Here is a 57,088-nt window from a genome sequence, read left to right on the forward strand (position 1 = left end):
GTCGAGCAGTTGCCCGCCGGGCACGACGCCTTCGCCGATCACGTGGATCGGCACCTGCCGCAATCCGCACGACGGTTCGGACTACATCGTGTCGTACAACGACTGCTGCGGCAAGACCTCGTGCGGCAAGTGCTTCTGCAACCGCAACGAGCGCGAGAAGCCGCTGTACAAGCTGTCGCTGAACAACGACATCAACTGGTGCATGGCGAACGGTAATTCGAATTACCACTGTTCGGTTTCGGTTCTGCTGGGAGCGGCAAAACAATGAAAGTGAAGCAAGCAGGAAAGGGCATCGTTGCGTGCATGGCGGCCGTCGCGGCCTTCGCGTTGCCGCGTGCGGCCGGTGCGCAGCAAGCCGTGCATTACCCGGCAGGAAAAAGCCTGTTCGACGCGCAGTGCGCGGTGTGTCACCAGGCGGGCGGCAAAGGGCAGGACGGCCTGGCGCCGCCGCTGATCGAGTATCCGGGCAAGTACGCGGAGGCCGAAGCCGGGCGGGCGCAGCTGATCGCGACGCTGCTGCACGGCATGTTCGGCGAGATCGAGGTGCACGACAAGCGCTACAACTTCAAGATGCCGTCGTTCGCGAGCACGAGCGACGACGACATCGCGCAGGTGCTGAACTATGTCGTGTTCGACCTCAACGCGCAGCACGGCGATGCGAAGCCGTTCACCGCGGCCGATATCCGTGCGGCGCGCGCGAAGCAGATGGACGGCACGGCCGTGCATGCGCAGCGCGCGGTGGTGATCAAGGGGCTCGGCCGGTGAACGGCGTGCGCGCGTCCGTGCACGGCACGCGGTGCGCGACGTCGTCGCGGCTCGGCGTCATGTCGCATCGATTGTCGTGCCGGCTGCTGCTGGCGGCTGCGGCGGCCTGTGCGTTCGCCGCGCCCGCGCATGCCGACGGCGCGGCCGATGCCGCGCTCGCGCGGCAGCACTGGGTGCTCAACTGCATGGGCTGCCACACGGCGACGGGCGGCGGTATTCCCGGCAAGGTGCCGCCGCTCGCGAATTCGCTTGGCTATTTCACGCATCTGCCGGCCGGGCGCGAGTACGTGATGCGCGTGCCCGGCGCGTCGAACTCGGCGCTGTCGGATCGGGAGCTGGCCGACGTGCTGAACTGGGTGCTCACGACGATGAACCGCGATGCGTTGCCGCGCGACTTCAAGCCCTATACGGCCGCCGAAATCGCCGCGCACCGCCGTCCCGCGCTGTCCGACGTCGCGACCGAACGTGCCGGGCTCGTGCGCGCATTGCAGGCGCGCGGGATCGACGGCGTCGCGGATCGCTACTGACCGACTCACTCAACGAATCAGGAAAACATGAACATGGAGACGAACGAAACCTTTGCGCTGCTCGATGCGACGCGCGCGTTTCTCGCGAAGCCGAAGAAGATGCTGATCGGCGCCGAGTGGAGCGATGCCGCGTCGGGCCGCCAGCTCGATGTCGTGAACCCGGCCGACGGCACCGTGATCGCACGCGTGCCCGAAGCGGACGAGCGCGACGTGCAGCAGGCGGTCGCCGCCGCGCGCCGTGCATTCGATGCGGGCCCGTGGCGCAGCGCGAAGAGCACCGACCGCGAGCGCCTGATGCTCGTGCTCGCCGATCTGATCGAAGCCCACGCGCGCGAGCTTGCCGAGATCGAAGCGCTCGACAACGGCAAGCCGGTGATGGTCGCGCAGGGGCTCGACGTCGCGATGGCCGCGCACTGTTTCCGCTACATGGCCGGCTGGGCGACGAAGATCGAAGGCAGCGTGATCGATGCCGGCATGCCGTACCTGCCGGACAGCGAGATCTTCGCCTATACGCGCAAGGAGCCCGTCGGCGTGGTCGGCGCGATCATTCCGTGGAATTTCCCGCTGCTGATGGCCGCGTGGAAAATCGCGCCGGCGCTCGCGACCGGCTGCACCGTCGTGCTGAAGCCGGCCGAGGATACGCCGCTGAGCGCATTGCGGCTCGGCGAGCTGATCCAGGCAGCCGGGTTCCCGGACGGCGTCGTCAATATCGTCACCGGCTACGGTCACACGGCCGGCGCGGCGTTGTCGCGCGATCCGCGCATCGACAGGATCGCGTTCACCGGGTCGACGCAGACGGGCAAGACGATCGGCCACGCGGCGCTCGACAACATGACGCGGATGTCGCTGGAACTCGGCGGCAAGTCGCCGGTGATCGTGCTGCCCGACGTCGACCTCGACAAGGCCGCGCTGGGCGTCGCGAACGCGATCTTCTTCAACCAGGGGCAGGTGTGCACGGCCGGATCGCGCGCGTACATCCATTCGAAGGTGTTCGACGGCGTGATCGAGCGCGTCGCGAAGATCGCCGCGAGCCTGAAGATCGGCCCGGGGATGGACCCGTCGACGCAGATCGGCCCGCTCGTCTCGGCGAAGCAGCGCGAGCGCGTGTGCGGTTACATCGACTCGGGCTTCGGCGAGGGGGCGCGTGCTGCCGCGGGCGGCCGCGCGATCGACGGCCCCGGCTTCTTCGTCGAACCGACGGTGCTGGTCGATACGACGCAGGCGATGCGCGTGGTGCGCGAGGAAATTTTCGGGCCGGTGCTCGTCGCGATGCCGTTCGACGAGATCGATACGGCGGTGCAGCTCGCGAACGACACGCCGTACGGGCTCGGCGCGAGCATCTGGTCGAACGATCTTGCGGCGATCCACAAGCTGATTCCGCGTATTGCAGCGGGCACCGTGTGGGTCAACTGCCACTCGCTGCTCGACAACGCATTGCCGTTCGGCGGGATGAAGCAGTCGGGCTTCGGCCGCGAACTCGGCCGCGCGGTGATCGACCAGTACACGGAAAGCAAGTCGGTGATGATGAACTACGCGTGAGTGCGGCGGCGAGTGCGTGCGTGGGCGGCGTATCGGCGACGCACGCGCCGCCGTCACGCGCGGATCGGCACCACCCCGAGAACGAGGCACACCGCGCTGGCAATGAGGATTGCGCTCGCCGAATACTGCGCGATGCCAAGCATGCCGATCAGACGTTGTACCCCGCGTCGCGCATCAACCGGCGCGCCGCATCGCCGCGCGGCGCCTCCGCATCGAATTGCGCGCGAAGTTTCGCATCCGCACCGTGCGTCACGCCGCGGTGCATGACCGCGATGATGGCGACAAGGGCGACGACAAAGAAAGCGGCAAGAATCATATTGCTCCTGACCGGAGAAACCGGAGGCGAGCATCGCGACAGCCGACCGTGTCCGTCTCCATCCGTTTGAATGACGCGCAACATTGGGGCCCAGGGCGGCACGGCAACTGGCGGGCAGCGCGCGATCGCCCGGCGGTTTCCAGCATAGGGCCGGTCCACGGCGCCCGGCTACGTGTCGGAAATCCGTCAGCAAGACCATGGCGGAATCGAAAGATTCGCGCCGCATCCGGGCAATCCAGAAAGCCCGCAGAAAACCCCCAAACTCCCGTCCGTCAAGCCTCGCACGAAACCTAGTGGTTTCCACTCATAGTCGCAAACAGGCAAGAACAGGTCGCCGCCGGTCTTCTCGCGGCGAATATGGCTCGTTACTTTTACTCCCACGATGCAGGCCGGCGCACATTCCGCGCACCGGCTGCCGCGAGACCAACCGGGAGAAATCGAACCATGAAGTCGACGAAGATCGCCGCGCTAGCCGCGGCCGTGCTGGCGACCGGCGCGTTCACGCAAGCCGCGCTGGCCGAGACGGAGGCCGCGACCTGCCGCACCGTGCGTTTCGCGGATATCGGCTGGACCGACATCACGTCGACCACGGCGCTCGCGTCGACCGTGTTCGAGGCGCTCGGCTACAAGCCGACCACGACGATCGCGTCGGTGCCGATCTCGTTCGCCGGTCTCAAGAGCAAGCAGCTCGACGTGTCGCTCGGCTACTGGTGGCCCGTGCAGCAGAAGCAGCTGCAGCCGTTCCTCGACAGCAAGTCGATCAACGTCGTCGAGCCGCCGAACCTGTCCGGCGCGAAGGCGACGCTCGCGGTGCCGAGCTACGCATACCAGGCCGGCCTGAAGACCTTCGACGACATCGCGAAACATCGCGCGGAACTCGACGGCAAGATCTACGGGATCGAGCCGGGCAGCAGCGCGAACGCGACGATCCAGAAGATGATCGACACGAACCAGTACGGGCTCGGCGGCTTCAAGCTCGTCGAATCGAGCGAAGCCGGGATGCTGGTGACGGTCGAGCGCGCGGTCCGCGACAAGAAGTGGGTCGTGTTCCTCGGCTGGGAGCCGCATCCGATGAACATCCAGCTCAGCATGAACTACCTGTCCGGCGGCGACGCGGCGTTCGGCCCGAACTACGGCGAAGCGCGCGTGTACACGCTCACCGCACCCGACTTCATCGCGCGCTGCCCGAACGCGGGCAAGCTCGTGACGAACCTGCGCTTCTCGACGCAGCTCGAGAACCAGCTGATGCAGACGGTGATGAACAAGACCAAGCCGGCCGATGCCGCGAAGGCGTACCTGAAGAAGAACCCGCAGGTGCTCGACCCGTGGCTCGCGGGCGTCAAGACGTTCGACGGCAAGGACGGCCTGCCCGCCGTGAAGGCGTATCTCGGCCTGTGATGGCCGGCGCCCATACGCTATCAGCAATGCGACACAACCCGAATCAAGCGAGGCATCCAGCATGAATCACGAAGTCATCATCACCTGCGCGGTCACCGGCGCGGGCGATACGGTCGGCAAGCATCCGGCGATTCCGGTCACGCCGAAGGAGATCGCGGCGGCCGCGATCGAAGCCGCGAAGGCCGGCGCGACGGTCGCCCACTGCCACGTGCGCGATCCGCAGACGGGGCGCGGCAGCCGCGACCCGAACCTGTATCGCGAAGTGGTCGACCGCATCCGCTCGGCCGACGTCGACGTGATCATCAACCTGACGGCCGGCATGGGCGGCGATCTCGAGATCGGCCCGGGCGAGGACCCGATGCGTTTCGGCAAGGGCACCGATCTCGTCGGCGGCCTCACGCGCCTCGCGCACGTCGAGGAACTGTTGCCGGAGATCTGCACGCTCGACTGCGGCACGCTGAATTTCGGCGACGGCGACTACATCTACGTGTCGACGCCCGCGCAGTTGCGCGCCGGTGCGAAACGCATCCAGGAACTCGGCGTGAAGCCGGAACTGGAGATCTTCGATACGGGCCATCTGTGGTTCGCGAAGCAGTTGCTGAAGGAAGGGCTGCTCGACGATCCGCCGCTGTTCCAGCTGTGCCTCGGCATTCCGTGGGGCGCGCCGGCCGATACGGGCACGATGAAGGCGATGGTCGACAACCTGCCGCCGGGCGCGCATTGGGCCGGCTTCGGGATCGGCCGCATGCAGATGCCGATGGTCGCGCAGGCGATGCTGCTCGGCGGCCACGTGCGCGTGGGCCTCGAAGACAACATCTGGCTCGACCGCGGCGTGCATGCGACCAACGGCACGCTCGTCGAGCGCGCGAGAGAGATCGTCGAACGCCTCGGCGGCCGCGTGCTGACGCCGGCCGAAGGCCGCCGCAAGCTCGGCTTGCCGGCGCGCGGCGAACGTCTGCTCGAACGCCGCGCGCTCGCCGAATTCGCGTGAGCTGTTTCACCAACTGACTGACATGACGGGGTGGCCTGCATCCACGCGCGGCCACCCACCGATTTCCCCTGATTCGAAGGATGCGTTGACATGGCTGTGAAGACCGACATCAACACGTTTGCCGCGATCGGCACCGGCGTGATCGGCAGCGGATGGATTTCCCGCGCGCTCGCGCACGGTCTCGACGTGGTCGTGTGGGACCCGGCGCCGGGCGCGGAAGCGCGGTTGCGCGCGAACGTCGCGAACGCGTGGCCCGCGCTCGAACGCGTCGGCCTCGCGCCGGGCGCCGATCCCGCGCGGCTGCGGTTCGTGTCGACGATCGAAGAATGCGTCGCCGATGCGGATTTCATCCAGGAAAGCGCGCCCGAGCGCGAGGCGCTGAAACTCGAACTGCACGAACAGATCAGCCGCGCGGCGAAGCCCGACGCGATCATCGCGTCGTCGACGTCGGGGCTGCTGCCGACCGATTTCTACGCGCGGGCGACGCATCCGGAGCGCTGCGTGGTCGGTCACCCGTTCAATCCCGTCTACCTGCTGCCGCTCGTCGAAGTGCTCGGCGGCGCGCGCACGGCGCCGGAAGCGGTCGAAGGCGCGATGGAGGTCTATCGCAAGCTCGGCATGCGGCCGCTGCACGTGCGCAAGGAAGTGCCGGGTTTCATCGCGGATCGCCTGCTCGAAGCGTTGTGGCGCGAGGCGCTGCACCTCGTCAACGAAGGCGTCGCGACGACCGGCGAGATCGACGATGCGATCCGCTTCGGTGCGGGCATCCGCTGGTCGTTCATGGGCACGTTCCTGACCTACACGCTGGCCGGCGGCGATGCGGGCATGCGACACTTCATGCAGCAATTCGGCCCGGCGCTCGAACTGCCGTGGACGAAGCTGGTCGCGCCGACGTTGACCGACGCGCTGATCGACAGCGTCGTCGAAGGCACGACCGAACAGCAGGGCACGCGCAGCATCAAGGAGCTCGAACGCTATCGCGACGAGTGCATCACCGAGGTGCTGAAATCGATCGCCGCGGTGAAGACGCGGCACGGGATGCGATTCGAGGACTAAAGGACAGGCGATGACGGGCGATACCCCGCTGACGATTTACCGCGACGTGGTGCGGCCTGAATGGGTCGACTACAACGGCCACCTGCGCGATGCGTTCTACCTGCTGATCTTCAGCTTCGCGACCGATGCGTTGCTGGATCGCATCGGCCTCGATGACGCCGCGCGTCGCGAGCGGGGTCGCTCGGTCTACACGCTCGAAGCGCACGTGAACTACCTGCACGAGATCAAGGAGGGCACGCCGGTGCGCGTCGATGCGCGTGTGCTCGCGCACGACGCGAAGCGGCTGCACCTGTATCTCGAACTGTTCGCCGACGGGCATGACGACGCGGTATCGGCGAGCGAGCAGATGCTGCTGCACGTCGCTACGCGCGACGGCGCGAAATCGGCGCCGTTCGACGACGACGTGGCCGCGCGCGTGGCCGAACTGCATGCGTTGCAGCGCGATTGCGCGGCGCCTGCGTATGCGGGCCGCGTGATCGGGCTGCCGCCGCGCCGCTAGCGGCGCGCTTCATTTCACGATCTTTCTTCTACCTTCGATCTTCGACCGCGGAGCGCATACGATGCTCGAACCGGAAATCGCGGCGTTCGTCGCGGCCGTCGACGCGTGGTATCCGGCCGATGCGGCGGCGCGTTCGCCCGACGAGCAGCGCCGTCTCTACGACCGCTTCGCGGCCGAATGGACGCCGGCCGCGCTGCCGGCCGGCATCGTGCAGCAGGACGCCGTGTGGCACGCGCCGGACGGCCGCGCGATCGCATTGCGGCGCTATACGTCCGCGCACGGCACGCCGCGCGGCACGGTGCTGTTTTTTCATGGCGGCGGGTTCGTCGTCGGCTCGCTCGACAGTCATGCGCTGATCACCGCGCAACTGGCGGCCGATACGGGCCTCGACGTGATCGCCGTCGACTATCGGCTCGCGCCCGAGCACCGCGCGCCGGCCGCGCTTGACGATTGCGTAGCCGTTACGCGCGCCGCGCGCGATGCGCACTGGCCGTTCGGGCCGTGCGTGCATCCGTTGACGCTCGCGGGCGACAGCGCCGGCGGCATGCTCGCGGCAGCGGTGGCGACCGCGCTGCGCGATGCGGGCGAGAGCGGCGTGGACGGCATCGCGCTCGTTTATCCGATGCTCGGTTTCGAACCGCAGTCGCCCGCGCGCGAAACGGAAGCGCACGCGCCGATGCTGACGCTCGACGACGTGCATCGCTATCGCGCGCTGTACTGGGGCGGCGACTTGTCCGACGTGCTGCGGGACGGCAACCCGCTGTTGCGCGCATCGGTGCCGCTCGAAGGCGAGCGTTTCGACGGACTGCCGCCGGTTCTCGCGATCGGCGCGGAACACGATCCGCTGCGCGACGACGCGCGCGTGTACGTCGAACGGATTCGCGCGGCGGGCGGTATCGCGCACTACTGGATGGGAGAGGGGCTGGTGCACGGCTGCTGGCGCGCGCTCGGGACGAGCCCGCAGGCCGCGCGGATGCACCGGATGGTCGGCGGCTTTTTGCTCGCACCGCACGCGTAGCGGGCGTTTTCCGGGAGGCAACGATGCAGGCAGCGGCGCAACACCGTATCGAGGACTGGCGGACGTTTTCGGCCGACGCGGCGATCGCGGCGGCGACGATCGGCGATGGCGCGGTGAACGTCGAATGGAGCGACGCGCGACGATCGCCGTTCCATTTCGACTGGCTGCGCGACAACTGCGCGTGTGCCGCATGCGTGCACGCGATCACGCGAGAGCAGGTGTTCGAGATCGCCGATGCGCGCGCGGATCTGTCGGCGCTCACCGTGCATGTCGAAACCGACGGCGCGCTGCACGTGGAATGGAACGACGGGCACCGCAGCGCGTGGTCGCCGGGCTGGTTGCGTGCGCATGCATACGACGACGCATCGCGTGCCGAGCGCCTGGCCGCGCACGGGCGGCACGTATGGACCGGCGACGATGCGACGGCGATCGGCGTGTTCGCATGGCGCGACGTGATGGAGGACGACCGCGCGTTGCTCGCATGGCTCGACGCATTGCAGCGCACGGGGCTCACGCTCGTCGAGGGCGTGCCGGCCGAGCGCGGCCGTGTCGACGAGGTCGCGCGCCGCGTCGGCCTGATCCGCGAAAGCAATTTCGGCGTGCTGTTCGACGTCGAATCGAAGCCGCGCCCGGACAGCAATGCATATACGTCGCTGAATCTTCCGCCGCACACCGACCTGCCGACGCGCGAATTGCAGCCGGGCGTGCAGTTCCTGCATTGCCTCGCGAACGACGCGACGGGCGGCGACAGTATCTTCCTCGATGGCTTCGCGCTCGCGGATGCGCTGCGGCGCGAACATCCGGACGATTTCGAACAGCTCGCGTCGACGCCGTTCGAGTTCTGGAACAAGAGCGCGAACAGCGACTACCGCTGTTCGGCGCCGGTGATCGGGCGCGATGCGCGCGGCAACGTGACGGAAGTGCGCGTCGCGAACTTCCTGCGCGGGCCGCTCGATGCGCCGGCCGGCGCGGTCGCGGCCGTCTATCGCGCGTACCGGCGGTTTCTCGCGCTGGCGCGCGAGCCGCGCTTTCGCGTACAGCGCCGGCTGCGGGCGGGCGACATGTGGGCGTTCGACAACCGGCGCGTGCTGCATGCGCGCACCGAGTTCGACCCGTCGACGGGCCGCCGGCATTTGCAGGGGTGTTACGTCGATCGCGACGAGTTGCTGTCGCGGTGGCGCGTGCTGTCGCGGTCGACGCCGGCCGCAGCCGCGGCGCGCTGACCGACACCCCACCGCGCATTCACGCACACCTCTCCGGAAAAAGCACCCGGACGCGAGGCGCCCGGGCGAAGCCACCCGCTGCCGGGCGGCGGAGGTATGCGTTTCACAAAACAGACGAGCCCCGCGAAGGGGGCTCGTCAGGACTACGTGACTTCATCGCGCGATGCGCGGCGCCCGCCGGGGGCGCATCGGCTTACTGGCCGAAGAAGATCGAGTCGCGTGCGTTCGACGAAGCGGCTGCCGGTGCGCCCGAGTGGACGAGCGGAGCCGGTTGCGCGCCGTAGCCGCTGGTGTCGACGCCATGAACGCGCGCTTCGGCGCTCTGGATGTCGTTCGGGTAGTACGGGCTCGACACGCCCGGCTTGTAGCCGGCTTGTTCGAGCTGGACCAGTTCGTTGCGCACTTGAGCGCGCGTCACGGTGCTTTGAGCGAATGCGCCGAACGAAGCGGACAGGGCGGCAGCGGCAACGACTGCGGAAACGAGCGATTTCATGGTGACCTCCGGTGTTTTATTGAGTTCGCTCTCGACACCATGTCTTGAGCGATTGATCAAATCTTAGTCACCGGCGTGTTCAGGGTAAACGCTGATTTTGACGATAAATTGTTTCCTGTCCGGTAACAGTGCGGCGGCGAATCAGTCTTTCAACAGGCTTTCTTTTCGGTGGGCGTAATAAGTATGAAGAATGTTGCGACCAGCGGCCGCTCAGCGCGCTTCGGCCGCCGTATCGAGCGGCCGGCCCGGCGAGCGTCCGGCCGGCGCGCCGGCGCTGAGGAAGCGCACGCCCGTCGCGGCTTCCGAGGCTTCCCACAGCAGCGCCGCCGCCGCCACGCTGCGCGCCGCGCGCGGCACGCTCGCCGGCGCCGGCAGCCCGCGCGATTCGAACCAGCCGGACGGACCGATGTATGCGCCGCCGGCCAGATCGGGCGACGTGGCCGCATGAATCGCGGGCAGAGCGCCTTGGGCGGCGGGCTGCGCGAGATAACGGTTCGCGGCGCGCATCAGCGCGGCGCGGGTGGGCGAGCGGTCCATCGCCGGGCCCGCGAACTGCAGGTTGGTCGCCGCATAGCCGGGATGCGCGGCGACGCTGATGCCGGCGAATGCCGCGCGCTCGAAGCGGCGCTGCAATTCGATCGCGAACACGAGGTTCGCGAGCTTGCTGTCGCAATAGGCGAGATAACGGTTGTAGCGCTGTTCGGCGCGCAGGTCGTCCACGCGAATCCGGCCGCCGCGGTTGAAGCCGCTCGACATCGTGACGACGCGTGCCCGGCGCGCGGCGCGCAGCGCCGGCAGCAGATGGCCGGTCAGCGCGAAATGGCCGAGGTGGTTGGTGCCGAACTGCATCTCGAAGCCGTCGCGCGTGTGCCGCAGCGGCAGGAACATCACGCCGGCGTTGTTGCAGAGGATGTCGACGCGGCCGTGGCGTTCGCCGACGTCGGCCGCGAAGCGTGCGATCGACGCGAGATCGGCAAGGTCGAGCGGATCGACTTCGACGCGTGCATGGGGATGAAACCGGCGGATCGCGTCGGCGGCCTGCGCGCCGCGTGCGGCGTCGCGGCAGCCCATCACGACCGTCGCGCCTTTCGCGGCCAGCGTTTCCGCGAGCTGCCAGCCGAGGCCGCTGTTGGCGCCGGTCACGACCGCGACCTTGCCGCCCTGCGCCGGGACGTGGCGCGCGCTCCATGCATGCATGTCTGCCTCCATCGGCGCGGCCGGTCGGCCGCGGCACGTAATCGTTACATTGAGTGGTGTAACGATAGTGCGGGCGGACGGCGCAGACAAGCGGGGGAATTAGACCGGCGCTTCTAGGGCTGGCGTACGGCGTGGCGCCGCAAGCCCCGGCGCGGGGCCGGCGGGCGTTACCTGCTGCCGGCCAGCGCGAGCACCTCGGCGGCGGAAATCATGGCGGCGGCGTTCGCGGGGGCCGGGCGCTCGGCCGGGCGGAACACTTCGTCGCCGCGGTGGATGACCTGGCGCGACAGCGCGCAGGTGCCGGTGCGCTGCGCGAAGCGGCGGCGCCAGCGTTGCTCGCCGTAGTGACAGCGGCCGGGCTCGACCCAGCGGACGACGAGCAGCGTATCGGAACGTTCGAGGATTTCGACGTGGACGTCGGCGGGATCGAGCGCAGGCAGGGATTTGGAGGCCTTCATTTTGCCGTTTCCTAAAGCTCGTGCGGTTTCGGCCGTGGCAGTGGATGTCACTACCCGATGGCGAATCCGTAGCGGTTTCCATGAGTGGTGCGCTAAATGTAAGCGTCTGTGACCGGAAAAAACATCCTGTCCGGCTCGAATTACCTTTTGCCGATTTAGAAACAATCCACGCTTATTTTCTTGGAAAATCAAAGACAAAAAGCCCCGGACGGAAGCCCGGGGCGGAAAATCGGCCCGCGCGCCGTGTCTGCTCGCCCAGTCACGGGATACATCGCCAGGGGACGGAGGTGCCCGCAGAGATCCGGCACGGGCGGGGAGGCGATGTACCGGAAGCGCGGTCCGGCAACACCATGATGGCGTGCGCCACCCGTTGGCACCCTGACGCGAACATGACTTTTTTGTCAGTTTGGCGCGGCGGACGTGCCGAACGTCGCTGAAGAATCGGCTGGAAGGCCCGCCGGTATTGGGCTTGAGCGGATCTCGGGGCGGCACTTCAACGCCGCTCGCACGCCGAATTCTCGTGCGACAGACGGATTGACCCACCCGGGGTAAATACTGAATCCCAATTTCGTGACAAACGCGCGATCCCTTCCTATGATTGGTTGGACCTTTAGTCCTTTGTGCCAATCGGCCGACTGACGGCCGGCTTTTTCGGAGAGTGCTCATGAGATTGCAGGGCAAACGCGCGCTGGTGACGGCGGCCGGGCAGGGCATCGGCCGCGCGACCGCGCTGCGGTTCGCGAGCGAGGGCGCCGACGTGCTGGCGACCGACATCAACGAAGCCGCGCTGGTGCGGCTCGAAGCCGACGCCGAACGCGCGGGCGGCCGGCTGGTCACGCGGCGGCTCGACGTCACCGATGCGAACGACATCGCGGCGCTCGCCGCGAGCGAACGCGCGTTCGACGTGCTGTTCAACTGCGCGGGCTACGTGCATCACGGCTCGATCCTCGATTGCGACGAAGACGCGTGGGCGTTCTCGCTGAACCTGAACGTCACGTCGATGTACCGGCTGATCCGCGCGCTGCTGCCGGCGATGCTCGAAGCCGGCGGCGCGTCGATCGTCAACATGGCGTCGGCCGCGTCGAGCGTGAAGGGCGTGCCGAACCGCTTCGTGTACGGCGCCACCAAGGCGGCCGTGATCGGGCTGACCAAGTCGGTGGCCGCCGATTTCGTCGAGCGCGGCATCCGCTGCAACGCGATCTGCCCGGGCACGATCGAATCGCCGTCGCTGGAGCAGCGGATCGCGGACCAGGCGCGCACGCGCCACGTGTCCGCCGACGAGGTACGCCAGGCGTTCGTCGCGCGCCAGCCGATCGGCCGCATCGGCAGCGCGGACGAAGTGGCCGCGCTCGCGCTGTACCTCGCGTCCGACGAAGCGTCGTTCACCACCGGCACGATTCATCTGATCGACGGCGGCTGGTCAAACTGACCGTGTCGAACTGACCGTGTCGAACTGACCGTGTCGAACTGACCGTTGCGCTTTCCCTTTCCTTTTCCACTCAGACAACACCATGAAACTGCTGAGATTTGGCGACAAACACCATGAAAAGCCGGGCCTGCTGGACGCGCACGGCCAGATTCGCGACCTGTCGGGCGTGATCGACGACATCGCCGGCGACGCGCTGACCCCCGCGTCGCTCGCGCGGTTGCGCGACATTCCGCCGTCGTCGCTGCCGCTCGTCGAAGGCACGCCGCGGCTCGGCGCGTGCGTCGGCCGCGTCGGCAAGTTCATCTGCATCGGGCTCAACTATTCGGATCACGCAGCCGAATCGGGGATGGAGGTGCCGAAGGAGCCCGTCGTGTTCGGCAAGTGGACGAGCGCGATCTCCGGCCCGAACGACGACGTCGAAATCCCGCGCGGCTCGGAGAAGACCGACTGGGAAGTCGAGCTCGGCGTGGTGATCGGCCAGGGCGGCCGCTATATCGACGAAGCCGATGCGCTGTCGCACGTCGCCGGCTACTGCGTCGTGAACGACGTATCGGAGCGCGAGTATCAACTCGAACGCGGCGGTACGTGGGACAAGGGCAAGGGCAACGACACGTTCGGCCCGATCGGCCCGTGGCTCGTGACCGCCGACGAAGTGCCCGATCCGCACGCGCTGCGGCTGTGGCTCGAAGTGGACGGCCACCGCTACCAGAACGGCACGACCGCGACGATGGTGTTCCGCGTGCCGCACCTGATCAGCTACCTGAGCCGCTTCATGAGCCTGCAGCCGGGCGACGTGATCTCGACCGGCACGCCGCCGGGCGTCGGCCTCGGGCAGAAGCCGCCCGTCTACCTGCGCGCCGGACAGGTGATCACGCTCGGCATCGACGGGCTCGGCGAGCAGCGCCAGCGCACCGTGCAGGCCTGATTCCCTTCAACGGACGGTTCGTCATGCCTATCATTCGATCGATGCGCGTCCTCGACGTGCGCTTTCCGACCTCGCGCCAGCTCGACGGTTCCGACGCGATGAATCCGGACCCCGATTATTCGGCGGCCTACGTCGTGCTCGAAACCGACCGCGACGGGCTCGAAGGTCACGGGCTCACGTTCACCATCGGGCGCGGCAACGAAATCTGCTGCGCGGCGATCGACGCGATGCGCCACCTCGTCGTCGGCCTCGACCTCGACTGGATCCGCGAGGACATGGGCCGCTTCTGGCGGCACATCACGTCGGACAGCCAGTTGCGCTGGATCGGCCCGGACAAGGGCGCGATCCACCTGGCGACGGGCGCCGTCGTCAATGCGGTGTGGGATTTGTGGGCGAAGGCCGTCGGCAAGCCGCTGTGGCGGCTCGTCGCCGACATGAGCCCGGAGGAACTGGTGCGGGCGATCGACTTCCGCTACCTGACCGACTGCCTGAGCCCGGACGAAGCGCTCGACCTGCTGCGCCGGCAGGCGCCCGGCAAGGCCGCGCGGATCGCCGCGCTGGAGCGCGACGGCTACCCGTGCTACACGACGTCGGCCGGCTGGCTCGGCTACAGCGACGACAAGCTGCGCAGGCTGTGTCGCGAGGCGGTGGACGAAGGGTTCGACTACGTGAAGCTGAAAGTCGGCGCGAACCTCGAGGACGACATCCGCCGCGTGACGATCGCGCGCGAGGTGATCGGCCCCGACCGCAAGCTGATGATCGACGCGAACCAGGTGTGGGAAGTCGGCGAGGCGATCGACTGGGTGCGCGAACTCGCGTTCGCGCGGCCGTGGTTCATCGAGGAGCCGACGAGCCCCGACGATGTCGAAGGGCATCGCAAGATTCGCGAGGCGATCGCGCCGGTGCAGGTCGCGACCGGCGAGATGTGCCAGAACCGCGTGCTGTTCAAGCAGTTCATCGCGCGCGGCGCGATCGACGTCGTGCAGATCGACGCGTGCCGGCTCGGCGGCGTGAACGAGATTCTCGCGGTGATGCTGATGGCCGCGAAATACGGGCTGCCGGTGTGCCCGCATGCGGGCGGCGTCGGGCTGTGCGAATACGTGCAGCACCTGTCGATGATCGACTACGTGTGCATTTCCGGCACGAAGGAAGGGCGCGTGACCGAGTACGTCGATCACCTGCACGAGCATTTCGTCGAGCCGTGCGTGGTGCGCGGCGCGGCGTACATGCCGCCGACCGCGCCCGGTTTCTCGATCGAGATGAAGCCCGAATCGCTGGAGCAGTACCGGTTCCGCGGCTGACGCAGGGCCACGCGCGACGGCGCGCGATGCACGTCGTGTGCATCGTGCGCGGCGACAACATGAACGACGGAGACGCGAAGTGGATTTGAATCTGCAAGACAAGGTCGTGATCGTGACCGGCGGCGCGTCGGGCATCGGCGCCGCGATCTCGATGCGGCTGGCCGGCGAAGGCGCGGTTCCCGTGGTGTTCGCGCGCCACGCGCCCGACGATGCGTTCTGGCAAGAACTCGCGCAGAAACAGCCGCGCGCCGCGTGCGTGAGCGTCGAACTGCAGGACGACGCGCAATGCCGCGATGCGGTCGCGCAAACCCTCGCACGCTTCGGCCGCCTCGACGGCCTCGTCAACAACGCGGGCATCAACGACAGCATTGGGCTCGACGCCGGGCGCGACGCGTTCGTCGCGTCGCTCGAACGCAACCTGATCCACTACTACGTGATGGCGCACTACTGCGTGCCGCACCTGAAGGCGACGCGCGGCGCGATCGTCAACGTCTCGTCGAAGACGGCCGTGACCGGGCAGGGCAACACGAGCGGTTATTGCGCGTCGAAGGGCGCGCAACTCGCGCTGACGCGCGAATGGGCCGTCGCATTGCGCAACGACGGCGTGCGCGTGAACGCGGTGATTCCGGCCGAGGTGATGACGCCGCTCTATCAGAACTGGATCGCCGGCTTCGACGATCCGCACGCGAAGGTCGCGGAAATCGCCGGCAAGGTGCCGCTCGGCCAGCGCTTCACGACGGCCGACGAGATCGCCGACACGGCCGTGTTCCTGCTGTCGGATCGCGCATCGCACACGACGGGCCAGTGGCTGTTCGTCGACGGCGGCTATACGCATCTCGATCGTGCGATCAGCTGAGGGCCGCGTGCCATGCAACCCGACCTGAACCCGAACACCCACACCGCGCCGCCGTTGATCGCGCTGACCGGCATCGGCAAGCGCTTTCCGGGCGTGCAGGCGCTCGACGATTGCCGTTTCGACCTGTGCGCGGGCGAAGTGCATGCGCTGATGGGCGAGAACGGCGCCGGCAAGTCGACGCTGATGAAGATTCTCGCGGGCGTCTACCAGCGCGACGCGGGCGAGATCCGGATGGACGGCCGCCCGGTGGAGATCGCCGACCCGCGTGCCGCGCAGGCGCTCGGCATCGGCATCATCCATCAGGAACTGAACCTGATGAACCACCTGAGCGTCGCGCAGAACATCTTCATCGGCCGCGAGCCGCGCGGCCGCTTCGGCGTGTTCGTCGACGAAGAGAAACTCAACCGCGACGCGGCCGCGATCTTCCAGCGGATGCGGCTCGATCTCGATCCGCGCACGCCGGTCGGCCGGCTGACGGTCGCGAAGCAGCAGATGGTCGAGATCGCGAAGGCGCTGTCGTTCGACTCGCGCGCGCTGATCATGGACGAGCCGACCGCCGCGCTGAACAACGCGGAGATCGCCGAGCTGTTTCGCATCATCCGTGACCTGCGCGCGCACGGGGTCGGCATCGTCTACATCTCGCACAAGATGGACGAGCTGCGCCAGATCGCCGATCGCGTGACCGTGATGCGCGACGGCAAGTACGTCGCGACCGTGCCGATGGCCGGCACGTCGATGGAATCGATCATCTCGATGATGGTCGGCCGCCAGCTCGATGCGGACACCCGCACGCCGCCCGATACGTCCGCGAACGAGATTGCGCTCGAAGTGCGCGGGCTGTCGCGCGGCCGCGCGATCCGCGACGTCGGCTTCACGCTGCGGCGCGGCGAGATCCTCGGTTTCGCCGGGCTGATGGGCGCGGGCCGCACCGAGGTCGCGCGCGCGGTGTTCGGCGCGGACCCGGTCGATGCGGGCGAGATCCGCGTGAACGGCAGGGTCGTGACGATCCGCACGCCGGCCGATGCGGTGAAGTACGGCATCGGCTACCTGTCCGAGGATCGCAAGCATTTCGGGCTCGCGGTCGGGATGGACGTGCAGAACAACATCGCGCTGTCGAGCATGCGCCGCTTCGTGCGCCGCGGCCTGTTCCTCGATGCGCGCGCGATGCGCGACGCCGCGCAGTCGTACGTGCGGCAGCTCGCGATCCGCACGCCGTCGGTCGCGCAGCCCGCGCGGCTCCTGTCGGGCGGCAACCAGCAGAAGATCGTGATCGCGAAATGGCTGCTGCGCGACTGCGACATCCTGTTCTTCGACGAGCCGACGCGCGGCATCGACGTCGGCGCGAAAAGCGAGATCTACAAGCTGCTCGATGCGCTCGCCGCGGACGGCAAGGCGATCGTGATGATCTCGTCGGAATTGCCCGAGGTGCTGCGCATGAGCCACCGGATTCTCGTGATGTGCGAAGGCCGCGTGACCGGCGAATTGCGCGCGGCCGACGCCACGCAGGAAAAGATCATGCAGCTCGCGACGCAGCGCGAGTCGACCGTGTTGTCCTGATTGTCCCGATTCAGACGCCTAACGATCATGTCCAACGATACGCATTCCGTTCCGCCCCTGGCCACCGGCGACACGCCGGCCGCCGCATCGAGCCTGAAATCGCGCTTCTTCAACCCGGCCGCGCGGCAGAAGCTGCTCGCGTTCGCGAGCCTCGTGCTGCTGATCGCGTTCTTCAGCTTCGCGTCGTCGAATTTCCTCGAGGTCGACAACCTCGTGTCGATCCTGCAGGCCACCGCCGTGAACGGCGTGCTGGCCGTCGCGTGTACGTACGTAATCATCACGTCCGGCATCGACCTGTCGGTCGGCACGCTGATGACGTTCTGCGCGGTGATGGCCGGCGTCGTGCTGACGAAGTGGGGGATGCCGCTGCCGCTCGGGATCCTGGCCGCGTTGTGCTTCGGCGCGCTGTCGGGCTGCGTGTCGGGCTTCGTGATCGCGAAGATGAAGGTGCCGCCGTTCATCGCGACGCTCGGCATGATGATGCTGCTCAAGGGGCTGTCGCTCGTGATCTCGGGCACGCGGCCGATCTACTTCAACGACACGCCGGGCTTCACGTCGATCGCGCAGGATTCGCTGATCGGCAACCTGATCCCCGCGCTGCCGATCCCGAACGCGGTGCTGATTTTGTTCCTCGTCGCGATCGGTGCGTCGATCGTGCTGAATCGCACGATCTTCGGCCGCTACACGTTCGCGCTCGGCAGCAACGAGGAGGCGCTGCGGTTGTCCGGCGTGAACGTCGACGCGTGGAAGATCGCGGTCTACACGTTCAGCGGCGCGGTGTGCGGAATCGCGGGGCTGCTGATCGCGTCGCGGTTGAACTCGGCGCAACCGGCGCTCGGGCAGGGCTACGAGCTCGATGCGATCGCGGCCGTCGTGATCGGCGGCACGTCGCTGTCGGGCGGCGCGGGCAGCATCGTCGGCACCATCATCGGCGCGTTCATCATGAGCGTGCTGACCAACGGCCTGCGGATCATGTCGGTCGCGCAGGAATGGCAGACGGTCGTGACGGGCGTGATCATCATCCTCGCCGTCTACGTGGACATCCTGCGCCGGCGTCGCCGCTGACGTTGACGCGTGGACGTGCAGGCATGCGCTTCACCGCCGGTTTCGGCCGGCATTTCATTCGATACGAAAAAAGGAGACGCGAAGTGATCAGGAGCAAGGTGTTGAACGCGATCGTCGGGCTGACGTTCGCCGTCGGCGTCACGGCCGGCGCGCACGCGCAGGAAGCCTACATCCCGCTGATCTCGAAGGGCTTCCAGCATCAGTTCTGGCAGGCCGTGAAATCGGGCGCGACGCAGGCCGCGAAGGACTACAAGGTGAAGGTGACGTTCGAAGGACCGGAAACGGAGGCGATGGTCGACAAGCAGATCGACATGCTGTCCGCCGCGATCGCGAAGAAGCCGGCCGCGCTCGGCTTCGCGGCGCTCGACAGCAAGGCCGCGCTGCCGCTGCTGAAGAAGGCGCAGGCCGAGAAGATCCCGGTGATCGCGTTCGACTCGGGCGTGGACAGCGACATTCCGGTGACGACCGCCGCGACCAACAACAAGGCGGCCGCCGCGCTCGCCGCCGACAAGCTCGCCGCGCTGATCGGCGACGAAGGGCAGGTGGCGGTGGTCGCGCACGACCAGACGAGCCGCACCGGCATCGACCGACGCGACGGCTTCCTCGACCGGATGAAGTCGGCGCACCCGAAGGTGCAGGTCGTGACCGTGCAGTACGGCGAAGGCGATCAGCTGAAATCGACCGAAGTGACGAAGTCGATCCTGCAGGCGTATCCGAAGCTCAAGGGGCTGTTCGGCACCAACGAAGGCTCGGCGATCGGCGTGGTCAACGGCGTGCGCGAGATGAAGCGCAAGGTCGTGATCGTCGGCTACGACTCGGGCAAGCAGCAGAAGGACGCGATCCGCAGCGGCTTGATGGCCGGCGCGATCACGCAGAACCCGATCGGCATCGGCTACAAGACGGTCGAGGCGGCCGTGAAGGCGATCAAGGGCGAGAAGCTGCCGAAGGTCATCGATACCGGTTTCTACTGGTACGACAAGACCAATATCGACGATCCGAAGATCGCGGCGGTGTTGTACGACTGAACGTCGCGGATGGGCGGCGGCGAGGCGGGCCGTCGCCGCCGCGGTGATCGAACACGAGGGCATCATGGGCGCAGTGCGTATCGATTCGCATCAGCACTTCTGGCGTTATCGCGCGGCCGACTATCCATGGATCGGCCCGGGCATGGGCGTGCTCGCGCGCGACTACCTGCCCGACGCGCTGTGGCCGCAGATGCATGCGCAGGCGCTCGGCGCGTCGATCGCGGTGCAGGCGCGCGCCGGGCGCGACGAGACGGCGTTCCTGCTCGATCTCGCGCGCGACGACGCACGCATCGCGGCGGTGGTCGGCTGGGAGGATCTCGGTGCGCCGGCGCTGGCCGACCGCGTCGCCGAGTGGCGCAGCCCGAAGCTGCGCGGTTTTCGTCATCAGGTGCAGGACGAAGCCGACGTCGGCGCGTTCGTCGCGGATCCCGCTTTCAATCGCGGCGTCGCGTGGCTGCAGGCGAACGGCTATGTGTACGACGTGCTCGTGTTCGAGCGCCAGTTGCCGGACGTGCAAGCGTTCTGCGCGCGGCACGATGCGCACTGGCTCGTGCTCGACCATGTCGGCAAGCCGGCGCTCGCCGAGTTCGAGCGCGACGACACGGCGTTCGTGCGCTGGCGCGCATCGCTGCGCGAGCTGGGCGCGCTGCCGCACGTCGCGTGCAAGCTGTCGGGGCTCGTGACCGAGGCCGACTGGCGGCGCGGCCTGCGCGCGCAGGACATCCGGCATATCGAGCAGTGCCTCGATGCGGCGCTCGACGCGTTCGGCCCGCAGCGGCTGATGTTCGGCTCGGACTGGCCCGTGTGCCTGCTCGCGGCGTCGTATGACGAGGTCGCGTCGCTGGTCGAACGCTGGGCCGAAGCGCGACTGTCGGCGGCCGAGCGCGGCGCGTTGTGGGGCGGCACGGCCGCGCGTTGCTACGCGGTGCCGCGCGATGTGAAGCGCGGCATATAGAATAGGCGCGAACGGTCCGTGCGATTCCTGGACCGTCCGCAACGAAACCGATTACCAGCGTCAACGTATGTCCATCCAGCCGATTCAGAACCGCCGCCTCTACCAGCAGATCGCCGACAAGCTCAGTGCGATGATCGAGTCCGGCGATTTCCCGCCGGGCAGCTATCTGCCGCCCGAGCGCGAACTCGCCGAGCGGTTCGGCGTGTCGCGCACGTCGGTGCGCGAGGCGCTGATCGCGCTCGAAGTGAACGGGCTCGTCAGCGTGCGCGTCGGCGACGGCGTGAAGGTGCGCCATCCCGAAACGGCCGCTGTGCCCGAACCTGCGCCGGCACCCGACGCGACGGTCGCGCCGTTCTCGATCGTCGAGATCGATCCGGAACTCGGCATCGCGCTCGACCTCGACACCGAAATCCCGCCGTTCGCGCTGCTGCAGGCGCGCCGGCTGATCGAGCCGGAAGCCGCGGCGCTCGCCGCGAAGCACGGCTCGGACGCGCAGATCGAAGGCATCCACGAAGCGTTCCTGCGCAACCAGGACGACAACCGCAGCGGCTCGCTCACGCATCCGGGCGACCGGCTGTTCCATATCCGCATCGCGGAAGCGAGCGACAACGCCGCGTATGCGCTGATGATCAAGCAGTTGCTCGCGCACAAGTACGACCTGATGTTCCAGCGGCTGCAGTCGCTGTACATGCCGAACGACATGCCGCATCGGTCGGAGCTCGAGCATCGCGCGATCCTCGATGCGATCCGCGCGCGCGACCCGGACGCCGCGCGCCGTGCGATGGCCGAGCATCTCGACGAAGTGATCCGCATTTTCGGCCGCGCGCTCGACTGAGCGTGCGAATCGATTTCCTGCACGTTCGGCCGGGGTCGACGCGACGCGCACCCGCCCCGGTGCCGGCGCGGCCTCCGTACCGGGTGACGACCCCGACCGTCGCAACAGAACGAACGCCGCGATGCGAGCGACGCGTGCCGGCCCACCGGCATGCCGCTCGCGCGCCGAATGGAGTGTGACGAATGCGCGTGAACGATTGCCACAATTTCCACGACTTCCGTGAGCTGGCCAGGCGGCGGTTGCCCGGGCCGATCTTCAATTACATCGACGGTGCGGCCGACGATGAAGTCACGTATCGACGCAACACGAGCGCGTTCGAAAGCTGCGATCTGGTGCCGAACGTGTTGCGCGGCGTGCGCGATGTCGACCTGTCGGTGACGGTCATGGGGCAAAAGCTCGGCATGCCGGTCTATTGTTCGCCGACCGCGCTGCAACGCCTGTTTCATCACGACGGCGAGCGGGCCGTCGCCGCCGCGGCCGCGAAATTCGACACGATGTTCGGCGTGTCGTCGCTCGGCACCGTGAGCCTGGAAGAAGCCCGTGCGATCAGCCGGGGCCCGCAGGTATACCAGTTCTATTTCCACAAGGATCGCGGCCTCAACCGCGAGATGATGAACCGTTCGAGGGAGGCCGGCGTGAACGTGATGATGCTGACGGTGGACAGCATCACCGGCGGCAATCGCGAGCGCGACAAGCGAACCGGCTTCTCGATTCCGTTCCGGCTGACGCTCGCGGGGATGACCGAGTTCGCGTTGAAGCCGGCCTGGGCGATCAACTACCTGACTCACGAGCGGTTCCGTTTGCCGCAACTCGACCGGCATGTCGACATGGGCGGCAGCGCGATATCGATCAGCCGCTACTTCACGGACATGCTCGACCCGTCGATGTCATGGGACGACGTCGCCGCGATGGTGCGCGAGTGGAACGGGCAGTTTTGCCTGAAAGGCGTGATGTCGGTCGACGACGCACGCAGGGCGGCGGACATCGGCTGTACCGGCATCGTGTTGTCGAACCACGGCGGACGGCAACTGGACGGTTCGCGCGCCGCGTTCGACCAGCTTGCGGAGGTGGTCGATGCGGTGGGCGACCGGATCGACGTGATGATGGATGGCGGCGTACAGCGCGGTTCGCACGTGCTGAAAGCGCTGGCGCTGGGGGCGAAGGCCGTCGGGCTGGGGCGTTATTACCTGTTCCCGCTCGCCGCGGCCGGACAGCCCGGCGTCGAGCGCGCGCTGCAACTGATGCGCACGGAAATCGAACGCGACATGCGGCTGATGGGCTGCGCGTCCGTTGCGCAGCTCGGGCGGAATCAGCTGCGCTTTCGCTGACGGCGGGTTCGACGCCGGTCTTGCCTTCGGGGCCGCCGGCGTCGCGCGTTCAGAAGCGATCCGCGCGATACGGCGCCGGATCGGTGAACGGCGTTTCGCCGGTCATCATCTCGGCCAGCAGGCGGCCGGTGACGGGGCCGAGCGTCAGCCCGTGGTGGTTGTGCCCGAATGCGAACCACAGCCCGCGATGCGCGGGCGCGGGGCCGATCACCGGGCGCATGTCGGGCGTGCACGGCCGGAAGCCGAGCCACGGATGCGGGTCGAGCCGCTCGCCGAAACCGAACACCGGCCGCGCGACGCGTTCCGCGCGTTCGAGCTGCACACCCGTGGGCGGAAGCCCGCGCCGCGCGATCTCGACGCCGGTGGTCAGCCGCAGCCCGCGCCGCATCGGCGCGATCACGTAGCCGTATTCGCGATCGACGATCGGCGCCGACGGCACGCCGCGCGCGGAGGGCGCGTAGTGCATGTGATAGCCGCGCTTCTCGCGCAGCGGGATCTTGTAGCCGAACTTGCCGAACACCGTGTCGGACCACGGGCCGAGCGCGACGACGACGGCCGGCGCGGCGGCCGGGCCGTCGTCGGTCCTCACCTGCCAGCCGGGCGACAGCGCATCGAGGCTCGCGGCGTCGCCGGTCAGCAGCGTGCCGCCGCCCTGCACGAACAGGTGCGCATACGCTTTGACGAGCGCGGCCGGATCGACGACGCTTTTCGGGTCGAGCCAGTGCAGCGCGCCGCAGAAGCCCGGTGCGAGGCTTGGTTCGTGCGCGCGCAGCGCGGCCGCGTCGAGCGGCGTGATGCCGAGCCCGTGGCGGCGCGCGGTGAGGCCGGCCTCGGCCACGCCGCGTTCGAAGGCGGCCGGCGTGCGGAACGCTTCGAGCCAGCCGCTCGCGCGGATCAGTTCGCCGGCGCCGGCGCGTGCGATCAGCGCATCGTGTTCGACGATGCAGCGCTCGATCAGCGGCAGCATGTCGCGCGACGCCGCCGCGTGACGCAGCGGCGCCGATTCCCACCAGAACCGCGCGAGCCACGGCGCGAACGCGGGCAGCGACGCGCTGTGCCAGTAGAGATCGGTCGAGCGGTTCAGCGCATAGCGCATCAGCGTGAACGGGCTGCGCGGGAACGGATACGGTTCGACCGACGAGCGCTCGATCAGCCCGGCATTGCCGAAGCTCGTGCCTTCGCCGGGCGCGCCGCGATCGACGAGGGCGACCTTGCGGCCGCGATCCTGCAGGTGCAGCGCGGCGGAGACGCCGACGATGCCGGCGCCGAGAACGATGACGTCGAAATCCATCGATGGTGAGTGACGGTTGGCGGGGCGCTTGTCCGTGGGACGGTCCGCGCGCCCGGTTGGAGAGTGTTCGAGCTGCAAGCATACTCGCCGCGGCGCGCCGCACCAAGAGGGCGCACGCAGCCGCTGGCCCGTGCGCGACGATTGCCGCGGGCCCTGACGCTGCGGGCAGCGGAATGCGCAGGTACCGGCATTGCGGCATTACGGGAATAGGTGATGACCGAATTGTCCGCATCCGCGACGTAGCTGAAGCGATGTCGGGCGACCTGCGGCGTCTGGTTAGCGGCGGGCGATGGGCCGGCCGGCATGCTCACGCATGAACGCATGTTCGGGATGCGGTTTGTCAGGCGAGGCTGCCGTGCGTTCAGGTCCGCGCGTATCGCGATCGCGCCGCACGCGAGTACATATGAAGTTTGCCGCGCACGGACGGTCAATCCGCCGATCAATTCACCGACGTCGAGATCGAATCGACGTTGGCCCACGCGCCCGTCCGCCTCATCGTGCAGCCACGCCGAATCCGCCTATTTTCCGACGTTTTCGCGGGTGATTCCCACTGCTTGGTGAACCGAATTTTTACCTAAGATGGAAGGAATCGTGCGCGTGATACGGTGCCTGCACGCGCATGGCAGGCAGGAGGCAGGGCCGGGAACGACTGCAGCAGATGTTTCCATCATGGATGCAAGTGTGTGCGCGGCGGCTGCGAGTCTTGCGGTCGCATCGACGCCAGCGTGTGCGGCGGCATTCGCCGCGCGAAAGGCGTCCGGCCAGTGGGGCCGAGTCGCCACGTTCCGCCATGCGTTTGCCGCAATCGTTTGCGTTCTGAGCGCCGTACCGGTCGTCGCCGGCGCGCCTGCCGTCATGGACGAGCATCCGGTGGAGGCGGTGCAGGTTGCCGCCACCACCACGCCAACCAGCCCAACGGGTCCCGCCTTTTCGTCACACGACTCCGCCGTGCGTCAGGTGGTACTCGGCATCGTCAGCTTCACGCGCTGGCCGACGACGCCCGTCCGCCTGCATCTGTGCGTGACCGGCAGGCCCGACTACGCGGGCGGCCTCACCGACACGCTGCAGGCCGGCTCGACCGTGCTCGACGTGCAGCGCATCCGCTTCGACGACCCCGCGCTCGGCATGGCGTGCGACGTCGTGTATCTCGGCACCCTCGGCAGCGACGAGCGAGCGCGGGTGAGGGCCGTGTTGTCCGGCCGCCCGGTGCTGACCATTGCCGAGCACGATATGTCCTGCACCGCCGGCGCGATGTTCTGCGTCACGGTCGAGGGTGAACGCGTCACCTTCGACATCAATCTCGATGCGGTCGCGCGCAGCGGCGTGCGCGTGCATCCGAACGTGCTCAATCTTGCACGACGGCCGGTGGCGCCATGACACGCTCCGCGCCCCCCGTTCCCGCTTCGCGCTTGCCGCGCCCGACGCTGCAAAGCGTGTTGCGTCGCGCGCATCTGCGCCTCGCGTTCGTCGCCGTGACGATGGCCGCCGTGTCGTTGATCGTCGTCGCCGTGATCGCGTTGCGCGCGTATGCGGGCAACAACCTGAACCTGCTGGCGCGCTCGCTCGGTTATACGGTCGAGGCGGCGCTCGTGTTCGGCGACCGCGTCGCGGCGAACGAGGCGATCGGGATGATCGCCGGCGACGAGGACGTCGCGCAGGTGGTCGTCACCGACAGCAAGGGACAATTGTTCGCCACGTGGCAGTTGCCGGCCGGAAACGGGGTCGCGCGGCTCGAGCGCGCCGTCGCCGATGTGGCGCTGCCCGGGCCGGTCACGGCCCCGGTGATGCATGACGGCATCATCGTCGGCCACGTCGTCGTGCGCGGGCGCGGGCACCAGTTCTTCGGCTTCCTGCTCGGCGGCGTCGGCGGCATTCTCGGCTGTCTCGCCGTCAGCGTGTTCGGGGCGTATGTCAGCTCGAAACGTTTGCTGCGCAGCATCGTTTCGCCGCTGCGCGCGCTGGCGGGCGTCGCGCATGCGGTGCGGCGCGAGCGTGCGTTCGCGCGGCGCGTCGAGCCGGCGGCGATCGCCGAACTGAACCAGCTCGGCGACGACTTCAACGCGCTGCTCGACGAATTCGAAGAGTGGCAGAACACGCTGCGCGACGAGAACGCGTCGCTCGAGCACAAGGCGACGCACGATGCGCTCACGGGGTTGCCCAATCGCATGCAGTTCGAATCGCGCCTCGCGCTTGCGCTGTGCGATGCGACGTTGACGGGGCAGCGGGTCGCCGTTCTTTATCTCGACTGCGACCGCTTCAAGGAGATCAACGATTGTCTCGGCCACGACGCCGGCGACGCGGTGCTGATCGGCATCGCGTCGCGGCTGCGCACGCAGGTGCGCGAGACCGATCTCGTCGCGCGCCTGGGCGGCGACGAATTTGCGGTGATGCTGGCGGCGGTGCCCGAAGCAGGCAGCGTGTGCCGGATCGCCGACGAGATTTTGTCCGGCATGGCGCCGTCGATCGAACTGTCCGACGGCCGCGTGGTGGCCACCATGATGAGTGCCGGCGTTGCGCTGTATCCCGATCACGCGTCGGACGCGAGCGGTTTGCTGCGCGCGGCGGACATCGCGATGTACCGCGCCAAGCGCGCGCGGCCGGGATCGTGGCAGTTGGCGGAGAGCGTTGCTGGGCCGGTGTGATGTCGATCGACTCGCGCTGCGGACGAGGCCGCGGCGGCGGTTAAAAGAAGCGCTTGCGGAGCGGGCGCGATGGAAGGGGATATGAAATGAACCACTCGTTTCCTGTGAGCATGGGGCGGATGTGCGTCGGGAGTGCGCTGCTGCTGTGCATGCTGCTGGGGGGCTGCAAGACGCCGCCGCTTCATCGCGGGTTGACGCAGACGCAGGTCACGGCGCTGAAGTCGGCCGGGTTCCAGGAGACTGGGCAGGGCTTCGAGTTCGGGTCGACCGGGCCGATTCTGTTCGATTTCGACCGCTACAACCTCAAGCCGGATGTGCGGCGGATCGTCGAGCGGATCGGGCGGACGTTGCGGTCGGCCGGGATCAACGGGGTGCGGGTGTATGGGTATTCGGACGAGGACGGGGAGGCTGCGTACGATCTCGAGTTGTCGAGACGGCGGGCCGAAGTCGTTGCTGTCGAGCTGGCCGACGTCGGACTCGATGCGAAGCAGATTGCGATCGTCGGAAAAGGGAAGCTCGATCCGGTGGGGGACAACAAGACGCCGGGCGGGAGGGCGCAGAATCGGCGGGCGGCGATCGTGGTTTCGCCGCGGTGAGCTGATGACGCGACGCGTTGCGTGTCGGTTGCCGGGCCGACACGCACGCCATACCGTTTGTTGTAACGGTTTGCCACCATTGGCGCGAAAATGTCCGCGTGACCGTTTGCAAGCGGCGAGCCGTGATGTTCGCGGAAGGCGGGATGGCCATCGACTGAATTCGTCGCCGCCAATCCGGCCTTCATTCAATTCACGGGAAATCAAAAGCCGGGGTGTCCGAATAAGATCGTTCCGCTTTCATGAACGCTGCATCGTCGTAGGCGAATGCAGCGACGGACGGAACGAATATGGCCATCGAACCCAAGGATCTGCTGCCGCACTTCGAACGCGAGATGACGCTGCTGCGCCATTCGATGCAGACGTTTGCTCAACGCTTTCCGAAAATAGCCGCCCGGCTGGCGATCTCCGGCGAGCATTCGGACGATCCGCACGTCGAACGCCTGTTGCAGTCGTTCGCGTTGATGGCGGCGTGTCACGACATCCGTCTCGAAGACGATGTGCCCGCGTTCACGGGCAGTTTTCTCGATACGCTGGACGGTGCTTTTCTGCGCCTGTTTCCATCGTGCGCGATTGCGCAATTTCATGGCGACGGCAGTAGCGAACTGACTGCGCCGCGCGTCGTTCGTCGCGGCGAGCGGCTGATCGCACCGGTCGGCAAGGAAGTATTCCGCATCGCGGACGACGTCGCGATCGTGCCGCTGACGGTGTCGGCGGTGCGTTACACGACATCGGCGATCGCGCCGCGCGATGTCGCGTTGCCTCCGGAAACGACCGGTTTGCTGACCTTCACGTTCGAGCTCACTGCGCCGAACGAGACGTTCGCCATCGTGCCGGACCGATTGCGCCTGCATTTCACCGGCGCGCGGGAAATCGTCGCGGCGCTCACCGATGCCGCGTTGCTGCTTGCCGGCCGCAGCTTCGCCGAAGCAGGCGATGCAACGCGCTGGAAGCGCCTGCCGGACGCGACGTTCACCGCCGTCGGCTTCGAGCCCGCTGAGGCGTTGCTCGATGTGCGGCCCGGCGATGCGCTTTGGCCGTTCCACCTGCTGATGGCGTATTGCGCGGTGCCGGAGCGTTTCGACTTTGTCGACCTGGACATGCGGGCGATCAAGCGAAGCGCCGGCGGCAGCCGTCGCGTCGCGCTCCACCTCGCGATCGCGGGCGTGCATCCGGATTCGCATCGCGCCCAGCGCCTGGCCGCCGCCACGGCCGACCACGTCCGGCTGTTTTGTGCGCCGGTCATCAACCTGTTTCCGGACGACGCGCAGCCGATCGAGACGCGCGCCGGTTGCGCCCACTACGCGGTGAAGGCGCTTGCGCAGGCGGGAGCATCGCGCACGGCGATCTGGTCGATCGACACCGTTCGTCATGTTTCCGACTCGGGCGCGTCGACGCTGGCACCGTTCCGGTCGCTGCAGCATGGCACGGGCATGCGTCCCGGATTGTTCTGGACGGTATTGCGCGACGAGGCACGCCGGGCACCGAAGGAGCCTGTTGATTCCCGGTCCAAGGAGGCGGACACGACCCCGACGCCGGCCGAGACGGCCGAGTCGCTCCGCGGCGTCGAACTGGAACTGGTTGACCAGGACGGACGCCCTGCCGATCCCGGTCATCGCAAGCTGGAGATCCGGCTGTCCTGCACGCAGGGCGATCTGTCCGGGATGCGCGAGCGCGAACTGGCGATGCCCGGCGGCGACCCGGTGGGAACGATTTCACTGCTGAACCGGCCGACACGGAGCCAACCTCCCGCGTTTCGCTACGGGGAGCTGTGGGATCTGCTGTCGCTCCTCGCTCCGCAGGCGATCCGGCTGGACAAGGGCGGCCTGACCCAGCTCAGGCGGCTTTGCGCACGCTGGGCGGAGGACTCCGTCGACGCCGGCCGGCGCTTCGATGCGCTCGTGTCGTTGTCGACGGCGCGCGTGCGGTGCTGGCTGCCCGGCAAGCCGGCATCGGCTTTCGTGCACGGGCTGGAAGTGCGGCTGGTCGTCGACGAGCAGCGCTTCGCCGCGTTCAGCCTGAGCGGATTCGCGCACGTGATGGACCGGTTGTTTGCACCATACGTGCCGGTCACCAGCTTCGTGCAGGTCGTGTTGTTTTCGGCCGCTACCGGCGCGCCGCTTCGGCGTGGGGCGCCGCGTCCCGGCACCCAGCCGCTGGTCTAGTTTTCTATTTTCAGGGAACGAACGAAAACGTTTGCGGACGTCTTTCAAGTGCTCGGGTTTTACCCTACATTATCGGGGCCCGCGGACCGGCGAGCCGGCCGATGGAACCTGAGATCACACGCAAGGAACAAGAATGAGTTTCGCTCCGAACGGGGGTATTCCCAGTGGATTGGGCGGCGGTGCGCTCGGCTCGTTGAGCGCGCTCGGCGGCCTCGCCGGCCCGGTGGCGTCGAGTGTTGCCGGCAGCCTCGGGCCGCTCGCCGGCCTGGCCGGGCACGTCGACACCGTCCAGCGCGCGATGCAGCTCGCGCAGACCGGCTTCTCGCTGATGGACAAGACGCCCGGCGCGATCGCCGAGGCGATCAACGGCGCCGCCAACCCCGCGCGCCTGACCCAGCTCAACCGCTACGTGACGCTCGACACGCCGCTCGGCCCGGATGTGCTGCTGGTCAGCGCGGCCGTCGTCGACGAGTGCGTGAACCGGTTGCCGGAAATCCACCTCGACCTGCTGTCGCATCGCCACGACCTGCGCCCGGAGGACCTGATCGGCCAGCAGGTCAAGATCCGCTTCGACCAGCAGGCGCGTTTGTCGACGCTCGAACGCGTCGTGGCGTCGGGCACCGGCGACAACGACCGCTACTTCGACGGCTACGTCGCGTCGTTCGACCGGGCTGGCAACCCCGGCAACGTCACGCAATACCACCTGACGGCCGTGCCGTGGTTCTGGTTCCTCACGCGCTCGACCGACTGCCGGATCTTCCAGAACAAGACCGCGCAGGACATCCTCACCGAGATCTTCCAGGAACACGGTTTTTCCGATTTCACGTTCGACATCCGGACGAGCCAGAAGCCGCTCGAGTACGTCGTGATGTACCAGGAGAGCTACTACAACTTCTGCGCGCGGCTGATGGAGCAGGAGGGGCTCGTGTGGACGCACCGCTACGAGAAGGACAAGCACTTTCTCGTGATCGGCGACACGAACCTGCTGTTCCGCCCGATCGACGGGCTCGCCAGCGTGCCGTTCGCCGCGACCGAGGCCAGCGAGGACAGCGGCATCGACCAGTTGCACGAAGGCCGGCGCTTCGGCGTCGGCAAGGTCACGTTCCGCGACTTCAATCACCAGAATCCGTCGTCGCCGCTGATGCTGGTGGAGGCCGGACCGCAAAACCTGAAGCATGCGCGGCTCGATGCGACCGAGCGGTTCGAGCACCAGTCGCTGTACGACCACGGCGACGACGGCAACCGCTACGCCCGTTTCGCGATGGAGGCCGAGGAGGCGCAGGCCCATCGCTACACCGGTGGCGGCTACGCATGGCGCATGACCACGGCCGGCGCCGTGGCCGTCGCGAATCACCCCGTGCTTGAAAACAACCAGGAGTACGTGATCCTGCATGTGCGTCACGAGGCCGTGAACGACTATACGCAGCACAGCGCGAAGCTGCCGTACCGCAACAGCTTCTCGCTGCTGCCGAAGAAGATTCCGTACCGTGCGCCGCGCGCGACGCCGAAGCCGGTGATTCACGGCACGCAGTCGGCGATCGTCGTCGGGCCGAAGGGCGAGGAAATCTATACGAACGGCAGCGCGGTGAAGGTGCATTTCCCGTGGGACCGGCGCGGCAAGAAGGACGGCTCCGATTCGATGTGGGTGCGCGTGTCCCAACCGTGGGCGGGCGACGGCTGGGGCGCGGCCGCGATTCCGCGGATCAAGCAGGAAGTGCTGGTGGCGTTCAATCAGGGCGATCCGGATAACCCGGTGATCGTCGGCCGCGTGTTCAACGGCGAGCAAGGCAACCCGTATCACGGCGCGGCCGGGCAGACGATGGGGATCAAGAGTCAGACGCACAAGGGGCAGGGGTCGAACGAGTTGCTGATGAGCGACGTCGCTGGCGCGCAGATGCTCTACATGCATGCGCAGAAGGATATGCATACCGTCGTCGAAGACGCGCAGTGGACTCAAGTTCTCAAAGGCGACCGGACCGTCGAGGTTGGCAAGGGCAACCATACGACGGCTGTCGCAGTGGGCAACCTGTCGGACGTCGTAGTGCAGGGCAATACGCTGCATCAGACTCCGCAGGGTGTGCACACCGTGGAAGCCAAGGAACTCTGGATCAAGATCGGCGGCGATGGCGGCACGCGGATCCACATGACAGCTGACTCGATCGACATCTACAAGGGCGATTCGGTGATCCACCTGGATGACAGCAACATTAATATCCAGGCAGCTCGAACCGACATCAACCCGAAAAACGGCTAACCCCAATAAGGATAACAAAGCATGTACCAGATGCAGGAAGGCACGTTGGCGCTGCCCGTGGAGTGGCAGGACAAAACGATGAACGTATTTGTGTCGGCAGCGACAGGCACGGAGGGCGTGAGTTTCGTGATCACGCGCGAGCGGCTGCCGTGGGGCATGAAATTCGCCGAATATGTGACAAGCGAAATCCGGAAGGTGGCGAAGCAGGTTCCAGATTACGCCGAGGTTGCAAATGAGGACGCCACCGTATCCGGGCGCACTGCGCACGTGCACGAGTTTACTTGGGCGAACAACCAGGCGCCCATTCACCAGCGGCTGACGATGGTGGAATACGGGCAGGTCGTGCTGATGCTCACTTTCACCGCGCCCGGTACGCTGAGTGACACACAGCGCGACCAAATCCGGGCGGTGATTCAGAGCCTTCAGTTGCGCGATCCGATCTGAGGCGGCAATGTCGGACACGCCGAATTACAACGAGCCGAGCGGCAGCGCACAGGAACGCCTCGATCAGATCGCCAAGCTGGAGGACGGTGAAGCCGCGAAAGCGGCCGAGCAGCCGTTTTACGAGCACCTGAACTATGGGATGCTCGGCGCCGATGCGGGTCTGACCGCCATTGAGGGGACGGCCGCCGGGCTGGGTGCCGCCGGTACGGCGCTGGCAGGTGGTGCGACCGGCGGGGCGGCGCTGGGTGCGGGCGCGGTTGCTGCGGGCACCGTCATGCTTCCGCTGGCGATTGCAGTCGGTGGCGCTTGGGCGCTTGACAAGGTTGGCGTGACGGGCTGGCTGTCAAAGGAGTTCACGCAGGTTGGCGATGCGCTGGGCCTCACCATCGGCCGAGGCGATCCGCACCCCGCATGCATTGGCGATCGGATTGCGCACTCGTCGGGTTTTATGGGGATTCTCGCCGGCATTGCCGTGGGGGTCGCGATTGGCGTGGCGGTGGCGGCGACCGTGGCAACAGGTGGACTCGCCGGCGCGCTGATCGTCGGGGCATGCATGGCGGGCGGCCTGACGCTGGGTAGTGCGCTCGCGTCAGCCAGCCAAAGTATGGGAACCAACTGTGGCGAGATCGTCACCGGTTCGAGCAATGTGTACTTTGAAGGTAAGAAAGTGGCGCGCGTCACGGACCTGGTGAAATGCGATCACCATTCCGGCGCGCCGCAGGCACTCGTCGACGGCAGCAAAACCGTGTTCGTCAACGGCCTGCCGCTAGTGCGGATCGGCCACGAGACTCACTGTAGCGGCAAGGTCAATTCGGGGCGCAACAGCATCTGGATCGACAAGACGACCGGAAATTATGGCCCGAAGAACCCGGAGTTGTCGGCGACTCAGGAGTTCCTGGCAGGTTTGCTCGGGGGGCTCGTAGGCGGTGGGGCGGGAAAGTTTGCCGGCAAGGGGCTGCGGGAGAAATTCAGACCTGAGCCCACCCGATCTGCGGAACAAAGGGGTATCAAGGACGAGAATCGACCGAAGTGCAAGGATCCGGTTGATCCGGTATCCGGAGAAATGCTGGAGATCCGTACCGATCTTGCCATTCCCGGAATCCTGCCCCTCGAGTTCAAACGACGCTATCGGACTCGATCGGACGATCACGGATTGCTCGGTCACCGCTGGTCGGACAACTGGTCGCAGCAATTGACGTTCGATGGTGGCCGCTTTGTTAGATTCCACGACGGCGCTGGCCTTGTGATCGGCTTTGACGCGCCGGATATGGCGCTCAACGGCATCAACTTGCGCGAACCGCGTTATCGGCTGGTCGGAAGCCGGCTCGATCCGCGCATCTTCGATCGCGATACGCGGCAACTGCGTATTTTCGCGCCGCTCGTTGACGGGCGTTCGTCTCGCCTCGAACGGATCGAGGATCTGGACGGCAACGCGATCATTCTTTCCTACGATGCTGCTGGCCGTTTGAGTGGCATGGCCCATAGCGATGGCTACCGGCTCGAGATTGCCTATCCCGGGCGCGACCGTCGGCTGCAACGGATCGTTCTCCATGATGCGGACGGTGGTTCCAGAACGCTTGTGGACTACGACTACCAGAACGGCATGCTTACCCGTGTGGCGAGCTTCCAGTTTGGGCAGTTCCACTACGCGTACGACGAACACGGCTGGATGACCCAATGGCGGGATACAGACCAGACCGATGTTCGATATCGGTACGACAGCGCCGGTCGTGTAGTCGAGACAGGTACGCGGCAGGGTTATCACACAGGTCGGTTCATCTACGAAGCCGGTCGCACACGCGTGATTGATGTCGATGGAGAATGGTCGTACGACTACAACGATGAAGGTCTTGTAACTGCCGAAACCGATCCGCTCGGCCATTGCACTTATTCCGAATGGGAGCTTGGTCGTTTGATGGCCCGGATCGATCCGCTTGGCCGGCGGACGGACTACCGATACGACGAGCGAGGCCAACTGACTTCGGTCGTCGAAAGCTCGGGGAGGACGGTTGACTTTGACTATGACGACGAACAGCGCCTTACTGGGGCGCGTTTGCCGAACGGTGGCACGATCAAGCTCGAGTACGACCATCTGTATCGGTTGATTGCACGTACCGAGCCGGACGGCAACAAAACGACCTATCGCTATGGGCCCCATGGCGAACTGCTGCGAGTGGTTCAAGGTGATCGCGAGACGCGCCTGGACTACGATGACCGGCTGCGGCTGACTGACATCGTATTGCCAACGGGTGCGCGCTTTAGGCGCAAGATAGACGCGCTGGGCCGGCTGTTGGAGGAGATGTCGCCCGACGGGCATGTGACACGTTTCGACTATGCTGATGGCCCGACCAATCCGCGCGGTCTGCTGAGCGCGTTGATTCGCCCTGATGGATCCGTGTCGCGGACGCGATACAACAGTGAGAGCCTCCCAGTCGAATGGATCGATCCGCTCGGTCGCACGATCCAGCGAACCTATGGCCCATTCGATTTGCTGACGGCGTCTATCGATGCCGCTGGTCATGCCACACGCTTCGAGTATGACCATGCGACTAGGTTGACGAAGGTCATCAACGCGCTGGGCGAGTCCTATACGTACCGCTACGACGCGGCTGGACGTCTCACGGCCGAGATCGACTGGGGAGGGCGCGAGACTCGATACGAGCGCGATCCTGCCGGTCGCCTGATAAGCAAGACGTTGCCGGACGGTGGGCAGTGGCGCTATTCGTACGATACATACGACCGGCTCATCGAGGTCGACGCGGGTGACGTGCGACTGGCCTACCGTTACGATGCAGCCGGAAGACTGGCATCGGCGGAGGTGCAGGGTGAGCGCTCTCACGTGACGCGCTTTGCTTACGACAGGAACGGACGCGTGATCGGCGAGGATCAGCATGGAGAACTGTTGCGGCACGTCTACGACGCTAATGGTCAGCGACGCCTGCGGATGACGCCTCGGCGGGAAACGGTCTACGCATATGATGCGTTGGGTGCACTGATCCAGGTGAGCGAGCTAACCATCCGGCGCGACGGCGTGGGGCGCGAGATCGGTCGGCAAGCGGGCGAGTTCATTGAGCAGCAAACCTACGACACGCTTGGCCGCATTTGCCGACAAATCGCGGGTCCCGCAGTTGCGTTCGATGCCTTACAAACCGATCCAGTCCGCGCGTTCGAGCAATTGACGAGGCAGGTCTATCACTACGACGCTGCCGGACAACTGGAGCGGGTCGACACCGACGCCGATACGCTCACATACCGACGTGATGCACGTGGCCAGATCGTCTCCGCGGAAAGTCTACTTCAGGCTGCCGAGCATTTTCGCTATGACGCGGTGATGAACATTGCCGCGCATGGGCGTCAAGCTCCTGTAGATGCTCATCATTATGGTCGGGGCGGCTTGCCGGAGCGAATCGGCTATGCACGCTATCGGTACGACGCCCGTGGCCGCACAATCGAGAAAACGGTCGAACAGCCGGGGTTTCGGCCGAAGACATGGCAATACACGTGGGACGGCCTTAACCGGATCGTAAAGGTCGTGACGCCTGAACGAGGTGTCTGGCTATACAAATACGATGCTTTTAACCGCCGGATCGAGAAGCAGCAAGCCGGCGGTCGCGAAGCAGTGAAATTCGTTTGGGACGGTTCGACGCTGGCTGAGCGCTGGATCGAGCAGCGGGACGGTACGACGGGACAGGTGGTGACGTGGCATATCGAGCCAGGGACCTTCTCGCCATTGGCGCAGGAGACTAATGATGGTCTGTACCCTATCGTGACCGATCAGGTTGGCCAGGCGAAGGCGGTGTTCGACGTACGCGGCAAGAGGATCTTCAAGGCATCCCATACACTCTGGGGGAAAGTATTGCCGGTACGAGGCGCAGCTAACGATGGCGATGTCGTCCCCATCGATGCGACATTGCGGTTTCCGGGACAATGGTTCGACGAAGAATTGGGCCTGCACTACAACCTGCATCGCTATTACGACCCGGACTCAGGCCAGTATCTGAGCGTTGATCCGCTCGGGCTTGCGGGTGGATTCCGGACCCAGGGCTATGTTCATGAACCCAGTGAGTGGGTGGATCCGTTCGGGTTACAACAATGCCCAGAACGAGAAGTCAATGGAACGAAGATATACGGCAAGGGACAGAAGGACGGAACACCGGGACACGACCAGTTCTCGGAGGTGATTGCCAACAAGCTTGCGATGAGTGGGAAATTCAAGGAAATCTATCTGAATCGATCTTACAATTTTGCTACGGATAATGCTGTTTCAGCGCGACGTCCCGACATTATGGCGGTGGATATTAATGGTAGGGTGCATGCGATCGAAATGGCATCCCGGACCGATATGGGGGCAAAATTGCGAACGCTGACAACGCGTAATTATGATGCAATGCAAAATCTCCCCCCAAATGAGCGCGGCGAAATTCTTGTGTTTGAGCATCCGTATGATGCGCAGACGATAAAGACGGATTTGGATAATTTGATATCAGGGATTTGAGGGAATATGAGCACGGGAATCGTAATTTACGGGACTAATCCGACTCAGGTCGTCTCCACTCTAGAGGTGGCTGAAGATCTATTTCGTCAATTGGGTTCGGAAGCAACCAGGGCGATGTTTTTAAAATTCGTCGTTCGAGGTGGGGAGAGAACTATTGACGATCAAGAAGTGTCTCTCCCTGATCTGAGGGCCAAAATATCGACTGGGGAAGTTTCCGCATTTCAGGTATTTAATGACGAAAAATCGGTTGGCGTTCCGGCCATGTCGTTTGGTTGCAATGTCCCGGAATTTGGGGGGTTGTCATTTGTTGATGTGCAGATCGAGAGGTCGGTTCGTGAGATAAATAAAGAAATAGAAAGATTTCTTGAGGATGTTGTGGCGCGCTTGAGTTGCAAATACGCCATTGCGTACGATGCGGAAAAGTCGTCGGTTGCGTATAAATACTCGACTGGAGTAAATTTGGTTAAGATTTTTCCTTTTGAGAATACGTCGCTTTTCACGCGAGAACTTCCCGGTAGGGTGCCGGGTTCGGTGAGTTATGAGCGAGAAAAACTCAGAATGATTTATCCTTTTAATGTACTCAATGATAATCACTTGGAAATCCGCGTCGACGATCTTTCGTTGAGGGAGTGGATCATATCTGACTCATCTCGAGGTTTCTTGAGAAATATTCCAAACAATATGTGGCTCTGGACGGTCGAGGATGCCGACTTGACCGAAGTAAACAACGCTTGCGGAGAAGCAGGAATATTGCTCGCTTGGCAAAAAGCACCCGCGAATAAGCCGGCGCGGAAACTGCCCTGAGGCCATTCTCCGAACGGTGCGAATCGTAAACAGTCGCCTGGTTCACATTCGTGCTACGGAGTCCGGCGAACAGCTAACCGCATGCCACGATCGAACTAACGCGTGGTGTGGATGGTGAACAACCGGACACACTGGTGCGTTATGCGTACAACGATGCCGGTGAGCTCGTGGCCGTGACCGATCGCAGTGACCACCTCGGGCGACGCTTCCCATACGAGCTGGCCTGACGGTCCAGCACACGTCGCACGACGGTTTGACGTGTTTCCATGCGTGGCAGGGCACCGGCCGCGACGCGCGTGTCGTGCGCCACTGGACCGACGACGGCGAAGCGTACACGTTCGACGCGGACCTTGCGCAGCGTTCGGTGACGATCACCGATCAGATCGGGCGCGTGACGCGCTGGACGTGGAACGAGGATCAGCAGCCGACGAGCCACACGGATGCCGAAGGCAACGTGTGGCGGCTCGAATGGAACGCGATGCGGCAGCTGATCAGCACGACCGATCCGGCCGGCCATGCCACTCGCTTCGAATATGACGAGCGCGGGCGGCAGACGCAGCGGATCGACGCGCTTGGGCAGGTCGAGCGGACCGAATGGAACGGGCACTACGATCTGCCGGTTGCGGAAATCGATCCGACCAACGCGCGATGGATCTATCGTTACGACGCGCGCGGCAACCTGACGATGACGCGCGATCCGGTGGGTTCCGCGACCGAGTATTACCGGGACGATCGCGGGCTCGTGCATACGATTCGCGATGCGCGTGGCGGGTACAAGTTCCTCGAATGGAATGGTCGGGCGCAGTTGACCGCGTATACCGATTGCTCCGGCAAGGTCACGCGGTTTGCGTATGATGCACGCGGTGCGCTCGCGCGGGTGACGGATGCCGCCGGCCATGCCACCGTGTACGAAACGGATGCGATGGGGCGGGTCACGGGGATCGGGACGGCGGACGGTGCGCATCAGACGTTTCGGTACGACGCGGCGGGACGTCTCGTTGAGGTCATTGATGTGAATCAGCGCAGCACGCGTTACGAGCTCAATCCGCGCGGATTGTTGCTGGCACGCACGGATGCGGCTGATCGTGTCGTGCGGTTCGGCTATGACGATGCGTTCCGGTTGGCGAGCTTGACCAACGAGAACCGTGAGACCTATCGCTTTCAGTATGACCGTCGCGATCTCGTTTCCGCACAGATCGGGCTCGATGGCCACAAGCGTACGTACGAGTACGACGTGTGTGGTCAAGGCACGATCGTACGCGATGGGCAGATCGAGACGCGATACGAGCGCGATGCGGTCGGGCGACTGACGGCGAAGCAAGCCGCACACGAGCGTTGCGAATACTTGTATGACAAGGCCGGCCGGATCACATCGGCCGAGTTGTATACGGTCGCCGCGCGCGGACCATCGCTGAAGAATCGCGTCAGCCTGAAGTACGACAAGCGTGGTGAGGTCGTCGAGGAATACACGCCGACCGGCTGGCTCGCACACACCTACGACGAGCTTGGCAATCGCGTCAGCACGATGATTTCTGGCGAGCGCACGATCGATTGGCTGCATTACGGGTCGGGGCATGTGCACCAGATTCGTTTCGACGGTGCCGCGGTTGCAGACATCGAACGGGATGATCTGCATCGCGAGGTGCTGCGGACGCAGGGCAAGCTGACGAGTCACTTCGGGTATGACGCGGTGGGGCGCCGTGCTCGGCAAACTGCGCAGCGAGGGACGGCGGGCGGCGAGTTGCTTGCGAAGCAGTGGCAATACGATGCAGCAGGTGACGTGATCCAGAAGCGTGACCAGCGTTACGGCACGACGAGCTATCGGTATGACCCGACGGGGCGCATCGAACAGGCAGCAGGGCCGGGACTGCCGTCGGAAGTGTTTCGCTGGGATGCGGCGGCCAACCTGGTGTCGAGCGATCACCCGGGCGGCTACGTCGAGCACAACCGGCTCAAGATGTTCGAGGACAAGCGCTTCGAGTACGATGCGTATGGGCGGCTCGTTCGCAAGCTGAGTGGGCATGGGCCGGCTAAGGAGTTGGTGCTCGAGTACGACGACTGGAACCAACTCAAGACCGTCGTGACGAAGGACCGGCTCGGCATCGCGACGACGCATTTCGAATACGACGCGTTCGGCCGGCGGATCCGGAAGCTCAATGGCAGTTATGCGAGTACGGATTTCCTGTGGGACGGCATGCGGTTGGTGCAGGAGACGTATCACGACCGTCAGGGCGAGGAAGCGCTAACGTATTTGTACGAGTCGAATAGTTATGTGCCGCTTGCCCGTATCGATCCGGGGAAGGCGGTGGCTAATGATGCGGATGTGGGGGATGCGGTTTATTACTTCCACAACGATGTTTCAGGGTTGCCGGAGGAACTGACTGACGCTGATGGCGAGCTGGTTTGGCAAGCGCGCTATAAGGTGTGGGGCAATGCGGTGCAGGAGGAGTGGGTTGCGCGGGCGCCGGATCGACCGACAGCGGTGTGGGGAAACGTTCAAGCGACTGCGCCAGCGTCGGCTCATGCACCGCGACCGCAGAATCTTCGCTTCCAAGGGCAGTATCTGGATCGTGAAACTGGGCTGCATTACAACACTTTCCGGTTTTACGATCCGGACATCGGGCGGTTCATCAATCCGGATCCGATCGGGTTGATGGGGGGAGTGAACCTCTATCGGTATGCGCCGAACCCGATCGCGTGGATTGATCCGTGGGGACTGTCATGTGGCTCGACAAAGGAAGAGCCTACAACGCGGGTTCGGCACTACACTAATCGAAAGGGATCTAATGCGATACGCGAAAGCGGTGTAATTAGGGCGCACGACAACAATCGCGTCTACGTTGAGCCCGCCAATAAAAAGCCATTGAGTCAGCTTGATGCTGAAACTAAGTATCAAATCAAGCGCGGTCGAGGGCGAGATTATGTTGAAATTGATGTTCCAAACAGTAAGCTCGAATGGGTTAAGAATCCGCGCTACGGTACGGAAGAACTTACGGTAAAGGGTGATATCCCCCTCACAAATCCAGAGATCGTTCAGCGGAGGTGATTATGTTGGAAAGCAACGAAAAAATCGAATTGTCGGGAAGTGAAGCCCTCTCGATTCTTTGTGAGCTTGAGTATTTGCTAATATCTTTAAGAAATATTGGAACATATTATCACGAACCTAGTAGAGAATTTGGCGATAGGGATTTGGAGTATCGCGCGGAAACGACGAGATTTATTGATGAAAATAAAGTAACCCAAAAGCTTGCGAAATTGAGGGAAATGATATCGGAGAAGTTCGACTCGTCGCTGGGTGATGATGATATGGACGACATTGAGAGGGCGGTGGAGAATATTAAGGTTTGGGAAAGCCCTGGGGACTAGTGTCAGTGTAATTTTGTTGAGAATTTTTGAGTGATTCGTGATGCCCGATAAACTTGGAATTTGCGTGATCGACGCGATCGAAGCGAAGGGCATTGCGGAAGAGTGTCGTCGCAGGGGTTGGCTGGTTATTCTCTTGCCCGAAAGGATAGCGTCAAGAAATCAGTTTTTCGATGCGATTCGTGACAATTTCCCCCTAGATCCGCCGTTACAGAGTAATCGAAGCTGGGACGCATTGGCTGACTCACTTTGGTCTGGTTTGGATGAAATGGATAACGAGAGAATTGCAATATTCTGGCCTGATTCGGACCGAATGGTCGCGGCGGAGCCAGATACTTATGCTATCGCGACAGGTATATTCGAAGACTTGTGCGTTTCGTTGGCTGATTCGAACGTTACGGCATCTAAGGCGAAGACTTTGTTGGTTTTTAAAATTAAAAACTAACTGAACTCGAAAATGAAGGATTTGGAGAGATTGAGGCTGCGCGGAGGAGGGTTCATGAATCGCTTTCGCTTGGAGTGCGACGCGTGTGGGCGGCTCGTTCGCAAGCTGAGTGGGCATGGGCCCGCTAAAGAGCTCACGCTTGAATACGACGATTGGAACCAGCTCAAGACCGTCGTGACGAAGGACCGGCTCGGGATCGCGACGACGCATTTCGAGTACGACGCGTTCGGTCGGCGGATCCGGGAGCTCAGCGGCAGTTATGCGAGTACGGATTTCCTCTGGGACGGCATGAGGTTGGTGCAGGAGAAGTATCACGATCGTCAGGGCGAGGGACCGGCGTCGGCGGTGAACTGATCTCATAGACCCGCTACGGAGAGCAAATGAAAATCTATATTGACGAGCGCGGCTTTATCCATCCGGAGTTGACCGAAGGAAATGAAATTCTGGGTGATTTCCTGGCAGGAGATATCCAGGGTAGCGTTTACGCGGCTGATGAGTACATAAATGCTTGTCGATCTGTTGAACGCGCTGACGCCAAGCGGTGGGAGGGTACGGGAAATGCCCACACTGTCGTCATCGAGAATGGTTGTGTGGAAATATTAAATGAGTATACTGGGAAGTATTTGAAAATAAAAAACATAGAGAATTTTAGAGCGTACGTGGAGGTATGGAAAGAATATTTGCTGGGTGTCAAATAGCGGCGTTTTTTTGTGAGTGTATTATTATTGATCGATCATTTTGAATTCCATGAATCAAGCTATTCTGAGCGTGCTTTGTTGTTATCGCGATCGAGACATTGATTTTTAGCAACTGCGCGAGTGGCTAGAAAACGAGGGTGCACCCGTGGCGGCGCAAATTGCACGAGTCCAGTTGCTGAAGCTACAAGGAGGAAGCGAGGCGCAAAGCAATGGAGTAGTCACGCAGTTGCTACCAGCATGCAAGTGCTGTCTTTCGGTCGGTTCGCTTGTTTGATGAACCAGCAGAGCAGCTTGGCGTTGCCCGACGATTGGTGCGAATTTGCGCACCCCGACTCGAAGTGTGATTGCGACCATGCACGAATCCAGGCGGAGCTTGAAGTAGAGCTTCACCCGGGCCATCCATTTTATGGGCGCAAGCTGAGAGTGATAGCGCATGCCACTGGTACCGATGACGTTCTTTGCGCTCACAGTGACGAGTCGGGGCGTTACTCGATAATTCACCTCACATGGGGAGGGCGCCCTGAGTTAGGTACCTGCCCAACTATCGATTTCAATGGCGACTGGAGTGGCGTTTGTCGTTATTTTGGCTATATCGCCGACGTGCTAGATCGCGTTGCAGAGGAAGAACGTCTCGGGCTGCGAGAGCCGATGACCACGTCGGGAACGTCGTCCCGGCCAATAGTGATTCACCGTAACGAGCAGAACGACGTCGAGTAAATCAACCCTGCGCGGTGAGAACTCCGCGCCGCACTCCTGATCTGAAGCGCCTCGAGTGCGTAGGCCATTTGAGGGACCTGCAGGAAAACCACAGGTGCGAACTGCGGCAGATGGTCGATTGCGCGTTGTGAGGTTTCTGGATTCGCACGTTCATCACAAGTGGCATCCACGTGCGTGCGCGCTCAAAAGCCTTGTATTGGCTACACGAGTATCGAGCCGATGCACATCGTCGAGTCCGACCTCATAGAACTGTTTCAAATCGTCACGCTCGGATCAATCGTGTTCCGAACAGATGGCGCATGCGCCGACGTGCACGTCATTACCGTCAACATGCGCAATAACCAGAAAACTGACCAAGCCGCGTACCTATGCCCAATGGCTAACGTGCGATCAAATGCGTGCCAATGATGGTTTAATGAGCAATGTCCAACTGATGATGATCGTGTTGCCTGCAGCGCACGCGAACGGAAGTGCCACACGCACTGATCCTCTATCGAAGCATCGCTTCCATCGATTCACCAACAAAGGAGGAATCCAAACCATAAAAATGCCGCAGTAAACGAGCGCGGGCCGCAAGTGCTACCAACACTCACGACCCGCTAACCACAGCCAACTGAACAGGAGTTGCCCATGGCTAAGCCGAATCATAAAGCACGACCACCGAAGACGGAACGCTTCGTCACGATCCAGGAAATGTGGGGTACCCCGAAGACCATGGATCCGAGGCCGGAAACGTTTTATCCGTACATGAAGATTGGTGGAATGTGGCTGATCAACGATGCGTGTTTTGTTCCGGGCCGCAAGGCGCGGATCGATATTGAGCCGGGCAGGCTGATCATCACGCAGCTGTAAGCGCAACGCCGCGGGATGCGGCCGCGCTGCGCGACGTCGCGCAGCGCGCCGGACAGGGTAGAGCAGCCGCAAGCGGCAGCCGCCCAAAACCGCACATCACCAAGCGATATCGCAAGACGACCGCGACGTCCCCGCACCGCCGGTAGCCGTGCATTTCGTCCCCGATCCGTTGTCGTAGAACGTCCGCGTCTCCGGCTGCGGCACCGACGGATCGAACGGATTCGGCGCCCTGTGCGGACCACGTGGCGCATCGTACGGCCGCTGCGGCGCATACGAGCCGCCGCTACCAGCCGGCCGAGAGCCGTTCGCGCGCAGGTATTCGTTCCAGTTCTGCTCGCGCTGCTCATGCCCGGGCACCGCGCGACCCAAACTATCGCTCCCACCCGCACCAAGCGCGACGCGGTTCGGAGCCGAGACAAAGTCGGGTTCGTGTTTAAAAGAAGGCGGCGATGTCACGAGCGCATCGCTTGTCACCCGCACCGGCCGCGTATCCGGCGTATCGAACGGGCTCCGTTCGCCGGGCGCAGCGAACTGCACCCGTCGGCGGTTCATCCGCGCCGCATGTCCATCATCCCGAACAGCCGCACGCCGCTCTGACCGAAACACATTGGCCCCGACTGACCGATCGGTCAGCGCATCGCGTCCCGAAGCATGGGCAGTCGAAACAGAAAGCGCGCACGCAATCGCGGCGGCGGAAGAGAGGCGGATAGGGCAATTCATGGATGATCCGAAGCAGGTGATGTGCATTGAACAAAACGGCAGATCACTGGCTGGCGGCTGGGCGACGAGGGGGCGTCGAAGCGGCCCTGAAGCGACTGCGAGGCGCGGCGGGCGCGACTGGCAGGGGAGGCTGGCTGGATTGCAGAAGCGAGCCCGCATTATTTCATGGAAATCTCAAAAACCTTTCAATCACACTAGCTTTGCTGGCAAACAGAAAGATTTTCCGTCTCATCGAGCGCCCCGTCCTGGTGCGCGTTCGCACAATCGTCAGTTGATTGATTTTCCCCGAGCAGCCCCTCGATAGCCCGAAAAATGCGAAACCGAGAACCGCCCCTCGCCGAACACCAAGCCCAGCAAGGAACCCACCCCGATCCCCCTACCGAATAGCAACCCAATTGCACCCAAATCAACCGTCCCCGCCTCCCGCAGGTTGCGCCCCCATCGCCACCCACCCATCTCAAAAATCTACGTGTTTTCCCTCAGTCGACAGGCATTTTTGACAGACGATTGAAAAACGCCCATATAATTTCGGCTGCCTTGCCAACAGCTGTCGGACCATCCCTCCGAATGAGCGATTTGGCAAGCGGGGCAGGCGAAACGCTTGCGCAATGCAAGACGCATCACGATGTCTTTCCGAACCAGACGTCCCCTTCGGGGACTGCAAGAGCCGGGCCCCGCTACGCAACATTCCGCTGGAGTTCCGTCTTCTATGTGTCTCGGGCGTGTCCCATGTCCTCGCCCCGGGTGCTGTTCGATTGCGCAAGTCATGCCGCCTTTGCCCGTATGACTAAACAACATCGAGGAGCTCCCAGATGACGCTGTCCCGTCTTACGTCCATTTCCGTCGCCGCCGTGCTGTTCGCCGCCGGCGCCGCCGCCGCGCAAGCGGAAACCGTGAAGATCGCCATCGCTGGTCCGATGAGCGGCTCGGTCGCCCAATACGGCGACATGGTGAAGGCCGGCGCGCTGACCGCGATCGAACAGATCAACGCGGCCGGCGGTGCGGGCGGCAACAAGTTCGAAGTCGTGCTGATGGACGACGCGTGCGAACCGAAGCAGGCCGTCGCCGTCGCCAACAAGATCGTCAGCCAGAAGATCAAGTACGTGATCGGCCACGTGTGCTCGGGTTCGACGATTCCCGCGTCGGACATCTACGAGAACGAAGGCATCGTGATGGTCACGCCGTCGGCCACCGCGCCGCAGCTGACGGAAGGCAAGAAGCGTCACTTCATCTTCCGCACGATCGGCCGCGACGACCAGCAAGGCCCGGCCGCCGCGCACTACATCATCAACAACGTGAAGCCGAAGAAGGTCGCGATCCTGCACGACAAGCAGTCGTACGGCCAGGGCATCGCGTCGTCGGTGAAGAAGGACCTCGAAGCCGCGAAGATCCCGGTCGTGCTGTTCGAAGGCATCAACGCCGGCGATTCGGACTACTCGGCGATCATCACGAAGCTGAAGTCGCAAGGCGTCGATTTCGTCTACTTCGGCGGCTACCACCCGGAAATGGGCCTGCTGATGCGCCAGGCGCGCGAGCAGGGCGTGAAGGCAACGTTCATGGGGCCTGAAGGCGTGGGCAACAAGGACGTGACGGCGATCGCCGGCCCGGCTTCGGAAGGCATGCTCGTCACGCTGCCGGCCGACTTCTCGGCCGATCCGGCCAACGCGGCGCTCGTGAAGGCGTTCGCGGACAAGAAGCGCGACGCGAACGGCCCGTTCCAGATGCCGTCGTACGCAGCGGTGAAGATCATCGCCGACGCGATCGCCGGCGCGAAGACGACCGATCCGACGAAGGTCGCCGCGTACATGCACAAGACGACGTTCGACACGCCGATCGGCAAGGTCGCGTATGACGCACAGGGCGACCTGAAGGCGTTCAAGTTCGTCGTCTACACGTGGCACAAGGACGCGACGAAGACCGCCGCCAAGTAAGACGGAGTACCCGCCCGCGCACCCGCCCTGTCCGAAACCCGGACGGGGCGGGTGCGTATTGGCCGCGCCTCTGACCCGTGCGCGCCAAAGGGCGGCCCGAGACGACACCGTGCGTTGCGCGCGGCCGACCGCCGTGATCCGGCGACGGCACGCGACCCAGCGCCAACGGGAGCTTCCCGCACATGACTGACTTCCTTCCTCAATTCGCCCAGCAGCTGGTCAACGGCCTGACGCTGGGTGCGATCTATGCGTTGATCGCCATCGGCTATTCGATGGTCTACGGCATCATCGGCATGATCAACTTCGCCCACGGCGAGATCTACATGATCGGCGCGTACGTGGGCCTCGTGACCCTGACGGCGATCGGCATCTCCGCCGGCTATCCGCTGCCGCTCGTGCTCGGCGCCGCGCTGATCGTGTCGGTGATCGTCACCGGCCTGTACGGCTTCGCGGTCGAGCGCGTCGCGTATCGTCCGTTGCGCGGCGGCCCGCGCCTCGTGCCGCTGATCTCCGCGATCGGCATGTCGATCTTCCTGCAGAACTACGTGCAGATCGGCCAGGGCGCGCGCGACGTGTCCGTGCCCGTGCTGATCTCCGGCGCGTTCGAGATCCATCTCGGCGGCGACTTCGACGTGACGATTCCGTATGCGCGCCTGTTGATCGTCTGCGTGACGCTGGTGCTGATGATCGCGCTCACGCTGTTCATCTCGCATTCGCGGATGGGCCGTGCGTGCCGCGCGTGCGCCGAGGACATGAAGATGGCGAACCTGCTCGGCATCGACACGAACCGCGTGATCTCGTTCACGTTCGTGCTCGGCGCGATGCTGGCCGCCGTCGGCGGCGTGCTGATCGGGCTGACGATCGGCAAGCTGAATCCGTATATCGGCTTCGTCGCGGGCATCAAGGCGTTCACCGCCGCGGTGCTCGGCGGGATCGGCAGCATCCCGGGCGCGATGCTCGGCGGCGTGCTGCTGGGCCTGGCCGAAACCTTCGCCGCAGGCTACATGCCGGCCGAGTACAAGGACGTGGTCGCGTTCGGCCTGCTCGTGCTGATCCTGCTCTTCCGCCCGACCGGCCTGCTCGGCAAGTCGGACATCGAAAAGGTTTGAGGGAGACGCAGATGAGTCAAGTCATTTCCGTTCGCCGCCCGGCCGCCGACGCGTCGGTCGGCCAGGCGCTGAAGAATGCGGTGGCCGCCGCGATCCTGACGGCGATCCTCACGATTCCGGTGCTCGGGCTGCAACTGAAGCTCGACGGCTATCAGGTCGTGCTGACGCCGCACTGGCGCCCGGTGTGGATCGCGGTCGCGGCCGTGTTCCTGTTCCAGTTGTTCAAGCCGTGGCTCGTGCGCGCGAAATCGGCGGTGAAGCTGCCGGCGATGCCCGCGATGGGCGCGCAGCAGCAGCGCGTGATCATCTGGGTGCTGCTCGCGGTCGGCCTCGTATGGCCGTTCTTCGGCTCGCGCGGCGCGGTGGACGTCGCGACGCTCGCGCTGATCTACGTGATCCTCGGCCTCGGGCTGAACATCGTGGTCGGCTTCGCGGGGCTGCTGGATCTCGGCTATGTCGGGTTCTACGCGGTCGGCGGCTATACGTACGCGATGCTGAACCAGTATTTCGGGCTGTCGTTCTGGGAATGCCTGCCGATCGCGGCGATCGCGGCGGCGACGTTCGGCTTCCTGCTCGGCTTCCCGGTGCTGCGTCTGCGCGGCGACTATCTCGCGATCGTCACGCTCGGCTTCGGCGAGATCATCCGGCTGCTCGCGAACAACCTGACGAGCCTCACCGGCGGCCCGGACGGCATCTCGAGCATTCCGAAGCCGACGGTGTTCGGCTTCGAGATGGCGCGCTCGGCGAGCGTCGAAGGCGCGAAGACCTTCCATGAACTGATCGGGCTGGAATACAGCGGCGAGCACATGGTGATCTTCCTGTACCTGATCGCATTGGTGCTGGTCGGCTTCACGCTGTTCGTGACGAGCCGCCTGATCCGCATGCCGATGGGCCGCGCATGGGAAGCGCTGCGCGACGACGAGATCGCATGCCGTTCGCTGGGTCTCAACCCGACGCGCATCAAGCTGTCGGCGTTCACGCTCGGCGCGGCGTTCGCGGGGATCGGCGGCGCGTTCTTCGCGGCGCGTCAGGGCCTCGTCAATCCTGAATCGTTCACCTTCATCGAATCGGCGCTGATCCTCGCGATCGTCGTGCTCGGCGGGATGGGTTCGCAGCTCGGCGTGATTCTCGCGGCGATCCTGCTGACCGTGCTGCCGGAAGTCGCGCGCGGGTTCGCCGAGTACCGGATGCTGATCTTCGGTCTGGTGATGGTGTTGATGATGATGTGGCGTCCGCAGGGCCTGCTGCCCGCGAGCCGTCCCCACGTGGAGTTGCCGCAATGAGCGCGAATGCAGAACTGTTGAAGGTCGCCGGGCTGCAGATGCGCTTCGGCGGGTTGCTCGCGGTGGACGGCATCGATTTCGACGTGCGCCGCGACGAGGTGTTCGCGATCATCGGGCCGAACGGCGCGGGCAAGACCACGGTGTTCAACTGCGTCGGCGGCTTCTACAAGCCGACCGGCGGCGACGTCGTGCTCGACGGTCATGCGATTGCGGGCCTGCCGAGCCACCAGATCGCGTTGAAGGGTCTGGTGCGCACGTTCCAGAACATCCGCCTGTTCAAGTCGCTGACGGTCGTCGAGAACCTGCTCGTCGCGCAGCATCGCAAGGTGAAGGCCGGGCTGCTGCACGGCCTGTTCGCGACGCCCGCGTATCGTCACGCGGAGAAGGAAGCGCTCGAACGCGCGGCCGTGTGGCTCGACCGGATGGGGCTGACGTCGGTCGCCAACCGGCCGGCGGGCACGCTGTCGTACGGGCACCAGCGGCGTCTGGAGATCGCGCGCTGCATGATCACCGAGCCGCGCCTCTTGATGCTCGACGAGCCGGCGGCCGGCCTCAACCCGCAGGAAAAGATCGAACTGCAGCACCTGATCGACAAGCTGCGCCGTGAATTCGGCGTATCGGTGCTGCTGATCGAACACGACATGAGCCTCGTGATGGGCGTGTCCGACCGCATCCTCGTGATGGAGCACGGCCGGCCGATCGTGATCGGCACGCCGGAAGCGGTCCGCAACGACCCGCGCGTGATCAAGGCGTATCTGGGGGAAGAGTGATGCTGAAGCTGGAACAGGTCCATACGCACTACGGCGCGGTCGAGGCGCTCGCGGGCGTGTCGATCGAGGTGAACAAGGGCGAGATCGTCACGCTGATCGGCAGCAACGGCGCCGGCAAGACGACGCTGATGATGACGGTATGCGGCACGCCGCGCGCATCGTCGGGCCGCGTGCTGTTCGAGGGCAACGACATCACCGGGATGTCGACGCACCAGATCATGCGGCAGGGGATGGCGATCTCGCCGGAAGGGCGGCGCGTGTTCCCGAGCCTGACGGTGCTCGAGAACCTGAAGATGGGCGGCTTCTTCGCGAGCCGTCATGAAATCGACGACGGCATCGAGCACGTGTTCAAGCTGTTTCCGCGCCTGAAGGAACGCGCGGCGCAGCGGGCCGGCACGATGTCGGGCGGCGAGCAGCAGATGCTCGCGATCGGCCGTGCGCTGATGAGCAAACCGCGTTTGCTGCTGCTCGACGAACCGACGCTCGGCCTCGCACCGCTCGTGATCGCGCAGATCTTCGACATCATCCGGACGATCCGCGACGAGGGCGTCACGGTGTTCCTCGTCGAGCAGAACGCGAACAAGGCGCTCGGCGTGGCCGATCGCGGCTACGTGCTCGAGACGGGGCGCGTGGTGCTGGCCGACACGGGCGCGAACCTGCTCGCGAACGACCGGATCAAGCAGGCGTATCTCGGCGGTTGATCGACGGGAAGCCGCCGGCCTGCAACGGGCCGGCGGCGGTTTGCCTCGCGGTTTGTGTCCGCACGCAAGGCCGGTTCCCGGCCTTGTTGTCCTTATCCGATCCTGAACGTGCTTTTCAGTAGGTCGCGCAGATGCCGCGCGGCGCGATTGCTGTCGTCCGTCAGCACCGTGATCAGGTGCGGCGGCAGGTCGGGCAGCACGATGCCGGAGACATGGCTCGTCAGGTTGCCCGACACGCGATCGTGCTCGATCAGGCCGACCGCGAGCCCGTTCGCGATACACGCTTCCACCGCCGGCGAACTGGCGCTTTCGAGCAGCATCCGGTGCGCGATCTTGGCTTTCTTCAGCGCACTCAGCGCGGTGTCGCGGTACGGGCAGCCCTGCAGTTGCACCGCGATCGGCAGCGGCGCATCGGGATTGAATTTGAAGGTGCGCGCGGCGACCCACACCGGATGTGTCTTGCTGAGCAGCTCGGCGTGCGGCAGCGCTTTCGGCACCACGGCGATCGTGATGTCGAGCTGGCCGCGCGCGAACAGCAGTTGCAACTCGTCGCTGGAGCGCGCTTCGACCGTCAGTTCGAGCAGCGGCCGGTCGGCGGCGAAGCGCGGCAGGAATTCCGCCATGAAGTGTGCCGCGTAGGAGTCGGGGATGCCGAGCCGCAACTTGCCGGTCAGCATCTGCGGCGACAGCGATTCGACGAGCCGGTCGTGGCTCAGCAGAAATTCGGTGGTGTCGTTCAGCAGCTTGTGGCCGAACTGCGTGAGTTCGACCGCCTGGTTGTTTCGCGTAAACAGGCGCTGCGCGACGATCTCTTCCAGCTTCTGAATCTGCGCGGTGACCGACGACGGGCTGCGGTTCACATGAACGGCAGCATCCTTGAAGCGGCCGAGCTTCGCGACGGCGTGGAAGGTACGCAGCAGGTCGACGTCCAGGGTGCGTGGCATGGTTTGGTTTTTCCGAATCAGCGATTCAGATAATGTCGATTGACGGAATTATTGGGCATCCATATCCTCGGGTCAACGGCTCGAACCGATTCGCCCGGATGATCTGCGCGACCAGCGCCTGCCTCCGGCCACTTACCGAGAACCGTCGCTCCATGCAGCTATTCCTGCTTCAACTCGTTTTCGTCTTGTCGTGGAGTTCCGGGTTCATCGGCGCCAAGCTCGGCGCGGAGACGGCCGGCGCGTTCAACCTGCTGTTCTGGCGGTTCCTGTTTGCCACGCTGTGCCTCGCGATCGTCCTCAATCGGCAGCTCGGGCGCCTGACGCTCGAAAAAATCCGCTATCACGCGGTGATCGGCTTCCTGTCGCAGTTTCTCTATCTGGCCTGCGTGTACGTCGCGATTCAGCGTGGTCTGCCGCCGGGCATCGCCGCGATCGTCGCGGCGATGCAGCCGCTCATCACGGCGGCGATGACGTCGTTCGGAGGCGGCGAGCGCAGCGGGGCGCGCCAGTGGGCCGGGCTCGTCGTCGGGTTCGTCGGCGTGGGCATCGTGATCGGCGGGCAATACGCGCTGCCGGCCGGGTCGGTCGGGATCGTCATGTACCTGCTGCCACTGGTGTCCGCGTTCGGGCTGTCGATCGCGACGATCTATCAGCGCCGCCGCACGCTGACGGCCGCGCGCAGTGACGAGGACGGGCTGTTCCTGCCGCTCTTCGTGCAGGGTTGCGTAAGCCTCGTGCTGTTCGCGGCGTGCGGAATTGTCACCGGCGACCTGCACGTGCCGACGCAGCCGAACGTGTGGGTGTCGGTCGTGTGGCTGACGGTGTTCTCGACCTTCATCGCTTACCTGTCGTTGTGGGCGCTGCTCAAGCGCATGCCGGCGACGCGCGTGGCGACGCTCGTCTATCTCGAACCGCCGGTGACGCTGATGTGGGCCGCGTGGATGTTCGGCGACCGGATCGAGGTGACGACCTACGTCGGCATCGTCGTCGTCGCGATCGGCGTCGCGCTGGCCGGCAAGCACGGCGCGCGGCCCGCGCGGCCGCGCTGCGCGGACATGGAGGCGGCCGGCCGCTGACGCAGTGGTTGCGCGCGCGATTCCGGTGTAGCTTCGCGAGACAATCCGACTCGTGAAGGAACCCGATGAAAGTCAAACGCCAACGTCGACACACGTTCGGTCGACGACGCAAAGCGCTTCTATCAGCACATCTTCGGTCTCGACCTGATCGACAAGCTGCGCCGCGAGTTCGGCGTATCGGTGCTGCTGATCGAACACGACATGAGCCTCGTGATGGGCGTGTCGGTTACATTCAACTTGCCGATCCGGGCCGACAAGCGCATTCGGCAGGGCGATATCTTGTAGCCAGGCTTTGCCTGCAAACGGCTTTCACACGATGTCGAGCCGGCCGGGACATCCCCAGACAGCGACGCGCACGCATGGCCGATGCGGTCGTAAGCCCGTCCAGGTCGCGGATGCGACCGGGGCTCGCGACCCGTCCTACGACGTCGCGGGGCTTCTGTCCGATTTACGCGCGCCGACGGCGCAATAGACTTCCAATCGAGCGAAATGATCGTACGGGTCCGGACACGAAGCCGGCCGACCCACCTCGCTCGCGTCAGGGCTTCGGCATGTCGTTCGACGGTCGCACGCTGCCGGCACCGTCGACGTCGAGCCGCTCTTGGGGGAGCGGCCCGCCCGTATCGGCAGACGAGCGGGTACTCGCCTGAAGCGAGTGCGCTGCCCGATTGCTTCCGCACGAAATCGTTCTGCTCCGATGTTCGACACGTGTCGCGCCGGCTCGCCGGCCGACCGTCGGCGCGTTGTGACCGGATGCCGTCGCATCGCGCTACATCGGACCGATACCTATCGAGGGGGTCATCATGACCAGGTCATTTCGTATCGTCAGCGCCGGGATGGTCGCATTCGCGTGCGGCATTGCCGGCTTCCAGGTTCAGGTTTGCGCGGCGACGCTTGTCGGCTACACCGCACCGTGGCGTATCGCGCACGCGCGATCGCGGCCGGCCGCGACTGCCGCACCGGCGGCCGTGACGGTCAGGCCGGCAAGCGACGGCAGCGACCAGACCGATGCATTGCAGGCGGCACTCAACGCACTGCAGCCCGGCCAAACGCTGATACTCGCGCCGGGACGCTATAGCGTGAGCCGGTCGTTGTCGGTGGCGGGGTCGAACGTCGTGGTATCGGGCTACGGCGCGACGCTCGTCGCGACCAATCCGGCCGACCAGACGATCGTGATGCGCGGCACCGGCTCGACGCTGGCGGGCGTCACGCTGATGGGCACCGGCACGACGCGGCTCACCACGCCCGAGTCGACCAAGGTCGAGGTCACGGGCACGGACGTGCAGGTGCTCGGCGTGACGATCCACGGCGGCGCCAGCGCCGGGATCTTCGTGTTCGGCGGCAGCAACGTCGCGGTCGTCGGCAATACCGTGCGCGACACGCTGGCCGACGGCATCCACACGACCTACGGTTCGACCGACGTGCTGGTGCAGAACAATACGGTGACGGGCACCGGCGACGACCTGATCGCGGTGGTCAGCTATCTCGGCGACGGACGTCTCAGCAGCAACGTGTTGATCGACCACAACGCCGTATCGGGGAATTACTGGGGGCGCGGCATCTCCGTGGTCGGCGGGCAGGCCGTGACGATCTCGAACAATACGGTCGACGGCGTGCAGAAGGCGGCCGGCATTCTCGTCGCGCAGGAGGATAGTTGGAAGACTTACGGCGCGTCGAACGTCGTGATCGACAACAACGTCGTGACCAACATCCAGAACGCGAACGTGAACAACGGGCTGCCGCCGACGCAGCAGGGCGCGATCGAACTGGATACGTGGTCGGGCTCGGTGTCGACCGTCAAGGTGCTGCGCAACCGCGTATCGGGATCGGCCTACGCGGGGTTCCGGGCACTCGGCAACGTATGCGCGTTCCAGGTCTCCGACAACGCGTTCGCGTCGATCGTCGGCGCACCGGTGTCGCTGTTGTCGCGCGGTTGCACGGCCGGTCAGATCGTCGTCAACGGCAACACGATGGACGGCGTCGCGCTGGTGCCGCCGGTCGGCGCATCGTCGTCGGGCACGATCGCGGTTGCCGGCGCGGTGACGGCCGCGATGCCGCGCGTGCGAACCTCGCTGATGCAGTCGTCGGGCGGGGCGGCGTCGGTAACCGGCGCGGCGCGATGACATGGGTTGTACGCCGAGGGTGTGGCGCCGCCGGCTTAGCCGGCGCGCGCCGCGTGCGGGCCGGCCGGTTCGTATCGTCGTATCGTCGTGCAGCCGGCCGCGCACGCGTTGCATCCGGTGCGACGACGCGGGTCAGAGCAGCCCCAGGCGTTGGCCCGTCGCCGCCGCCTGGGTGCGATTGCGCACGTGCAGCGCCTTGAAGATGGCGGTGATGTGCGCCTTCACGGTTTTCTCCGACAGGCCGAGCCGGTCCGCGATGAGCTTGTTCGGCACGCCTTCGGCGATCAGGCGCAGCACCTCGAGCTGGCGCAGCGTCAGACGCGGCGCGTCGGGTTCGTGCACGGGCACGGGGTCGCGATGGGGCGACTGTGTGTCGAGCAGCAGCGGCGGCACGTACCGTTCGCCGTTCATGACCATCTTGATCGCCGACAGCAGCGTGTGCGCGGTGGCGGACTTGGGGATGTAGCCGAGCGCGCCATGCGTGAATGCGGCGCGCACGTCCCGCGGGTCCTCGGACGAAGACAGCACGATGATCGGCAGCTCGGGCCGGATCCGCGTGATCGCGGCGATCGCCGCGAAGCCGTCCATGCCGTTCATTTTGAGGTCGAGGACGATGACGTCGAGGTCGGTGTGCAGTTCGAGCAGCCGCATCGCGTCGTCGGCATTGCTTGCCTGAATGTCGACCATGCCGCCGTTATCCTGGCGCAGCAACGTGGCGACGCCGTCGCGCAGAACCGGATGATCATCGACAATGAGTATTTTCATGTAAATAAAAATAAAGTCGGGAGCGGATCTCTTCTGCTCTTGGAGAACCCGGCTTTTGGGAAAGTCTTAATACTTTGGTCGTATTCGACTTTGTTTTGCCATGGCCTAACGTCGGATTTACATCAGGAAATGCAAGGTCGACACTGGGCTGCCGCGGTTTTCAGTGCGCCAGGACACACAATGAGCGCGACGAAGACCGCGACTGCAGGAGCCTGGGTGCGTGACGCGAGCCGAGAATTTCGGGGCGCGATGGAGCCTGGGTGCTGACTATACGATAAAAAGAACCGAACGTGCCAATACGGGGCGCACTGTTCATTGCGATTGATTGCCTTCCGGAATTCGGGCAATTGACGTTGAATCAGCCGATTCGCACCGTGAAACAACGCATGTTCAATGGTACGAATTGGCGAGACGTCTCCATCGGCCTGATTCAGGATCAATCAAGGTGCAATATGGGAACTATCAATGAAGAGGATTCAATTCGGGATCTGAATTTATCTTATCTGTGGCTGGCGCAGCGATTGCTGCAGACGGATCGGGCGATCGGCATGTTTCGTCTCGGCGCCACGCCGGAAGTCGCCGGCGCGCTCGAAAGCCTGACGATGCGATCGATGATGACCCTGGCATCGTCGGGGCAGTTGCTCTGCGTGCTGCGCCTGAACCGTTGCGGGACGATCGCGGCGCTCGCGCGGCCCGACCCGCCGCGCGAAGTTGCGCCGCTTCACGCCGCGATGGCGTTCTCCAGCCTCGGGGCGTTCGACCAGGACGGGCCGTGAGCGGCAGCCCGCGCGGCGCGAGCCTTGCCGACGATGCGAAGCACATCCAGGATGCCGTGACGCTGATCCGGCTCGGCGCGCGCCCGCAGATGCTCGAGATCGAACTGGCGCTGCCGCACGAGCGGCTGGTTCGCCTGTATCGCGAGGTGCGCGGCGTGCCGCCGCCGAAGGGGCTGCTGCCGTTCTCCAGCGACTGGTACATGACGTGGATCGCCAACGTTCATGCGTCGCTGTTCCACAACATCTACCGCTTCCTGCGGAGCAACGCGGGCTGTTCCCGGCTCGACGCGCTCGTGAAGGCCTACGCGTTGTATGCGACGCGATGCGATGCAGTATGCCGCGAGCCGCTGCTCGACCTCACGCGCGCGTGGATGCTGATCCGCTTTTTCGACGGTGGCGTGCTGGCGACGGCACGTTGTGTCCGATGCGACGCCGCATTCGTGATCCATCGTCACGACACGCGTCCCAATCGCGTGTGCGTCGCCTGCCGGCCGCCGGCGCGTGCCGGCAAGGGGGCGCGCCGCGCGAAGCCGGCATCGGATGCCGGCGGCGCGAGCGCACCCGATCCGCTGGCGCCGGCCGTGGCATCCGGGCGCACGCGGTGCCGCTAGATTGCGATGCCGGGCGCTTCCGCGTCGGCTGTCGAGCGCCGCCGCGCACCGGCGGCGACGAGGTTGCCGACGGCCGCCCGCAGCTTGCCGTTCGGCAACGGCCGGTGCAGCAGAAGCAGCCCGTGCGCATGCGACGCGGCCAGTTGTTCGTCGGTCGTATCGCCGCTGATCAGCAGCGCCGGCAGCGCCGGATCGACTTCCTCGCGCAGCCGCTCGATCACGGCGATGCCGTTTTCGCCGCGCGGCGGCAGGTAATCGCAGATCAGCAGGTCGGGCCGATGAGCGCAGGCCGTCAGCCGCTCCAGTGCATCTTTGCCCGAGCGCGCCGCGATCGTTTCGTAGCCCCACGTCGCAAGCAGTTCGGACAATCCGGTGCGGGTCGCGCGATTGCCGTCGATCACCACCACGAGCCCCGTCGAGGCCGGTACGGCGTAGTGGCTGGCGGGCGGCATGTCGAGCGGGTCCGGCCGGCGCGTGGCGAGCGCGACTGCGATTTCGAAACACGATCCGCGTCCGGGCTCCGAGTGCACGCTCAGCCGGCAATCGAGCAGCGCGGCGAGCCGCCGCACGATCGCGAGCCCGAGGCCGAACCCTTTTTCATGGTCGCGCTCGGCGTTGCCGATCTGGTAGTACTCGTGGAACACGAGCTTCTGCAGATGATCGGGAATGCCGCAGCCGGTGTCCCAGACCTGCACCGCGAGGTGCGTGCCGCGGCGCCGGCAGCCGACGACGACCTTGCCGCGATCGGTATAGCGCACCG

The 57,088-nt window shown here is 64.8% G+C and carries 53 protein-coding genes and 2 pseudogenes (2 of these 55 running past the window's edge); 46 read left to right on the plus strand and 9 right to left on the minus strand.

Annotation, left to right across the window (positions count from 1 at the left end; translation table 11 throughout):
• The 4 genes in view from HWX14_RS09140 to HWX14_RS09155 are tightly spaced (at most 59 nt apart) and all read left to right on the plus strand, a layout consistent with a single transcriptional unit that may run on beyond the window.
• Positions 1 to 268: the final stretch of a methylamine dehydrogenase light chain gene (locus tag HWX14_RS09140; RefSeq protein ID WP_175882437.1), read on the plus strand. Its footprint begins 278 nt before the window's first position; only the last 268 of its 546 coding nucleotides appear in the window; its start codon lies beyond the left edge, outside the window; its stop codon occupies positions 266 to 268.
• Positions 265 to 765 (plus strand): cytochrome c, encoded by a 501-nt coding sequence (locus HWX14_RS09145; RefSeq protein ID WP_175882438.1) that lies wholly within the window; start codon positions 265 to 267, stop codon positions 763 to 765. Before HWX14_RS09140 ends, HWX14_RS09145 begins: the two co-directional genes overlap by 4 nt.
• Before the next feature lie 59 nt (positions 766 to 824).
• Complete coding sequence (locus HWX14_RS09150) at positions 825 to 1,292, plus strand: cytochrome c (RefSeq protein ID WP_244130185.1); 468 nt, start codon at positions 825 to 827, stop codon at positions 1,290 to 1,292.
• 33 nt (positions 1,293 to 1,325) lie between these two features.
• Positions 1,326 to 2,831: an aldehyde dehydrogenase family protein gene (locus HWX14_RS09155; RefSeq protein WP_175882440.1), complete on the plus strand. Its 1,506-nt coding sequence runs from the start codon at positions 1,326 to 1,328 to the stop codon at positions 2,829 to 2,831.
• A 148-nt stretch (positions 2,832 to 2,979) separates the two neighbouring features.
• Here HWX14_RS09155 and HWX14_RS09160 read toward each other — a convergent pair whose 3' ends face one another.
• Entirely contained in the window at positions 2,980 to 3,231 is a 252-nt protein-coding gene (locus HWX14_RS09160; RefSeq protein ID WP_175882366.1) for a hypothetical protein, read from the minus strand.
• A 360-nt stretch (positions 3,232 to 3,591) separates the two neighbouring features.
• Between HWX14_RS09160 and HWX14_RS09165 the strand changes: the two genes are divergently transcribed.
• The 6 genes from HWX14_RS09165 (at position 3,592) to HWX14_RS09190 (ending at position 9,332) form a co-directional block, all read left to right on the plus strand.
• On the plus strand, positions 3,592 to 4,545 hold the full coding sequence (locus HWX14_RS09165) for a choline ABC transporter substrate-binding protein (RefSeq protein ID WP_175882441.1): 954 nt from the start codon (positions 3,592 to 3,594) through the stop codon (positions 4,543 to 4,545).
• A 61-nt stretch (positions 4,546 to 4,606) separates the two neighbouring features.
• Positions 4,607 to 5,536 carry a 3-keto-5-aminohexanoate cleavage protein gene (locus HWX14_RS09170; protein ID WP_175882442.1) on the plus strand — a complete coding sequence of 310 codons (930 nt, stop codon included), beginning with the start codon at positions 4,607 to 4,609 and terminating at the stop codon, positions 5,534 to 5,536.
• Between the two features lie 90 nt (positions 5,537 to 5,626).
• Positions 5,627 to 6,592 (plus strand): L-carnitine dehydrogenase, encoded by a 966-nt coding sequence (locus HWX14_RS09175; RefSeq protein ID WP_175882443.1) that lies wholly within the window; start codon positions 5,627 to 5,629, stop codon positions 6,590 to 6,592.
• 10 nt (positions 6,593 to 6,602) lie between these two features.
• A complete protein-coding gene (locus tag HWX14_RS09180) occupies positions 6,603 to 7,091 on the plus strand; it encodes a thioesterase family protein (RefSeq protein WP_175882444.1) in 489 nt (162 codons plus the stop codon).
• 61 nt (positions 7,092 to 7,152) lie between these two features.
• Positions 7,153 to 8,109 (plus strand): alpha/beta hydrolase, encoded by a 957-nt coding sequence (locus HWX14_RS09185; RefSeq protein ID WP_175882445.1) that lies wholly within the window; start codon positions 7,153 to 7,155, stop codon positions 8,107 to 8,109.
• Positions 8,110 to 8,132: 23 nt separating this feature from the next.
• Complete coding sequence (locus tag HWX14_RS09190) at positions 8,133 to 9,332, plus strand: TauD/TfdA family dioxygenase (RefSeq protein WP_175882446.1); 1,200 nt, start codon at positions 8,133 to 8,135, stop codon at positions 9,330 to 9,332.
• 193 nt (positions 9,333 to 9,525) lie between these two features.
• On the opposite strand, the gene HWX14_RS09195 is transcribed toward HWX14_RS09190, so the two are convergent.
• From HWX14_RS09195 to HWX14_RS09205, 3 genes are all read right to left on the minus strand, one after another.
• The gene (locus HWX14_RS09195) at positions 9,526 to 9,825 is read right to left on the minus strand and encodes a DUF4148 domain-containing protein (RefSeq protein WP_175882447.1); all 300 of its coding nucleotides are present in this window, start codon (positions 9,823 to 9,825) and stop codon (positions 9,526 to 9,528) included.
• Positions 9,826 to 10,035: 210 nt separating this feature from the next.
• A complete protein-coding gene (locus HWX14_RS09200) occupies positions 10,036 to 11,022 on the minus strand; it encodes an oxidoreductase (protein ID WP_175882448.1) in 987 nt (328 codons plus the stop codon).
• A gap of 167 nt (positions 11,023 to 11,189) precedes the next feature.
• A complete protein-coding gene (locus tag HWX14_RS09205; RefSeq protein ID WP_006484717.1) occupies positions 11,190 to 11,480 on the minus strand; it encodes a DUF3331 domain-containing protein in 291 nt (96 codons plus the stop codon).
• A gap of 664 nt (positions 11,481 to 12,144) precedes the next feature.
• Here HWX14_RS09205 and HWX14_RS09210 point away from each other — a divergent pair.
• The 10 genes from HWX14_RS09210 to HWX14_RS09255 all read left to right on the plus strand — a co-directional run bounded on the left by HWX14_RS09210 (position 12,145) and on the right by HWX14_RS09255 (position 22,756).
• Positions 12,145 to 12,909 (plus strand): SDR family oxidoreductase, encoded by a 765-nt coding sequence (locus HWX14_RS09210; protein ID WP_175882449.1) that lies wholly within the window; start codon positions 12,145 to 12,147, stop codon positions 12,907 to 12,909.
• Positions 12,910 to 12,991: 82 nt separating this feature from the next.
• Positions 12,992 to 13,834: an ureidoglycolate lyase gene (locus tag HWX14_RS09215; RefSeq protein WP_089470377.1), complete on the plus strand. Its 843-nt coding sequence runs from the start codon at positions 12,992 to 12,994 to the stop codon at positions 13,832 to 13,834.
• Between the two features lie 23 nt (positions 13,835 to 13,857).
• A complete protein-coding gene (locus HWX14_RS09220; RefSeq protein WP_175882450.1) occupies positions 13,858 to 15,135 on the plus strand; it encodes an L-fuconate dehydratase in 1,278 nt (425 codons plus the stop codon).
• 79 nt (positions 15,136 to 15,214) lie between these two features.
• Positions 15,215 to 15,991 carry an SDR family oxidoreductase gene (locus HWX14_RS09225; protein ID WP_175882451.1) on the plus strand — a complete coding sequence of 259 codons (777 nt, stop codon included), beginning with the start codon at positions 15,215 to 15,217 and terminating at the stop codon, positions 15,989 to 15,991.
• Positions 15,992 to 16,003: 12 nt separating this feature from the next.
• Positions 16,004 to 17,548, plus strand: coding sequence for a sugar ABC transporter ATP-binding protein (locus HWX14_RS09230; RefSeq protein ID WP_175882452.1), 1,545 nt, complete (start codon positions 16,004 to 16,006; stop codon positions 17,546 to 17,548).
• 27 nt (positions 17,549 to 17,575) lie between these two features.
• Positions 17,576 to 18,613: an ABC transporter permease gene (locus HWX14_RS09235; RefSeq protein WP_175882453.1), complete on the plus strand. Its 1,038-nt coding sequence runs from the start codon at positions 17,576 to 17,578 to the stop codon at positions 18,611 to 18,613.
• A gap of 83 nt (positions 18,614 to 18,696) precedes the next feature.
• Positions 18,697 to 19,638 carry an ABC transporter substrate-binding protein gene (locus tag HWX14_RS09240; protein WP_175882454.1) on the plus strand — a complete coding sequence of 314 codons (942 nt, stop codon included), beginning with the start codon at positions 18,697 to 18,699 and terminating at the stop codon, positions 19,636 to 19,638.
• Positions 19,639 to 19,702: 64 nt separating this feature from the next.
• Positions 19,703 to 20,593, plus strand: coding sequence for an amidohydrolase family protein (locus HWX14_RS09245; protein ID WP_175882455.1), 891 nt, complete (start codon positions 19,703 to 19,705; stop codon positions 20,591 to 20,593).
• A gap of 67 nt (positions 20,594 to 20,660) precedes the next feature.
• Positions 20,661 to 21,428 carry a FadR/GntR family transcriptional regulator gene (locus HWX14_RS09250; protein WP_175882456.1) on the plus strand — a complete coding sequence of 256 codons (768 nt, stop codon included), beginning with the start codon at positions 20,661 to 20,663 and terminating at the stop codon, positions 21,426 to 21,428.
• Positions 21,429 to 21,610: 182 nt separating this feature from the next.
• Positions 21,611 to 22,756, plus strand: a complete 1,146-nt coding sequence (locus tag HWX14_RS09255; RefSeq protein WP_175882457.1) for an alpha-hydroxy acid oxidase — start codon at positions 21,611 to 21,613, stop codon at positions 22,754 to 22,756.
• A 49-nt stretch (positions 22,757 to 22,805) separates the two neighbouring features.
• On the opposite strand, the gene HWX14_RS09260 is transcribed toward HWX14_RS09255, so the two are convergent.
• Positions 22,806 to 24,047 (minus strand): FAD-binding oxidoreductase, encoded by a 1,242-nt coding sequence (locus tag HWX14_RS09260; RefSeq protein ID WP_175882458.1) that lies wholly within the window; start codon positions 24,045 to 24,047, stop codon positions 22,806 to 22,808.
• Positions 24,048 to 24,716: 669 nt separating this feature from the next.
• Between HWX14_RS09260 and HWX14_RS09265 the strand changes: the two genes are divergently transcribed.
• From HWX14_RS09265 to HWX14_RS09330, 14 genes are all read left to right on the plus strand, one after another.
• A complete protein-coding gene (locus HWX14_RS09265) occupies positions 24,717 to 25,424 on the plus strand; it encodes a YfiR family protein (RefSeq protein ID WP_175883538.1) in 708 nt (235 codons plus the stop codon).
• Entirely contained in the window at positions 25,421 to 26,689 is a 1,269-nt protein-coding gene (locus HWX14_RS09270) for a diguanylate cyclase (RefSeq protein ID WP_175882459.1), read from the plus strand. Before HWX14_RS09265 ends, HWX14_RS09270 begins: the two co-directional genes overlap by 4 nt.
• An 86-nt stretch (positions 26,690 to 26,775) precedes the next feature.
• Positions 26,776 to 27,285, plus strand: a complete 510-nt coding sequence (locus HWX14_RS09275; protein WP_175882460.1) for an OmpA family protein — start codon at positions 26,776 to 26,778, stop codon at positions 27,283 to 27,285.
• A 287-nt stretch (positions 27,286 to 27,572) separates the two neighbouring features.
• Positions 27,573 to 29,447 carry a type VI secretion system baseplate subunit TssF gene (gene tssF / locus HWX14_RS09280; RefSeq protein ID WP_175882461.1) on the plus strand — a complete coding sequence of 625 codons (1,875 nt, stop codon included), beginning with the start codon at positions 27,573 to 27,575 and terminating at the stop codon, positions 29,445 to 29,447.
• Positions 29,448 to 29,580: 133 nt separating this feature from the next.
• Complete coding sequence (gene tssI / locus HWX14_RS09285; protein WP_175882462.1) at positions 29,581 to 31,701, plus strand: type VI secretion system tip protein TssI/VgrG; 2,121 nt, start codon at positions 29,581 to 29,583, stop codon at positions 31,699 to 31,701.
• Positions 31,702 to 31,722: 21 nt separating this feature from the next.
• Positions 31,723 to 32,145, plus strand: a complete 423-nt coding sequence (locus HWX14_RS09290; protein WP_175882463.1) for a DcrB-related protein — start codon at positions 31,723 to 31,725, stop codon at positions 32,143 to 32,145.
• A 7-nt stretch (positions 32,146 to 32,152) separates the two neighbouring features.
• Positions 32,153 to 36,640 (plus strand): DUF6531 domain-containing protein, encoded by a 4,488-nt coding sequence (locus tag HWX14_RS09295; RefSeq protein ID WP_175882464.1) that lies wholly within the window; start codon positions 32,153 to 32,155, stop codon positions 36,638 to 36,640.
• A gap of 6 nt (positions 36,641 to 36,646) precedes the next feature.
• Positions 36,647 to 37,444, plus strand: coding sequence for a hypothetical protein (locus HWX14_RS09300; protein ID WP_175882465.1), 798 nt, complete (start codon positions 36,647 to 36,649; stop codon positions 37,442 to 37,444).
• Between the two features lie 301 nt (positions 37,445 to 37,745).
• A complete protein-coding gene (locus tag HWX14_RS09305) occupies positions 37,746 to 40,490 on the plus strand; it encodes an RHS repeat-associated core domain-containing protein (RefSeq protein WP_244130186.1) in 2,745 nt (914 codons plus the stop codon).
• Between the two features lie 2 nt (positions 40,491 to 40,492).
• Positions 40,493 to 40,810, plus strand: coding sequence for a hypothetical protein (locus tag HWX14_RS09310; protein WP_175882466.1), 318 nt, complete (start codon positions 40,493 to 40,495; stop codon positions 40,808 to 40,810).
• A gap of 40 nt (positions 40,811 to 40,850) precedes the next feature.
• A complete protein-coding gene (locus HWX14_RS09315) occupies positions 40,851 to 41,252 on the plus strand; it encodes a barstar family protein (protein ID WP_175882467.1) in 402 nt (133 codons plus the stop codon).
• Positions 41,253 to 41,306: 54 nt separating this feature from the next.
• Positions 41,307 to 41,606, plus strand: a complete 300-nt coding sequence (locus HWX14_RS09320; protein ID WP_175882468.1) for an RHS repeat domain-containing protein — start codon at positions 41,307 to 41,309, stop codon at positions 41,604 to 41,606.
• Positions 41,607 to 41,632: 26 nt separating this feature from the next.
• On the plus strand, positions 41,633 to 41,950 hold the full coding sequence (locus HWX14_RS09325) for a hypothetical protein (RefSeq protein WP_175882469.1): 318 nt from the start codon (positions 41,633 to 41,635) through the stop codon (positions 41,948 to 41,950).
• A 1,347-nt stretch (positions 41,951 to 43,297) separates the two neighbouring features.
• Entirely contained in the window at positions 43,298 to 43,519 is a 222-nt protein-coding gene (locus HWX14_RS09330; RefSeq protein WP_059721886.1) for a hypothetical protein, read from the plus strand.
• Between the two features lie 96 nt (positions 43,520 to 43,615).
• Here the strand turns inward: HWX14_RS09330 and HWX14_RS09335 are convergent, their stop codons facing one another.
• On the minus strand, positions 43,616 to 44,266 hold the full coding sequence (locus HWX14_RS09335; RefSeq protein ID WP_175882470.1) for a hypothetical protein: 651 nt from the start codon (positions 44,264 to 44,266) through the stop codon (positions 43,616 to 43,618).
• 785 nt (positions 44,267 to 45,051) lie between these two features.
• On the opposite strand from HWX14_RS09335, the gene HWX14_RS09340 reads away from it, so the two are divergent.
• From HWX14_RS09340 to HWX14_RS09360, 5 genes are all read left to right on the plus strand, one after another.
• A complete protein-coding gene (locus tag HWX14_RS09340) occupies positions 45,052 to 46,170 on the plus strand; it encodes a branched-chain amino acid ABC transporter substrate-binding protein (protein ID WP_175882471.1) in 1,119 nt (372 codons plus the stop codon).
• A 182-nt stretch (positions 46,171 to 46,352) separates the two neighbouring features.
• Positions 46,353 to 47,279, plus strand: a complete 927-nt coding sequence (gene livH / locus HWX14_RS09345) for a high-affinity branched-chain amino acid ABC transporter permease LivH (RefSeq protein WP_175873899.1) — start codon at positions 46,353 to 46,355, stop codon at positions 47,277 to 47,279.
• Positions 47,280 to 47,290: 11 nt separating this feature from the next.
• Entirely contained in the window at positions 47,291 to 48,562 is a 1,272-nt protein-coding gene (locus tag HWX14_RS09350) for a high-affinity branched-chain amino acid ABC transporter permease LivM (RefSeq protein ID WP_175882472.1), read from the plus strand.
• Positions 48,559 to 49,332 (plus strand): high-affinity branched-chain amino acid ABC transporter ATP-binding protein LivG, encoded by a 774-nt coding sequence (gene livG / locus HWX14_RS09355; RefSeq protein WP_069617390.1) that lies wholly within the window; start codon positions 48,559 to 48,561, stop codon positions 49,330 to 49,332. Before HWX14_RS09350 ends, livG (HWX14_RS09355) begins: the two co-directional genes overlap by 4 nt.
• Positions 49,332 to 50,033, plus strand: a complete 702-nt coding sequence (locus HWX14_RS09360) for an ABC transporter ATP-binding protein (protein ID WP_069260530.1) — start codon at positions 49,332 to 49,334, stop codon at positions 50,031 to 50,033. The genes livG (HWX14_RS09355) and HWX14_RS09360 overlap by 1 nt, the downstream gene beginning before the upstream one ends.
• A 92-nt stretch (positions 50,034 to 50,125) precedes the next feature.
• Here the strand turns inward: HWX14_RS09360 and HWX14_RS09365 are convergent, their stop codons facing one another.
• Positions 50,126 to 50,977 carry a LysR substrate-binding domain-containing protein gene (locus HWX14_RS09365; RefSeq protein ID WP_175882473.1) on the minus strand — a complete coding sequence of 284 codons (852 nt, stop codon included), beginning with the start codon at positions 50,975 to 50,977 and terminating at the stop codon, positions 50,126 to 50,128.
• Between the two features lie 152 nt (positions 50,978 to 51,129).
• Between HWX14_RS09365 and HWX14_RS09370 the strand changes: the two genes are divergently transcribed.
• The 4 genes and pseudogenes from HWX14_RS09370 to HWX14_RS09375 all read left to right on the plus strand — a co-directional run bounded on the left by HWX14_RS09370 (position 51,130) and on the right by HWX14_RS09375 (position 54,176).
• Positions 51,130 to 52,053 (plus strand): DMT family transporter, encoded by a 924-nt coding sequence (locus tag HWX14_RS09370; protein WP_175882474.1) that lies wholly within the window; start codon positions 51,130 to 51,132, stop codon positions 52,051 to 52,053.
• Positions 52,054 to 52,118: 65 nt separating this feature from the next.
• A pseudogene (locus HWX14_RS36395) lies at positions 52,119 to 52,197 on the plus strand (glyoxalase); the annotation flags it as partial.
• A pseudogene (livG, locus tag HWX14_RS36400) lies at positions 52,198 to 52,278 on the plus strand (high-affinity branched-chain amino acid ABC transporter ATP-binding protein LivG); the annotation flags it as partial. It abuts the pseudogene before it with no gap.
• Positions 52,279 to 52,856: 578 nt separating this feature from the next.
• Positions 52,857 to 54,176, plus strand: coding sequence for a right-handed parallel beta-helix repeat-containing protein (locus HWX14_RS09375; RefSeq protein ID WP_175882475.1), 1,320 nt, complete (start codon positions 52,857 to 52,859; stop codon positions 54,174 to 54,176).
• 132 nt (positions 54,177 to 54,308) lie between these two features.
• Here the strand turns inward: HWX14_RS09375 and HWX14_RS09380 are convergent, their stop codons facing one another.
• Positions 54,309 to 54,887 carry a response regulator transcription factor gene (locus HWX14_RS09380; protein ID WP_244130242.1) on the minus strand — a complete coding sequence of 193 codons (579 nt, stop codon included), beginning with the start codon at positions 54,885 to 54,887 and terminating at the stop codon, positions 54,309 to 54,311.
• On the opposite strand from HWX14_RS09380, the gene HWX14_RS36405 reads away from it, so the two are divergent.
• The 3 genes from HWX14_RS36405 to flhC all read left to right on the plus strand — a co-directional run bounded on the left by HWX14_RS36405 (position 54,807) and on the right by flhC (position 56,328).
• A complete protein-coding gene (locus HWX14_RS36405) occupies positions 54,807 to 55,208 on the plus strand; it encodes a hypothetical protein (RefSeq protein ID WP_244130256.1) in 402 nt (133 codons plus the stop codon). The genes HWX14_RS09380 and HWX14_RS36405 overlap by 81 nt on opposite strands.
• Positions 55,209 to 55,288: 80 nt before the next feature.
• Positions 55,289 to 55,717, plus strand: coding sequence for a flagellar transcriptional regulator FlhD (locus HWX14_RS09385; RefSeq protein WP_244130187.1), 429 nt, complete (start codon positions 55,289 to 55,291; stop codon positions 55,715 to 55,717).
• Positions 55,714 to 56,328, plus strand: a complete 615-nt coding sequence (gene flhC / locus HWX14_RS09390; RefSeq protein ID WP_175882477.1) for a flagellar transcriptional regulator FlhC — start codon at positions 55,714 to 55,716, stop codon at positions 56,326 to 56,328. Before HWX14_RS09385 ends, flhC begins: the two co-directional genes overlap by 4 nt.
• Here the strand turns inward: flhC and HWX14_RS09395 are convergent.
• On the minus strand, positions 56,325 to 57,088 hold the 3' portion of the coding sequence (locus HWX14_RS09395) for a hybrid sensor histidine kinase/response regulator (protein ID WP_175882478.1). The gene runs 1,063 nt beyond the window's last position; only the last 764 of its 1,827 coding nucleotides appear in the window; its start codon lies off the right edge, out of view; its stop codon occupies positions 56,325 to 56,327. The two genes, flhC and HWX14_RS09395, sit on opposite strands and share 4 nt — an antisense overlap.

It is taken from the genome of Burkholderia sp. BCC0044 (assembly GCF_902832955.1).
GTDB lineage: Bacteria > Pseudomonadota > Gammaproteobacteria > Burkholderiales > Burkholderiaceae > Burkholderia.

Bases quoted from the DNA above. Each gene is read 5' to 3' on its own strand.
- HWX14_RS09145 (WP_175882438.1), top strand. From the start codon at position 265: ATGAAAGTGAAGCAAGCAGGAAAGGGCATCGTTGCGTGCATGGCGGCC.
- HWX14_RS09150 (WP_244130185.1), top strand. From the start codon at position 825: ATGTCGCATCGATTGTCGTGCCGGCTGCTGCTGGCGGCTGCGGCGGCC.
- HWX14_RS09155 (WP_175882440.1), top strand. From the start codon at position 1,326: ATGGAGACGAACGAAACCTTTGCGCTGCTCGATGCGACGCGCGCGTTT.
- HWX14_RS09160 (WP_175882366.1), bottom strand. From the start codon at position 3,231: ATGTTGCGCGTCATTCAAACGGATGGAGACGGACACGGTCGGCTGTCG.
- HWX14_RS09165 (WP_175882441.1), top strand. From the start codon at position 3,592: ATGAAGTCGACGAAGATCGCCGCGCTAGCCGCGGCCGTGCTGGCGACC.
- HWX14_RS09170 (WP_175882442.1), top strand. From the start codon at position 4,607: ATGAATCACGAAGTCATCATCACCTGCGCGGTCACCGGCGCGGGCGAT.
- HWX14_RS09175 (WP_175882443.1), top strand. From the start codon at position 5,627: ATGGCTGTGAAGACCGACATCAACACGTTTGCCGCGATCGGCACCGGC.
- HWX14_RS09180 (WP_175882444.1), top strand. From the start codon at position 6,603: ATGACGGGCGATACCCCGCTGACGATTTACCGCGACGTGGTGCGGCCT.
- HWX14_RS09185 (WP_175882445.1), top strand. From the start codon at position 7,153: ATGCTCGAACCGGAAATCGCGGCGTTCGTCGCGGCCGTCGACGCGTGG.
- HWX14_RS09190 (WP_175882446.1), top strand. From the start codon at position 8,133: ATGCAGGCAGCGGCGCAACACCGTATCGAGGACTGGCGGACGTTTTCG.
- HWX14_RS09195 (WP_175882447.1), bottom strand. From the start codon at position 9,825: ATGAAATCGCTCGTTTCCGCAGTCGTTGCCGCTGCCGCCCTGTCCGCT.
- HWX14_RS09200 (WP_175882448.1), bottom strand. From the start codon at position 11,022: ATGCATGCATGGAGCGCGCGCCACGTCCCGGCGCAGGGCGGCAAGGTC.
- HWX14_RS09205 (WP_006484717.1), bottom strand. From the start codon at position 11,480: ATGAAGGCCTCCAAATCCCTGCCTGCGCTCGATCCCGCCGACGTCCAC.
- HWX14_RS09210 (WP_175882449.1), top strand. From the start codon at position 12,145: ATGAGATTGCAGGGCAAACGCGCGCTGGTGACGGCGGCCGGGCAGGGC.
- HWX14_RS09215 (WP_089470377.1), top strand. From the start codon at position 12,992: ATGAAACTGCTGAGATTTGGCGACAAACACCATGAAAAGCCGGGCCTG.
- HWX14_RS09220 (WP_175882450.1), top strand. From the start codon at position 13,858: ATGCCTATCATTCGATCGATGCGCGTCCTCGACGTGCGCTTTCCGACC.
- HWX14_RS09230 (WP_175882452.1), top strand. From the start codon at position 16,004: ATGCAACCCGACCTGAACCCGAACACCCACACCGCGCCGCCGTTGATC.
- HWX14_RS09235 (WP_175882453.1), top strand. From the start codon at position 17,576: ATGTCCAACGATACGCATTCCGTTCCGCCCCTGGCCACCGGCGACACG.
- HWX14_RS09245 (WP_175882455.1), top strand. From the start codon at position 19,703: ATGGGCGCAGTGCGTATCGATTCGCATCAGCACTTCTGGCGTTATCGC.
- HWX14_RS09250 (WP_175882456.1), top strand. From the start codon at position 20,661: ATGTCCATCCAGCCGATTCAGAACCGCCGCCTCTACCAGCAGATCGCC.
- HWX14_RS09255 (WP_175882457.1), top strand. From the start codon at position 21,611: ATGCGCGTGAACGATTGCCACAATTTCCACGACTTCCGTGAGCTGGCC.
- HWX14_RS09260 (WP_175882458.1), bottom strand. From the start codon at position 24,047: ATGGATTTCGACGTCATCGTTCTCGGCGCCGGCATCGTCGGCGTCTCC.
- HWX14_RS09265 (WP_175883538.1), top strand. From the start codon at position 24,717: ATGGATGCAAGTGTGTGCGCGGCGGCTGCGAGTCTTGCGGTCGCATCG.
- HWX14_RS09270 (WP_175882459.1), top strand. From the start codon at position 25,421: ATGACACGCTCCGCGCCCCCCGTTCCCGCTTCGCGCTTGCCGCGCCCG.
- HWX14_RS09275 (WP_175882460.1), top strand. From the start codon at position 26,776: ATGAACCACTCGTTTCCTGTGAGCATGGGGCGGATGTGCGTCGGGAGT.
- tssF (WP_175882461.1), top strand. From the start codon at position 27,573: ATGGCCATCGAACCCAAGGATCTGCTGCCGCACTTCGAACGCGAGATG.
- tssI (WP_175882462.1), top strand. From the start codon at position 29,581: ATGAGTTTCGCTCCGAACGGGGGTATTCCCAGTGGATTGGGCGGCGGT.
- HWX14_RS09290 (WP_175882463.1), top strand. From the start codon at position 31,723: ATGTACCAGATGCAGGAAGGCACGTTGGCGCTGCCCGTGGAGTGGCAG.
- HWX14_RS09295 (WP_175882464.1), top strand. From the start codon at position 32,153: ATGTCGGACACGCCGAATTACAACGAGCCGAGCGGCAGCGCACAGGAA.
- HWX14_RS09300 (WP_175882465.1), top strand. From the start codon at position 36,647: ATGAGCACGGGAATCGTAATTTACGGGACTAATCCGACTCAGGTCGTC.
- HWX14_RS09310 (WP_175882466.1), top strand. From the start codon at position 40,493: ATGTTGGAAAGCAACGAAAAAATCGAATTGTCGGGAAGTGAAGCCCTC.
- HWX14_RS09315 (WP_175882467.1), top strand. From the start codon at position 40,851: ATGCCCGATAAACTTGGAATTTGCGTGATCGACGCGATCGAAGCGAAG.
- HWX14_RS09320 (WP_175882468.1), top strand. From the start codon at position 41,307: ATGAATCGCTTTCGCTTGGAGTGCGACGCGTGTGGGCGGCTCGTTCGC.
- HWX14_RS09325 (WP_175882469.1), top strand. From the start codon at position 41,633: ATGAAAATCTATATTGACGAGCGCGGCTTTATCCATCCGGAGTTGACC.
- HWX14_RS09330 (WP_059721886.1), top strand. From the start codon at position 43,298: ATGGCTAAGCCGAATCATAAAGCACGACCACCGAAGACGGAACGCTTC.
- HWX14_RS09335 (WP_175882470.1), bottom strand. From the start codon at position 44,266: ATGCACATCACCTGCTTCGGATCATCCATGAATTGCCCTATCCGCCTC.
- HWX14_RS09340 (WP_175882471.1), top strand. From the start codon at position 45,052: ATGACGCTGTCCCGTCTTACGTCCATTTCCGTCGCCGCCGTGCTGTTC.
- livH (WP_175873899.1), top strand. From the start codon at position 46,353: ATGACTGACTTCCTTCCTCAATTCGCCCAGCAGCTGGTCAACGGCCTG.
- HWX14_RS09350 (WP_175882472.1), top strand. From the start codon at position 47,291: ATGAGTCAAGTCATTTCCGTTCGCCGCCCGGCCGCCGACGCGTCGGTC.
- livG (WP_069617390.1), top strand. From the start codon at position 48,559: ATGAGCGCGAATGCAGAACTGTTGAAGGTCGCCGGGCTGCAGATGCGC.
- HWX14_RS09360 (WP_069260530.1), top strand. From the start codon at position 49,332: ATGCTGAAGCTGGAACAGGTCCATACGCACTACGGCGCGGTCGAGGCG.
- HWX14_RS09365 (WP_175882473.1), bottom strand. From the start codon at position 50,977: ATGCCACGCACCCTGGACGTCGACCTGCTGCGTACCTTCCACGCCGTC.
- HWX14_RS09370 (WP_175882474.1), top strand. From the start codon at position 51,130: ATGCAGCTATTCCTGCTTCAACTCGTTTTCGTCTTGTCGTGGAGTTCC.
- HWX14_RS09375 (WP_175882475.1), top strand. From the start codon at position 52,857: ATGACCAGGTCATTTCGTATCGTCAGCGCCGGGATGGTCGCATTCGCG.